This is a genomic window from Magnetospirillum gryphiswaldense MSR-1 v2, assembly GCF_000513295.1.
GTDB classification, from domain to species: domain Bacteria; phylum Pseudomonadota; class Alphaproteobacteria; order Rhodospirillales; family Magnetospirillaceae; genus Magnetospirillum; species Magnetospirillum gryphiswaldense.
In genome coordinates this window covers 4,297,364-4,354,415 of record NC_023065.1, presented here as the reverse complement: position 1 = coordinate 4,354,415, position 57,052 = coordinate 4,297,364, and the positions used below count along the sequence as shown (strand labels likewise).

The window sequence follows — 57,052 nt, the reverse complement described above, 5'->3', positions numbered from 1 at the left end:
CTTGCCCTTGTGCAGGGCGCTGGCGAAGCCACGGGCCAGCCGCAGGGGAGCGAAGAAATTCAGCTCAAACACCTCTTTCCAGCCGTCGATGGAGCCGTTGAGCACGCCGAGGCGTTCCTTGTACGGGGTCTTGGGGCTGATGCCGGCATTGTTGACCAAAGCATGCAACGGCTGACCGTCCAACAGGACGTTGGCCTCGGCGATGAAGGCCTGGGTGCTGGCCGGATCGGCCAGATCGGTGGGGATATGATGCACCCAATTGGGATCGCGGCGGCATTCCGGCGGCGCCTCGGCCCGAGCGCAGGTGATGATGCGCCAGCCTTCGGCCAGAAAGCGGCGGGCGATGGCATGACCGATGCCGCGGCTGGCACCGGTGATCACCACCGTCTTGGGCGCCGCCCCGGTCATGGCACCGCCCCCGCCGGCAAACGCAAGGTCCCGCCGTTTTCCAACTGCGCCGCCACCGGGGCCAGGACGCGGGCTAGACGCAGCAGGGCGCGCATGCCCTCATCCTCGGCCAGACCGCCCCCGCCCCCCATCATCTTGGCCAGTTTCTGCCACGGCGCCTTGGGCTTGGGGTAGGCAACCAGATCCAAATCAGCATCGGGGGCCAGTTTCAGCAGCTCACGCACCTGCGCCTGAGCCACGTCCCAGCCGCCCAAAGCATCCACCAGTCCACGCGCCTGGGCGTCGGAACCGGCCCAGATGCGGCCCTTGGCCAGTTCCTCCATGCGATCCGGCGCCAGATTGCGGCCCTTGGCCGCCTTGCCGGTGAAGTCGGCGTAGATGGCGTCCAAGCTGCGGTTCAGCCGCTCCCACGCCTGCGGGCTGAATTTATGGTTGGCGCTCATCATATCGGCATTGTCACCGCGTTTGACGCCATCCCAGCTCACCCCCAGCTTGGGCCAGAAATCGGCCAGCACCATCTTGCCGGAAAACACGCCGATGGAGCCGGTGATGGTGCCCGGCTGCGCCACCACCCGGTCGGCGCCCATGGCAACGAAATAGCCGCCCGACGCCGCCACCCCGGCCATGGAGGCGACCACCGGCTTGCCGGCGGCACGGGCGCGGCCCACTTCATGCCAGATGGTGTCCGACGCCACATAGGAACCGCCAGGGCTGTCGATGCGGAACACGATGGCCTTGACCGCCGGATCATCGACGGCGTCGCGGAAAGCGGCGGCGATAACGCCAGCGCCGAAGCCGTCATCGTCGGCGAACGGACTGTCGTCGCCGCCCCGGCTGATAGCGCCGCTACCGGTGATGATGGCGATACGCGGACCGCTGCCCTTGGGCAGATGGGCGGCATAGGCGGCCATATCCACCTCTTCGCCCTTCTTGCCGGTGGCCCCGGCGGCGGCCAGCGCCTGATCACGATAGCCCAGATGATCGACCAGCCCCGCCGACAGGGCTTCCGCCGCCAGGAACGGCCCCTTGCCGAACAGGGCGCTGACCTTGTCCTGGCCCAGGCGCCGGCCTTGGGCGATGCCAGCGATGACCTGCCCCGACCACGCGTCGAGGATCGCTTCCAGCGACTGGCGGTGCGGCTGGCTATAACCGGTCTCGGTGAAGGTCTCGATGGCCGATTTGTATTCCTTGCGCCCGGCCAGTTGCGGCTGGATGCCCAACAGATCGAGCGTGCCTTTCAGGAAGGGGGATTCGGCGGCGAAGCCGACCAGCCCCACCTCGCCCGAGGGCTGCACCCATACTTGGGAGAAGCCGCTGGCGAGGAAATAATCCACCGTGCCGTTGCTGCCCTCGCCCAGGGTCTCGGCGAAGGCCACACTGGGCTTGCCGGACGAGCGGAAACGGACGATGGCATCGCGGATTTCCTGGGCCGAAGCCAGACTGAGCTGGCCGCTGCCCAAGGTGGCGAACAATCCCTTGACCTTAGGATCGGTGGCCGCATGGTCGATGGCGGCGATCACTTGGCGCATCACATAGGCGCGTTCGCCCGCCAAGGCAGCGAAGGGATCGCCCGAGGGGGTTTCACGGAACTTCGCCTCCAGGTCCAGGGACAGGATCATGTCCTTGGGCAGGCGGGGTTCGGTACTGTCCTTGAAGGCGATGGCGGCCCAGATGCCGCCACCGGTCAGCAACAGGACCGTCAGGCCGATGGCGGCCAATATGGCGACGATGATACGGCCGATGCGGCGCATGAAAACCACCTTGCAGGAGAAAGGGCCTTACTGGTGTAAGCGCGCCCCCCTCCCAGGTCAAGGTGATGGAACCATTAGGGGGTAATGGTAGGCAGGCCGGCATCTTTCCAGGCGTTGAGGCCGCCCTTCATGTGGGTGACCCAGCCATGGCCGGCCGAGATCAGCTTGTTGCCGATGGCGGCGGAACGCACGCCCCCCAGGCACGAGATGATCACCTTCTTGCCGGGATAGGACGGCCACTTGTCCACCTCGAAATCACTCATGGGATAAAGCTGCGACCCGGCGATGTGTTCCTCGGCGAATTCTTCGTCCTCGCGCACATCCACCAAAACGGCCTCGCCGCTTTGCAGCAGGGTGTTGACGGTGGCGGGGTCCAATTCGATCAGGGCGGAATTGAGGATGCTCATGGCGAACTCGCAGGTTTCACAGTGTTGATATTCTATATCGCATCGCCGAAGGCACTTTCAACACAAAAAATACGGAACTTACATTATTGCTGACACAATATACATATCCGCAGTGTTGTTTTTCGACAAAAAAATATCAGTCGACCAACCCCGCCGCCACTTCGCGGTTGATCTTGACCAGCGGGCGCAGATCATCGGCGGCGCCGCTGATCAGCGCCTTCACGGTCTGACGATCGATGAAGTGGGACAGGTCCAGCAGATTGGCCCGCACATCCGCCGGCAAGGGATGATCCGACCGCGACAGCAAACGCTGGACCTGGGTCCACAGGCGCTGATTGCGCTTCAGCGCCGCCTCACGCTGGGTGCGGTCGGCGCTGCGCAGACAGTCTTCCAGCAGATTGGCCGCCTGGGTGAAGGCCAGGGCATCAGCCTGCCGCAAGGGCAGGACCGAGCCTTGGGCACGGCCATAGGCGGCGAAGGGATTGACCGGAGGCGGACGTGGCATCAGAACAGGGTCAACAGCGATTCCTGTGCCCGCTGCGACACCCCTTGGCCGGCACGGGCCAATTGCTGCCGGGTCTGGGTCGCCACCAGCAGGGCCGCCTCTTCATTCAAATCGGCCTCGGTCAGCCTGGATGCGCCGGCTTGGGCGATGACGGCCTGACTGGCCGCCGCCTCGCCCCGGATGCCCAGCGCGGTCAGATTGCTGCCCAGGCTGGATTGAACGGCATTGACGGTGGCGCCCGCACTGTCCAACTGGGCCAGGGTGGCGGCGGAAAAATCGCTGCCATCGGCGGCCACCGCCGTCACCCCCAGGCCAGCGGAACTGACGTTTTGGCCATTGACGGTCAGACTGTCACCAGCCTGAGTACCGAACGCCACGTTCAACGCCGAAGATGAGGCCGACAGCAGGTTGACCCCGTTATAGCCGGAATCGGCGGCCAGGGAATCCACCTGCCCGCGCAGTTGATTGTACTGGGTGGCCAGCGCACTCCGCTCGGCGGAATCACCGCTGGCGATGGCGGCGGTGGCGATGCCCTTCATCTGGTCGAGCAGGGAATTCACCCCCTCGGCCCCGGCCAGGGCGGCATTGATGGTGGAAACCCCTTGGCCAACCGAATCCTTGACCGCCGACAGATCGCTTGCCCGTTCGGTCAAGGCACGGGCAGCGGCAAAGGCCACCGCGTCATCGGTGACCCGGCTGACTTTCTTGCCCGTGGACAGGTTCTGCGAACGCTGCGCCGCGCTGGCGGCCAAGCTTTGCTGCGTCACCAAAACATCCCGCGCCGAAGCGGTCAGGTTGATCTGATCAACCGGCATCTTTCTGATCCCGTCATAAGCGCCCAGAGGAAGCATAGCACAAATGCGGACAGGCCAGCAAATTGCCACGTTGACGTTGCACTGCACCCTTCCTATGTTTCAGACCAACCATGCGCCACGCACACGCCCTGATCGCCCTGACCTTGCTGCTTTCCCCCCCTGCCCTGGCGCAGGAGGACCTGCTGCGTCCGGTCGGTCAGATCGCCTTGCTGCCCATCGGCGACAGTGGTCGCGAAGACATTGTCGGATTGGTCAAGACCCATTGGCGGCCTTATTTCCAGACCCAGGATCCGCTGGCCTTTGATCGCGATTCCGTCCGTGCCGGGCGTTTCGACCTGGATCATGACGGTCGCGCCGAGTTGGTGGTGATGGTCACCAAGACCGGCTGGGAAGCCGAGAAGGGCTTTCCCCTGGTGGTTGCCGCCTGGACTGACAAGGGCTGGAGCGCCATCGGCTGGTCATGGGGCGACGAAGACACCGTCTTCGCCACCGACCAGATCATCGGCAATTGGCGCACCATCGATACCGGCACCCAATACCTGCGTTGGGATCGCGGCCTATATGGCCGGGTCGAGAAAAACTAAGTCTCCGGCAGACTGATACTGACCACGGCGCCGCCCTGCGCGCCGTTGCTCAACCACAATTCTCCGCCATGGGCCTGGGCGATAACCCGGCAGATGGCCAGACCGATGCCGGTGGAATCCGCCGTCTGGCCAAGCCCGGTATCGAACACCTGGGGGTCGTGGCTGAGTTGTTCGGATGAAAAGCCCGGCCCGTCATCAGCGATTTCCAGCCGCCAGCCACCCGCCGCGGCCTGAGCGTGAATCCGCACCAACGCTGCCTGCGATCGCCGCCGATAGGTGACCGCGTTGGAGAAAACCTGCGCCAGCAATTCCAGCATCATGCCGCCATCGACACAAACGATCGGCAAGGCATCGGCTTCGACCAACAATACCGCCGGACCGAAGCGCCGTTCCATGTCGTCGACGGCCAGCCGCACCAAACCGCCGAGATCGACCTTTTGCGCATTGGCCGACATGCTGGTGATGGCGACGAAGTGCTGAAAGTCGCGCAGCAATGCCGACAGGCGGGTAATGGCCGCCACAACATAATCCAACTCTTCCGGATTGGCCCCGCCTTGGGCACCAAGATCGGTGGCCAACCGCCCCGCCTCGTCCTGCAAGACGGTCAATGGTTCTTGCAGATCGCGGGTGATGACCCCCAGCAAGTCGCGCAACTGGCCATTCAGCCGGTCCAGGCTGGCGGCACGAACATCCGACAGCGCTCGCGCCACTTCCAGTCCGTGGGTGCGGTGCGCCACTTCGACCGCCAATTCGCCCTGGCGGCGGCGAATGCGGGCCATGCCGCGATCAGCCGTCCAGGCCAGCAGGAACAGCGCCACCGACAACACCGCCACCGACAGAACCGCCCCGTTCACACCGCTCTGCCACTGGGCCAGAGCCCGATTGCGCGACACCGCCGAAGTCACCACCAGCGGATAGGGCGACAGCAGACGATAGGCCAGGAATTTGTCGTTGCCGTCGGCCTTCGATATCAGATGGGCGGTGCCCATGGGGGCCCGGGGCAACCATCGGGTAAACAGATCACTGCTGGAAATGTCGATCCCGAACTTTTCCACATGGGCCGGTGCGCGGGCGATCATGCGGCCATTGGCGCCGATCAGCGCGGTGCCGCCGTCGCGGTCCAACAAGACGCGATCAAGAAAATGGGCATAGATGTCGGGATCTAAACTGGCATAGACGATACCGGCGAAGTCACCCTTGTCATCCACCAGGGGGCGGGCCACGTGCAGCGAGCGTTCACTGTTGATACGCCCCAACGCCGGATCACCCACCACCATCTGCTGGCGTTCCCGCGCACTGGCCCGAGCCGCCAGGAAATAGGTGCGGTCGCTGATATCGATACCGCCCCCCGGCACCAGGCGCGGTGGCCACACCGCCGTCGACATCCTGCCCGAGGCGTCGGCCAGGCTGATATGGCGGATTTCCGGATAGGCCCGCAATATCCCTTCCATGCGCACCGAAAAGGTGCGGTTGAGATATTCACCCCGGGTGACCATGGCGGCGGCCTCGGACAGAACCGTGTCGATACCGCGCAACGAGCCCGATATCTGCTGATCGATGGAATTGGCTACCGCCAGGGTCAGCACCTGGGCGGCATGAATGGCGCTGTCGCGCTCGCGCACCATCTGCCAGCCCATGGCCACCAGCAAGGCGCCGATCAAGGCCAAGGCCTGGAGACGGGCGGTAAATTGCCGGGGCAAGGGCGGCGGATCTTCTGTCGGTGCATCGACCACCGACGGCTCCGACGACGGTAAAGCCAGTGTGAAGCGGCCCTCGCCATAGGACAGCTCCAAACCATTGAGGCCGGCAAGGGATTGGCAGACCCGCACCGCCACCGCCGCCTCATCGGCGACGCCGTCGCCCGAGAGGCACAAGACCCAGCCCTGGCCTTGAAGCTCGGCCTCGACGTCGATGCTCGCCACCCGCCAACCGTCCAGAGTCTTCAACACCTGGATCAGAACCTCGGGAATGCCGTCGCCAACCACGTCCAGGACAGGCAAAGTCCCCAGACGAATGGGGGCGTCAATGCCGGCATCAACCATGGCGCGTTGCACCAACTGGCGCACATCGACGGTCTCGGTCGGAGCGTCGATGCCTAAGGCGGCGACGCGTTGCTGAAAGCCGCGCAGCAGGGTTTTTAAATCCTTGCCGCCTTGGACCAACCGTTCAAGCCGCGCGCGCGCCTCGGGCCGTTCCATCGGCAAGCGGCGCAACAGGATCTGGCTATAGCTGACCAGCGGGCGCAAGGGCTCCTGTAAATGGTGGGCGGTGACCATGGAGAGGCGCCGCATTTCACGGTTGGCGGCACTGACCTGACGGACCTTTTGTTCCAGCAAGGCGCGGGCCCGGCGCAATTCCTCGCCGCGGCTGATCACCAGATTTTCCAGGCCATCGCGGGCCTGGGTCAGATGACACCAGGCGGCATCGCCGCGCCGCGCCCACAGCAGGATGGCCGCACACAGCAAAACCAGCAACACCCCGCCCAAAACGGCGTTCCCCTGCCACAGGGCAAAGGCGCCGCCGCTTTCAGCCATCACCCAGACGTCCAGATCCAATCCCTCCACCGGCAACACCGTGCCGATGGCCGCTTGCGGACGGGAAAAATCCTGGGCGAAGCCGCCATGGTGCTCGGGAACCGAAGCCACCATCTTGGCGGAAGAGCGGTGCACAACCGCCACCATCTCGGTTTCCGGCACCAGCACCGTTTGCAGAAAGGCCGACAGGCTGACCACGTCCAACTTGGTGGCGATGGCGGCGGTGCCGCCGTCATGGGGGAACAGCCATGCCACCACCTGCACCCGCCGGCCATCGCCGGCCTGGATATGGGGCGGGCCGATGACCAGACCGGCACCACCGGTCAGACGGTCGTGCAACCACTGCGCCTGTGACGGCGCCAGATGTTCGTCGCTGCCCAAATCGACCCAGTCGCCATTGGCATGCATCAGCACCAAGCCGGTGATTTCTGGAAACACCGCCAGCCGTTCACCCAGATGCCCCACCAGATCGGGGGGCTGGTGGGTCTGCGCCGCCACCATGGCGGCGACTTCATCCAACAGCGTGGCGATGCCGCGCATCTGGCCGACCACATGCTGTTCGATGGCTTGGCCCAGGGTGCTGGTGATCAGGCGGGCATCGGCCTCGGCCTTGAGATGGCTGCGCCACAGATGCAACGTCAGCAAGCCGCACAGGCACAGCGCCAGCATCAGGGCAGCCAACGGCACCGGCCGCACCAGACGCCGCACAACGATCATGAAGGCGGGCGCTGTCTGGGGAGACACGATGACCTGTGAATTGACCAAGGGATCAGTATGATCCTTTGGGCTGTACGCTAGGTCAAGGAAAGTCCGCATTGCGCGCGATGGCGCAACAGATGGTCGGCCAGGGTCACCGCCATCATCGCTTCCGCCACCGGCACGGCACGGATGGCGACGCAAGGATCATGGCGGCCCTTGGTGATGACCTCGATGTCGTTGCCGTGACGGTCGACGCTTTTCTTGGGGATCAGGATCGAACTGGTCGGCTTGACCGCCAGGCGCAACACCACGTCCTGACCGGTGGAGAGGCCGCCCAGGATACCGCCGGCATTGTTGGACAGAAACTGCACACGGCCATCCGGCCCCATGCGCATCTCGTCGGCGTTGTCCTCGCCCGACAGCGACGCCGCCAGGAAACCGGCGCCGATTTCCACGCCCTTGACGGCATTGATGCTCATCATCGCCTTGGCCAGATCGGCATCCAGCTTGTCATAGACCGGCGCCCCCAGCCCGACGGGCACGCCCGAGGCGGTGACCTCGACCACACCGCCGGTGCTTGAGCCGGCCTTGCGCACGCCGTCGAGGAACTTTTCCCACACCGGCACGGTTTCGGCATCGGGGCACCAGAACGGATTGGCCTGACGCTGGTCCCAGTCCCAGCGACCAGGATCGATGGCATGCGGCCCCATCTGCACCATGGCGCCACGAATGGCGATGCCCGGGGCCAAGGAATCCAGGATCACCCGCGCCACCGCGCCGGCGGCCACCCGCATGGCGGTTTCCCGCGCGCTTGAGCGTCCGCCGCCGCGATAATCGCGGATACCGTATTTCTGCTCATAGACCCAGTCGGCATGACCGGGACGATAGGTGTCCTTGATGTCGCCGTAATCCTTGGACCGCTGGTCGGTGTTTTCGATCAACAGGCCGATGGAGGTACCGGTGGTGACGCCATCGAACACCCCGGACAGGATGCGGACTTGGTCCGCCTCTTGCCGTTGGGTGGTGAAACGGTTCTGGCCGGGCTTCCGTTGATCCAGCCAGGGCTGGATATCCGCTTCCGACAACGCCAGCAACGGCGGTACGCCGTCGATGACGCAGCCGATGGCGGGGCCATGCGACTCGCCGAAGGTGGTGAAGCGGAAAGTGTGGCCGAAACCGTTTCCCGACATGGGTGTCAGTCCTTGGAAACGGTGATGTCGGGGGCGTCCACCGCCTTCATGCCGACGACATGATAGCCGCAATCGACGTGATGGCATTCGCCCGACACGCCCGACGACAGATCGGACAGCAGGTACAGGCCCGAACCGCCGATGTCTTCCAAGGTGACGTTGCGCTTCAACGGGCTGTTGTATTCGTTCCACTTGAGGATATAGCGGAAATCGCCGATGCCCGAGGCCGCCAGGGTCTTGATCGGACCGGCGGACAGGGAATTGACGCGGATGTTCTGCTTGCCCAGGTCGACGGCGAGATAGCGCACGCTTGCTTCCAGCGCCGACTTGGCCACGCCCATGACGTTGTAGTGCGGCATCACCCGCTCGGCGCCGTAATAGGTCAGGGTCAGCAGCGAACCGCCATCGGGCATCATGTCGGCGGCACGACGGGCGACCGAGGTGAACGAGAAGACCGAGATGTGCATGGTCTTCAGGAAATTGTCCAAGGTGGTGTCGGCGTAACGACCGCGCAGTTGTTCCTTGTCGGAATAGCCGATGGCGTGGACGACGAAGTCCAGCTTGCCCCACTTGGCCTTCAAGGTATCGAAGACCGCGTCGATGGACGCCTCGTCCGACACGTCGCAGGGCAGGACGATGTCCGACCCCACCGATTCGGCCAGGGGACGCACGCGCTTTTCCAGCGCCTCGCCCTGGAAGGTGAAGGCCAGCTCGGCCCCCTGGGCACGGGCGGCCTGGGCGATGCCCCAGGCGATGGAGCGGTCGTTGGCGACGCCCATGATCAAGCCCTTTTTGCCGGCCATCAACGGAGTGGGAGCGGTCATACTGGTCCTCTCTAGAATCGCAAAGTTGTCTTGTGGCCTGCGAAGGCGGCGGGCATCCTACACGAAGTAAGGTCATCGGCAAAAGGGGGAAGCGGGAGAATGGAAGCCCAGGCCACGGCATGGCAGGTGTGGGAATTTCTGCGTTTCGCCGTCCGGCGCGGACGCGACGACGGCGTTTCACGCATGGCCGGGTCGTTGGCCTTCACCTCGCTGTTGTCGTTGGTGCCCCTGTTCGCCATCGCTTTGGCCATGTTGGCCGCCTTTCCCGCCTTCGATTCGGTGCGCCAGGATCTGGTGAGCTGGTCGTTCCGCACTTTCGCGCCGACCATCGGCGACGTGGTGCAGTTGCAGATCAACCGCTTCATCGACAATGCCGGGCGGCTGTCGGCGGTGGGCATCCTGTCGCTGGTGGTCACCGCCATCATGCTGCTGGTGACCATCGAAGGCACCATGAACGCCATCTTCCGCGTCGCCAAGGCGCGCTCGCCCCTGTCCAAGCTGCTGGTCTATTGGACCGCCCTGACCCTGGGGCCGCTGCTGATGGGCGCGGCCCTGTCGCTGCAAGGCTATGTCACCGCCTGGTCGCGCTGGTCGGTGAGCAAGGCGCTGACCCCGGTGCTGGCCCTGCCCTTGCCCACCATCCTGACCGCCTTGGCCTTCGCCGTCATGTTCGCCGCCGTGCCCAACCGCCGGGTGGCGGTGCGCGACGCCCTGTGGGGGGCATTGGCCGCCGCCTTGCTGTTCGCCGCACTTCGCTGGGGCTTCGGCCTCTACATCACCTCGTCGCGCACCTATGCCAGCCTGTACGGGGCGGTGGCGGTGCTGCCGGTCTTCCTGCTGTGGACCTATCTGTCCTGGCTGGCCATCCTGATCGGGGCCGAGATCACCGCCGCCCTGCCCGAATGGCGCAGCGGCCAGCATCTCGGCAGCGGGCCGTCGCGCCCCGGACGACGCCTGGCCCTGGCCCTGGAAATTCTGGATGTTCTTTATGCCCGCGCCCGTCAGGGCAGCGGCGGCGCCAGCCGGCGCGAGTTGCTGGCGCGGACCTCGGCCAACGAACGGGAAATGATACGGCTGTTGGTGCAATTACACGCCGCCGGCTTCACCGCGCCGACCATCCGCCGCAAGGTGGTGCTGACCCGCGACCTCGACGTCACCACCCTGGCCGATCTGATCAATGCCCTGGACCTGGATCTCGACCTCGATGCCTCGACCGCCCTGGCGCCGTGGCGCGCCACGGTGGACGGGCTGATCCAACAGGTGCAAAGCCAAAGTCGGGCGATCCTGACGGTCAAGCTGCGCGATATCCTGGCCGGCGGATAGAGGTGATCAGATATCGTACATCAGCACCGGCTCGGCCTTCTTGCTGAAGGCCATGTCGGCCAAGGTGGTGTTGTCCAAGATGGCGGCGATGGCGTCGCGCACCTCGCCCATCACCGCGCGTACCGCGCATCCGGCTTCGTCGCGGCAATCGTCACAGCGGCGATAGGCGGTGCGCGACACGCATTGCACCGGCGCCAACGGGCCATCGAGCACGCGGACGATGTCGCCGACCATGATCTGCTGGGCCGGCTTGGCCAGGGTATAGCCGCCGCCCTTGCCCTTTTTCGACGACAGATAGCCGCGGTTCTTCAGTTCCAGCAGGATCGCATCCAGGAACTTCTTGGGGATGGATTCGGCCTCGGCGATGTCGGCGATTAGCACCGAGCCGTCATCGGCGTGGCGCGCCAGATAGACCATGGCCTTCAGGCCGTATTTGGCTTTGCTGGACAGCATTTCCCCACCTTTCCATAAGCTTTAGGTGGATATGGGCTTTTAGCTATTCCTTGTCAACATCGTCACCACAACCATGGGCCTCGCGCACCACGAACAACGGGCGGTTCTTCACCTCGGCGAAGACGCGGCCCAGATATTCGCCGATCACCCCCAGACTGATCAATTGCACGCCGGAGAAGAAGGTGATGGCAACGATCAGCGACGGATAGCCGGGTACGTCGATGCCTAAAATCAGTGTCTTGACGATGAACAACAGGCCGTACAACAAGGCGAAGCTGGCCACCAGCATACCCATGAAGGTCCACACCTTGAGCGGCAGCGAGGTGAACGAGGTAATCCCGTCGACGGCCAGCCGCCACAGCCGGAACAGGTTGAACTTGGTTTCGCCATGGGCGCGCTCGGCCACGTCGAAGGGGATGATGGTCTGACGGAAGCCAACCCAGGCATAAAGCCCCTTCATGAAACGGGCATGTTCCGGCATGGCGTTCAGCACCTTGACCACCTTGCGGTCGAGCAGGCGGAAATCGCCGGCCCCCGGCGGCAGCCGCACTTCCGACACCCGCCCGAACACCTCGTAGAAGACCTTGGCCGCCAGCCGTTTGACCGCACTTTCGTCGTCGCGGTCGCGGCGCACGGCGATGACCATTTCAAAGCCCTGGCGCCATTCCCGCATCATGTCCTTGATGACTTCCGGCGGATGCTGCAAATCGGCGTCGATCATCACCACCGCCTGACCGCTGGTGTGGCGCAGCCCGGCGGTCAGGGCCAGTTCCTTGCCGAAGTTGCGCGACAGTTCCACCACCTTTATCCTAGGGTCGCGGCGGCGATGCTCCAGCGCCCGGGCGACGGTGTCGTCGCGGCTGCCGTCATCGACACAGACGATTTCGTAACTTTCGCCCAGATCGGCCATCACCTGGGCCAACCGGTCGAACAATCTGTCCAGGTTACCCGCCTCGTTGAACATGGGCACCACCAGGGACAGAACCGGGGCAACGGGCTTTTCGGCGCTTTCGGTCATGGCACACCACGAAGGATCAAGGATGGGCGGTACTGTGGACAAAAGCGGTCAGGCGGTCAATCTCGGCCACCGCATCACCTTGTGCGCCGATGATTACGGTCTGGCCCCGGGGGTCAGCGCCGCCATCCGTCACCTGATCGCCCTGGGGCGGTTGCAGGCCACCGGCTGCATGACCAGCAGCCGCCATTGGCCCGAGGCCGCCGCCGCCTTGAAACCGCTGGACGGCATGGCCGAGATCGGCCTGCACATCACCTTGACCGATCAGACGCCCCTGGGGGCCATGCCCGATCTGGCCCCGCATGGTAAATTGCCGGCCTTGGGCACGCTGTTGAAGCGGGCCTTGGCCCGGCGGCTGGACCGAGCGGAAATCGCCGCAGAGATCACCCGCCAGCTCGATGCCTTTGAAGCACATTTCGGTCGCGCCCCCGATTTCCTCGACGGTCACCACCACGTGCATCAATTGCCGATCATCGCCGATGTGGTGGTCGACCTGTGGCGCCGGCGCCTGGGCGGCAAGGGGTGGGTGCGGTCCTGCGCCGAGGCGCCCCTGTCGATCCTGGCCCGTGGGGTGTCGCCGGTGCGCGCCCTGGTCATTTCCGAACTGGGCCGCGGCTTCCGCCGCCGGCTGGAACGGATGGGCATTCCGCACAACCAGTCGTTCCGGGGAGTCTATGACTTTTCCGGGCGTATCGCCTTCGCCCGCCTGTTCAGCCGTTTCACCAGCCATCCCGGCCCGCGTTGCCTGATGATGGTGCATCCCGGTCTGGTGGATGCCGAACTGGTCGCCGCCGACAGCCTGACCCATCAGCGCGAGGTGGAATACCGCTTCCTCGCCTCGGATGAATGCGTGCTGGATCTGGCCGAGCGCCGCATCGCCCTGTCGCCCTTGTTCCCGCCGTCACCATGAACCAGCGCACCGGTACCGCCCTGCGTCTGTCGTTCTATTACGCCGCCCTGTTCACGGCGGTGGGCGCCCACATGCCGTTCTGGCCCCTGTGGCTGAAGGACAAGGGATTGGGGCCGACCGATATCGGTCTGATCATGGCGGCGACCTATCTGACCAAGATCATGGTCAGTCCCAGCGTCGGCCATCTGGTCGACCGCCACGGCGACCGCCGCAAGCCCATGCTGATCCTGGCCGGGGCGGCGACCGCCATCTGGCTGCTGTTCACCCTGACCGACGGCTTTTGGCCGATCCTGGCGGTGACGGTGCTGGCGGTGGGGCTGTGGTCGGGCATCTTCCCCCTGGGCGAAAGCCTGTCCATGATGGAAAGCCAGCGCCAACGCCTGGATTATGGCCGACTGCGCCTGTGGGGGTCGCTCAGCTTCATCGCCAGCGCCATCGCCACCGGGGCGTTGATGACCAGCCAGCCGCCGCCGGTGCTGGTGTGGGTGGTGGCCGCCGCCCTGGCCTTGACCACCTTGTCGTGCTGGTCGCTGCCGGCCTCGACCGCCATCTCGGCCAGAAGCGACCGCCGCACGCCGATCTGGCCGTTGCTGAAACATCCGGCCTTTCTCGCCTTTCTCGCCGTCGCCAGTCTGGGCAGCGCCTCGCACACCGTCTATTACGCCTTCGCCACCATCCATTGGCAGGCGGCGGGCATCGACGGCAATACCATCGGCCTGCTGTGGGCGGAAGGGGTTATCGCCGAGGTGCTGCTGTTCGCCTTCTCCGGCTGGGTGGTGGGTAAATTGGGGCCGGGCAAATTGTTGATCATCGCCACCGCCGCCGGCATCCTTCGCTGGCTGGCCCTGGGCAGCGTCACCGCCGTGCCGGCCCTGGCCATCGCCCAGCTTCTGCATGCCGCCACCTTCGGCTGCGCCCATCTGGGGGCCATGCATTTCATTACCCGCGCCGTTCCGCACAGCCTGTCGGCCCGGGCTCAGGGCATGCTGTCGGCGGTGGCCATGGGGGCGGCACCGGGCTTGATGAGCCCGCTGGCCGGACGCCTGTACGACGGCATGGGCGGCGGCGCCTTCCTGGTCATGTCCGCCTTGTCGGTGGCCGGTTTCGCCCTGGCCCTGCTGCTGGCCAAGCGTTGGGACGGCAAGCCGCTGGTTTAAACCAGACTGGCCACCGCGCCGACAGCGGCGCAAACCCCCAACACCGGCAGCATGCCCAGCTTGAAACGCAGCATGGCGATCATGGCCCCCGCCGCCAAGGCCAGTTGCAGCGGCTGGGCGCTGCCCCACACCGGCCAATTGCCGTCGAAACGGGCGAAGGCCACATGCAGGGCGAACCACAACGCCAGATTGAAGATGACGCCGACCACGGCGGCGGTGATCGCCGACAGCGCCGACGACAGGGCAGCATGACCGCGCAGGCGTTCCACATGGGGGGCGCCGGCGAAGATCCATAGGAAACTGGGGACGAAGGTCACCCACACGGTCAGGCTGGCCGCCAACACCCCGCCCAGCCATGGATTGAGGCCGCCGGGCTGGCGATAGCCGGCGAGGAAACCGACGAACTGGTTGACCAGCACCAGCGGACCGGGCGTGGTTTCCGCCAACCCCAAACCGTCCAGCATTTCGCCGGCACTGACCCAACCGTGATGTTCCACCGCCTGCTGCGCCACGTAAGACAGCGCCGCATAGGCGCCGCCGAAGGTCACTACCGCCAGCTTGGCGAAAAACAGCCCGATGGTGGCGAAGGCGCCCTGACCATAGGCCCAGGCCAGCGCCACCGGGGCCAGCCACAGCAGCAGCCACAACAAGGCCGTGCCCAGGGTGTTGCCAGCCTTGGGTGCCGGCGGCGGTACCGCGCCGCCCTGCCCGCGCAGCCAGCCGGCCAGCCCGGCGGCCAGCACGATCAGCGGAAAGGGTACGCCAAATGCGAAGATAGCCAGGAACGAAACCAAGGCCAACCCGCGCGCCCAAGTGTCCAAAAGCGCCCGTTTGCCGATACGCAAACCCGCCTGCACCACCACCGCCAGCACCGCTGGCTTCAGGCCCAGGAACAGGCCCTGGACCACCTGCACATGGGTGAAGCCGGCATAAAGCGACGCCAAGGCCAGCATGACCAGGAAGCCGGGCAGCACGAACAGAATGCCCGCCGCCAGCCCACCCCGGGTGCCGTGCAGCAGCCAGCCGGAATAGGTGGCCAATTGCTGCGCTTCCGGCCCCGGCAACAACATGCAGAAATTAAGGGCATGAAGAAAACGCGGCTCGTCCAGCCAGCGTTTTTCATCCACCAGAATGCGATGCATGGTGGCGATCTGACCGGCGGGACCGCCGAACGACAACAGGCCGATGCGCAGAAAGGTGCGCAGGGTTTCCGCGTAGCTTGGATTCATCCGCCCAAGGTGGCATCAGCCCCTGACGAAGGCCAGTGACATTATACCGTCATCGCCAAGGGGGCACTGCCGCAGGCCAACAATTCCGCCAGGATGCGCAAGGCCTGGGCCAGGGTCTCCAGGTCTGGCGGCGCGGTGACCGAGGCCCGCACGCCATCCATGTGCGGGCGCCCGATGGCGAAGGAATCGGTGGGCGGCAGGCTGACCGCCCGTCGCGCCGCCTCGGCGACGAAGGCCGACGATGTCCACGGCAGGGTCATGGGCAGCCAGACATTGAAAGCTGGACGCGGATTATCGATCCCCAGGATTTGGCCGGCCAAAGCGATGCGGGCCAGGGCATCGCGGCGCTGACGCTCCGCCGCCTCCTGGGCGGTGCCGTCGTCGATCAGCATGCAGGCGGCTTCCAACAGCGGCACCGGCAAGGCCAGGGACAAGGCGCCGATGGCGGCGTCGAAGCGCGGCTTGACCGCCAGCGGCAAGGCCGAGAACGAACAGCGCAAGCCCGGCGTCACGCTTTTCGACAAGGTGGTCAGATAAAGGGTGCGTTCCGGCGCATGGACCAGAATGGGCTGGGGGGCAAGGGGATCGAGAAAACGATGCACCCCGTCTTCCAGGATGAAGGCGTCGTGGCGCCGTGCCGCCTCGGCGATGGCCCGGCGGCGGTCTTCCGACAAGGTGGCGGTGGTCGGGTTCTGCACCGTGGCGGTGGTGTACAGCAGGCGGGCACCACGGGCGAAGCCGCGCTCGACTTCGTCGGGGATCAGGCCGCCATCATCCATCATCACCCCGGCCAGGGAGCGGCCCAGCATGGACACCGCCGATTTGAAACCGGGATAGGTGTATTCCTCGGCCAGGATGGTGTCGCCGGGACGGGTCAGGGTGGCGATGGCGGCGACCAGGGCCTGCTGACTGCCGGCGGTAACCGACACCTGCTCGACCGGCACCTCGGCCCCTTCCAGTTTCAGCCATTTCTGTCCGGCGGTACGGTGACGCTGGGCCACCACTTCGAGATTGTAGGACAGCAATTGCGGCAAATCGGGCCGTCGTGCCAATTGCGCCAGCACCGGCCCCACCGCCCAGGCGCCCTGATCGCCCGACGGGCGGTTGACCGCCATGTTGATGATGCCGGGATGGGGCGCCCAGGCCACCGCCAGATATTGCCCCAGGCCGCTATCCTGACGTTCGGGATCGGTGACGAAGGTGCCGCGCCCCACTTCCCCCGACAACAGACCCAGACGCTCGGCCTCGGTATAGGCGCGGGCGACGGTGCCCACCGTCACCTTCAGCCGCCAGGCCAGATCACGATGGGTGGGCATGCGGGTGCCGGGCAACAGCCGGCGGGCATCCACGTCGGCGGCGATGGCATCGACGATGGCACGGTATTTGGGGCCGGCATGAACCGACAGATCAGGGAGCCAATTTGACATGGTGGCAATAATGCAATTGACTCCACACCCCCGTCAATCATTGATTCAATGTCACATGACACGGAGTCAATATCATGGCTTTTCTAAATTGGATGGGTTCAATAATCCCCATAGCATCGGCTGGATACACGCTTGCCGACCGGATTGACCTTATCATGACCTGGATTGAACGGACGCAGCAGCGCCGTGCCCTGGCTCGGCTGGACGACCGGCTGCTGGCCGATATCGGCCTGTGCCGGACCCAGGCCGAGCGGGAAAGCAGCAAGCCGGGATGGGAGGAATGAACGCCGGAGGTAGAATCACCAACAACCAAAGACATACCCGAGAAACGCATATTTTCCTTTGCCGTTGTCGCCAGGACTCTTTTACACTGTCTTTTATTCGCACCCGCAGCAGTGGGGAGAAATTCCAGTGTCCGCCGTATACCGCGACAGCCTATTGCGGCCGGTTCCGTGGTTGGCGTCTTTCGCCATCGACGACGCCGACATCGATTCCGAGCATCGTTCCATGATCGATTTGTGCAACGAGTTGTGCTGCCTGACCGCCTTCGACAGTGCCTCGGCCCGCCGGCGCCTGCTGGATGAGGACGTGGTGGCGATGATGACCCACCACTTCAACACCGAGGAACGGGTGTTCGACGAGATCGGCTACCCCGAAACCCATGGCCACAGGCAGGAGCACAACCACCTGCGCTGGCTGATCACACCGCTTTATGTCTCAGCCCACGATAACGGCTTCGCCCAGTCGCTGCTGAAGGTGCGTACGGGTTTGGTGGAACACATCATCCGCCATGATCTGGGGTTCAAAAGCCATCTGCTGAACCGCAACGGCCGCTAGGTTTTTTCTTTTTCTTTTTCTTTTTCTTTTTCTTCCCCCGCCGCCTGCGGCGCGCCCATGCCGCCCCAGTCGGTTTTATGGTGCTTGGCGACGATGTCGCACATATAGGTGGCGAAGCCCTTGGGATTGAACGGCTTCAACAGATAGCCCTGGACCCCCAGCGCCTTGGCCTTCTCCATGGCGGCGCTGTCCTTGGTGGCGGTAAACATCACCACCGGCAGTGCCGAAACCTTGGGCTCGAGCGCCCCCCTGACGCCACCCAGAAACGACAGACCATCCACCGGCGCCATGTCGATGTCACAGACGGCGATGGTCGGCTTCATTTCCCAGGCCAGTCGCAAACCATCGCCGCCATGGCTGGCCTCATAGACCTGGCTTGCCCCCATGGTTTTCAACATGCGCACCAGCAAGGATCGGGTGGTTTCGTCATCCTCGACCACCAGAACGGTGATGCCGTCGGTGCTGAAGCGTTCAAGTTTCGGTGCCGAGCTCATTCCCCTCCCCCTTCAGCGCGCATCCTTGAAACGGAAATCCAACCTTAGATCAAACGGCGCCTTCTGTCTCAGGGCTTCCGGCAACGGCAGCGGCTGCGCCTTGCGAATAGCCGTGTAGATGGCATCGATGATGCGGCGCTGGATGGCGTTGGCCGGCAAGGTCTGATAGCCGTCGAACACCTCGACCGGATTCCAGCGCCGCCTTGAATCATAGATGTCGGAAAAATGGCCGTCAGCCAAAACCTTGACCCGCAGGCTGATATCAGCCTTGTCATAGGCCGACAGCCCCGCCGGCGGTCGCCAGTGCCGCAACACCCGCGACAACACCCAGTCACGTTCGTTCTGATTGACCGGCGCCGGCTTTTTTTGCTTGGGCGCCGGCACGGCGGCCACCGGGTCGGGCTGAGCCGGCTTGGGGCTTTGGCTTTCCGATACCGGCGTCGATTTTTCCGCCAGATCGCCTTCCGCCAGTTGCGGAATGGGCTTGCCCTCGGTCCCCGGCTTGGCCGCCGGGGCGCCGCCATCCTTGGCGGCGGCGGGTGGTGGTGGTGGCGGCACCAGATCGACGGTGACCGCCTGCGGCTCGGGCGCGGTTTCGGGCAGATCGGGCAGCGGAAAGCCCATCCACACCAAGGCCAGCAGCACATGCAGCAGCACCGACAGCACCGGCGCCAGATGGCGCCAGCGCGACGGCTGTGATTGCACGCGGGTCAGGGGCTCAAAGGATGGGGCAGCGATCATGGCGCGGCAAGGTAACGAGTTGCCCCGAGGCTGGGAAGAGTCTTACTCAGCCGCCGGCAGGGCGAATGCCCCAACCTCAAGCGTCGGGTTGCTTTGCACCCGCTGCCGGGCATCGAACAGATCGACGGCATTTTGCAGGTTCAACCAATAGTGCGGCTCGGTCCCCAGCACCAGGGCGAAGCGCACCGCCGTTTCCGGCGTCACCGAGGCGTGGCCATGGATGATATTGCTGACATGCTTGCGGGTCAGACCGGCGGCCTGGGCGAAACGGGTGACACTGATGCCGCGCGGCTCCAGATAATAGGTCGCCAGCAGATAACCGGGCTCGCGCGGGCGGCGATTGCGGACAAGGGGAATCTGGTCGGTCATGACATTGTCCACCTAATGGTAGTCCTCGAAATCCACATCCACCACGCCACCATCGTCGAAACGGAAGGTCAGCACCCAATTGCCGTTCACATGCATGGAATATTGCCCCTGACGGTCGCCGATCAAGCCATGGAAGTCGGCCACCCTGACCAAATCCTTCGGCCCAGTGGCTGCGTCCAACATATCCAGCAGGTCGATGATCTTGTTGTGAAAACGGACGTCGATACGCTTGCTGCGGCCTGTTTCAAAGAGCTCTCTAAGACCCTTATGGCGGATACGAATTATCATTCTCGGAATCTCCAGAACCGTCTCCGGCTATTTGAAGTTCCTCCCAGGGCGGCTGTCTGTGCAACCTTATTGGTTACGTAACCTATATGGTTACGACACGGCAGTCAATGAAAAACCCCGGTCGTTTCCGACCGGGGTTTCCACATCACCACTCAAACGGCAGATCAATGCATGCCGCTGCCCTTGCTGTCGCCCAGGGCGGCTTGCGCCGCGGCCAGACGGGCGATAGGCACGCGGTAGGGCGAGCACGACACGTAATCCAGGCCGACCGATTGGCAGAAGGCGATGGAGCTGGGGTCGCCGCCATGTTCGCCGCAAATGCCCAGCTTCAGGCCGGGACGGGCGGCGCGACCGCGTTCAGAGGCGATCTTGACCAACTCGCCCACGCCTTGCTGATCGAGCTGGGCGAAGGGGTCGTGCTCATAGATGCCCTTGGCCCGGTAGACTTCCAGGAACGGGCCGGAATCGTCGCGGCTCATGCCGAAGGTGGTTTGGGTCAGATCGTTGGTGCCGAACGAGAAGAACTCGGCGCTTTCAGCGATCTGGCCGGCCAGCAGGGCGGCACGGGGCAGCTCGATCATGGTGCCGACCATGTATTTGAGCTGATAGCTGGCCTCGGCGAAGACCTCGCCCGCCACCTTGTCGATGGCCGCCTTCATCAGGTCCAGTTCCTTCTTGGCGCCGACCAGCGGGATCATGATTTCCGGGGTCACCGTGCGCCCGGTCTCGCGCGACACCTGCACCGCCGCCTCGAAAATGGCACGGGCCTGCATCTCGTAGATTTCCGGGTAGGTGATGCCCAGGCGGCAGCCGCGATGGCCGAGCATGGGGTTGCTTTCATGCAAACTGGCATTGCGGGCGGCGACGACGCTGGCCTCGACCCCGGCGGCCTGGGCCACCTCGGCGATTTCGGCATCGGTGTGGGGCAGGAATTCATGCAGCGGCGGGTCGAGCAGGCGGATGGTCACCGGCAGGCCCTGCATGATGTTGAACAGATCGACGAAATCCTGGCGCTGGAACGGCAGCAGCTTGGCCAGGGCAGCGCGCCGGCCCTTTTCCGTCTCGGCCAGGATCATCTCGCGCACCACCAAGATGCGTTCGGGGTCGAAGAACATGTGCTCGGTCCGGCACAGGCCGATGCCTTCGGCGCCGAACTTGCGGGCGGTGGCCGCGTCCACCGGGGTTTCGGCATTGGCGCGCACCTTCAGGGTCCGGATGGTGTCGACCCATTCCATCAAGGTGGCGAAATCGCCGGTCAGTTCCGGCTGAATGGTCGGGACGGCGCCGGCGAACACCTCGCCGGTACCGCCGTCGATGGTGATGATCTCGCCTTCGCGCACCACGCGGCCTGCCACCTTCAGGGTCTTGGCGGCGTAATCGACGCGGATTTCACCGCAACCGGCGACGCAGGGCGTACCCATGCCGCGAGCCACCACCGCCGCGTGGCTGGTCATGCCGCCGCGGGTGGTCAGGATGCCTTCCGACACGTGCATGCCGCCGATGTCTTCCGGGCTGGTCTCGATGCGGACCAGGATGACCTGCTCTTTCTTGTCCTTGACCCAGATTTCGGCGTCTTCGGCCGAGAACACCACCTTGCCCGAGGCGGCGCCGGGGCTGGCCGGCAGGCCACGGGCCAGCAGGTCGCGGGCGGCCTTGGGGTCGAGGGTCGGGTGCAGCAACTGGTCCAAGGCCGCCGGGTCGATACGACCGATGGCTTCCTTGCGGGTGATCAGGCCTTCACGCGCCATATCGACGGCGATCTTCAAGGCGGCATTGGTGGTCCGCTTGCCGGTGCGGGTTTGCAGCATCCACAGGCGCTTTTGCTGCACCGTGAATTCCATGTCCTGCATGTCTTTGTAATGGGCTTCCAGCTTATGACGGATGGCGTTCAGCTCGCGGAACACCTCGGGCATCACCTCTTCCATGCTGGGCAGGTCCGAGTGCTGCAACTCGCGGCCATGCTTGGTCAGCTGCTGCGGGGTGCGGATGCCGGCGACCACGTCCTCGCCCTGGGCGTTGACCAGGAACTCGCCATAGAAATCGTTGTCGCCGTTGCTGGGATCACGGGTGAAACAGACGCCGGTACAGCAATCGTCGCCCATGTTGCCGAACACCATGGCCTGAACGTTGACGGCGGTGCCCCAGATTTCCGGGATGTCGTGCAGACGGCGATAGGTGATGGCGCGCTGGTTCATCCACGAGCCGAACACGGCGCCGACGGCGCCCCACAACTGGTCGTGGACGTCCTGCGGGAAGGGCGTGCCCAATTCGGCCAGTACCTTGTCCTTGTACTTGCCCACCACCTTCTTCCAGTCGTCGGCGGTCAGTTCGGTGTCCAAGGTGATATCGCGATCGCTCTTGGCCTCTTCCAGGATGTCCTCGAAGTGATGGTGCTCGACCCCCAGCACCACGTCGGAATACATCTGGATGAAGCGGCGATAGGAATCGTAGGCGAAACGGGCATCGCCCGAGCGCTTGGCCAGACCCTCGACCGACACGTCGTTGAGACCCAGGTTCAAGATGGTGTCCATCATGCCGGGCATGGAGGCCCGCGCGCCCGAGCGCACCGACACCAACAGCGGGTTGGCGGCATCGCCGAACTTGGCGTCCATGATTTCTTCCACCCGGACCAGGGCTTCGGTCACCTGTTCGGTCAGTTCCGCCGGATAGGCATTGCCGTTGGCGTAGTAATAGGTGCACACCTCGGTCGGGATGGTGAAGCCGGGCGGTACCGGAATGCCCAGATTGGCCATTTCCGCCAGATTGGCGCCTTTGCCCCCCAGCAGGTTCTTCATGTCGGCGCGCCCCTCGGCACGGCCACCACCGAAGCTGTAGACCCATTTGCTCATGGCATTGTCCTTTTCAACGCTTCCGGCCCCCAGGGGGCGATCGCTCGCTTGCGGCAGGGGTATGCCCCCGCCCTTGACCGATTGTTAGCCTTCGACCTTGGAGAAATCGGCGACCTCGCCCATGGCGGCCCCGATTTCTGCCAACAATTTCAGGCGGTTCACACGCAACTCAGCCTGGTCGGCATTGACCGTCACCTTGTCGAAGAAGGCATCCACCGGTCGGCGCAACTGGGCCAGGGCGGCCATGGCATCGGCGAAATCCTCCGCCTTCAACGCATGGGCCAGGGCATCGCGCGCCGGCGCCAAGGCCTGCCCCAGGGCCTGTTCCTCGGGCTCTTTCAAGCGCGAGACGTCGGCGGGGCCGGCAAAGCTGGTGCCGTCCTTCTTTTCCTCAATCTTAACAATATTCGCCGCCCGGCGATATGCGATCAGAAGATTAGAGCCGTCATCCGAAGAGAGGAAGTCGGCCAAGGCATCGACGCGGGCCAGCAGGCGGACCAGATCATCCTCGTCGCCCAGGGCGAAGATGGCGTTGACCAGATCGTGGCGCACGCCCTTTTCCTTCAGATGCACCTTCATGCGGTCGGCGAAAAAGTCCAGCAAATCATTGGCGACCATCCTGGGGTCCGCCGACAACACACCCGGCTTGTAAAGCGAATGGGCGAACTGGAGCACGGCGAACAACGGCAGGCGCAGATTGTTTTCCACCACCAGCCGGATGACGCCCAAGGCGGCCCGGCGCAGCGCGAACGGGTCCTTGGAACCGGTCGGCTTTTCGTCGATGGCGAAGAAACCGACCAGGGAATCGATCTTGTCGGCCAAGGCGGCGCAGATGGTGAGCGGCGCGGTGGGGACCGAATCCGACGGCCCTTGCGGGGCGTAATGGCCGGCGATGGCATCGGCCACCGCCGGAGTCTCGCCGTCGTTCAGGGCGTAATAGCGGCCCATGATCCCCTGCAATTCGGGGAACTCGCCGACCATTTCGGTGGACAGATCGGCCTTGGCCAAGCGGGCGGCGCGCTCGGCCTCGTCGGCATGGGCGGCCTCGACGAAGGCGGTCAGGTGGCGGGCCAGGATGGCCATGCGCTCGACCTTGTCGGCCATGGTGCCGAGCTTGGCATAGAACAGACGCTCGGCCAGCTTGGGCAGGCGCGAGTCCAGCCGCTGCTTGCGGTCGGTGTCCCAGAAGAAGGCGGCATCGGACAATCGCGCCCGCAAGACCCGCTGGTTGCCGGCGGTGATGGCGGCGCCGTTGTCGGTGGTTTCCATGTTGGACACCACCAGGAAGCGGGGCGCCAGCGAACCATCGGCCTTCAACAGCGAAAAATACTTCTGGTGCGAACGCATGGAGGTGATCAGCACCTCTTGCGGCACCGCCATGAACTTGTCGTCGATGACGCCGATCATGACATTGGGATATTCCACCAGCCCGGTGACCTCGGCCAGCAGCCCGTCATCGGCGCGCAAGGCGAAGCCGGCGGCGGCGGCGGCTTCCTCGGCCTGACGCAGGATGGCATGGCGACGTTCCACCGGGTCGAGAACCACCTTGGCGGCAGCCAGCTTGGTGGAATAATCGGCGAAATCGGTAACGGTGAAGTCGGCGGGGGCGAGGAAGCGATGGCCGCGCGACACGTTGCCGGCGGTGATGGGGCCGAAGCTCACCGGCACCACGGCACCCGCGAACAGGCACAAGATGGATTGCAGCGGGCGCACCCAGCGCACCGTCTCGGCCCCCCAACGCTGCGACTTGGGCCAGGGGAAATCGGCCATGGCGGCCTCGATGACCTCCTTGGCGGCGTCCACCGTCGGGCGGCCCTTTTTGTTGATGATGGCGAAATAGAATTCGCCCTTGCCGGTATCGCGCTTTTCCAACTGCTCCAGCGCCATGCCGGTGGACGACAGGAAGCCGGCCATGGCCTGTTCGGGGGCGCCGACGCGAGGGCCACGCTTTTCTTCCGACACGTCGGGGCCGGCTGTGGGCAAGCCTTCGATCACCAGCACCAGACGGCGCGGCGTGACATAAGAGCGGGCGCCATCGAAGGTCAGGCCATTCTTGCCCAGGCCTTCGCTGACCATGCGCAGCAAATCCTCGGCGGCGCGGGCCTGCATGCGGGCGGGAATCTCTTCCGAGAAGATTTCAAGCAGCAACTCGGCCATGGATCACGCCCCCTTTTTGGCACTGCTGGCCAGCCAGCCTTCGCAGCACGCCTTGGCCAGGGCGCGCACGCGCCCGATATAGCTTTGCCGTTCGGTCACCGAAATGACGCCGCGCGCATCAAGCAGATTGAAACGGTGCGACGCCTTGATGCACTGGTCATAAGCCGGCAAGGCCAGACCGGCTGCCAGCAGGTTCTGACATTCCTTTTCGGCGTCGACGAAATGCCGGTACAGCATCTCGGTGTCGGCATGCTCGAAATTATGGGCGGAATATTCCTGCTCGGCTTGCAGGAAGACGTCACCATACTTGACGCCCTCGCCGTTGAAATCCAGGTCATAGACGTTTTCCACGCCCTGGATATACATGGCCAGACGTTCCAGGCCATAGGTCAGCTCGACCGCGACGGGGTCGCATTCGATGCCGCCGACCTGCTGGAAATAGGTGAACTGGGTCACCTCCATGCCGTCGCACCACACTTCCCAGCCCAGGCCCCAGGCGCCCAGGGTCGGGCTTTCCCAATCGTCCTCGACGAAGCGGATGTCGTGGGCCATGGGATCGACGCCCAGGCGGCGCAGGCTTTCCAGATACAATTCCTGCGAATTGGCCGGGCTCGGCTTCAGCAGCACCTGGAACTGGTAATAATGTTGCAGGCGGTTGGGATTTTCGCCATAGCGGCCATCCTTGGGCCGGCGCGACGGCTGCACATAGGCGCATTTCCACGGGTCCGGCCCCAGGGCGCGCAAGGTGGTGGCCGGGTGGAAGGTGCCCGCCCCCACTTCCATGTCATAGGGTTGCAGGATGACACAGCCCTGTTCCGCCCAGAAATTCTGCAAGGTCAGGATCAATTGCTGGAAGCTGGGCTTCTTGGCGCCGGTATGGCCCATGGATTTCCGCCGTCTTTTGAGTGTGTGAAAGAGATCGGATGGCAAACCTAACCAGCGCGTCAGCCCCGGTCAAGGCTCGGCCTTGCCAGAAACCGGGGCATGGGCCAAGCTGACGCCGTCACCACCGCCGGAACCGACCATGGACCCTATGTATGATTGGGCGCGCGACCTGTTTCCGCTGTGCCGCTCCCTGACCGGTGACGGCGTGCGCCGGACGCTGTCCTATCTGGCCGATCTGCTGCCCGGCTTGGAGATTCACGAGGTTCCCAGCGGCACCCAGGCCTTCGACTGGACCGTGCCCGACGAGTGGAACATCACCGACGCCTATATCCTTGGTCCCGACGGCACCAAGGTGGTCGACTTCGCCGACAGCACTCTGCACGTGGTCGGCTATTCCGAGCCGGTGGACATGGTTCTTGGCCTCGACGAATTACAGGACCACCTTTATTCCCTGCCCGAGACCCCCGACTGGATCCCCTATGTCACCTCGTATTATCGCCGCCATTGGGGCTTCTGCCTGAGCGAGAACCGGCGTCGGCAGTTGCAACCGGGCGAGTATCGGGTGGTGATCCGCTCGACCCTGGCCCCCGGCGCGCTCAGCTATGGTGAACTGATCCTACCCGGCGAGACGGCGGACGAGATTTTGCTGTCCACCTATGTCTGTCACCCGTCCATGGCCAACAACGAATTGTCGGGCCCGGTAGTGACCACGGCGCTGGCCCGCTGGCTGATGACCCAGCCCAAGCGCCGCTTCACCTATCGCATCGTCTTCGTCCCCGAAACCTTGGGCGCCATCGTCTATCTGTCGCGCCACCTCGAGGCCATGAAGGCCAAGACCCGCGCCGGCTTCGTCCTGACCTGCCTGGGCGACGACCGCGCCTATTCCTTCCTGCCGTCGCGCCTGGGCGGCACCTTGGCCGACCGCGCCGCCTTGCACGTGCTGGCGCGCCACGCTCCTGACTTCACGGCCTACAGCTTCCTCACCCGCGGCAGCGACGAACGCCAGTATTGCAGCCCCGGAATTGATCTGCCGGTGGTGTCGGTGATGCGGTCGAAATACGCCACCTACCCGGAATACCATACCTCGGCCGACGATCTGGACCTGATCAGCCAAGCCGGGCTGGAAGGCGGCTTCACCCTGCTGCAACGCTGCCTACAGGTGCTGGAGGCCAACCGGGTGTGGCGAGGCATCACCTTGTGCGAGCCGCAATTGGGCAAGCGCGGGCTCTATCCGACCGTCAGCACCGCGCAGAGCTATTTGCAGGCGCAGACCATGGTGGACGTGCTGGCCTATGCCGATGGCCAGCGCGACCTGATCGGACTGGCCGAAATCATCGGCGCCGATGCGCTGGACTGCGCCGCCATCCTGGACCGTCTCGCCGCCGCCGGACTGGTGGAGGAAATTACCACTTAACCACCTTTTCCCACTGGCCCGAGCGGTGCGAACGCGCCACCGCCTCGAACAGGGCCAGCCCGTTCTCGGCATCGTCGATACCGAACACATAAGGGTTGCGCGGCGCCTCGGGGCCAGCGCGCAGATCGTCGACGATGTCGTAATAATAATTGGCGAAGGCCTCGATATAACCGGCGGGATGACCCGGCTTCATGCGGTTATAACGGAACAGGTTGGACACCAGCCCGTTGGCGGCGCGATCGATGATCATGCGCTCGCCGGTCTTGAAGGCGACGTGGATGGTTTCCGGCTCCATCTGGTACCACTCGGCGCTGCCCTTGTCGCCATAGACGCGGATGCGCAGGCCGTTCTTGTGGCCGATGGCGGCCTTGGAGAACCAGAAATGCGCCGCCATGCCGCTGGGATAACGGCCCAGCGCCTGCACCGAGCTGACCACCGGATAGCCGTCGGTATAGGCGAACTGCCCCATCACCTCGCCGGCTTCCTCGCCGGTGAGGAAGCTGATCATCGAGTGCATATGGATGCCCAGATCCAGGCAGATCATCGGCACCACGCCATCGGTCAACCGCCACGACTGGATACCCTTGTTGAGGCCAGCGATATCCGGCGGACGGGCGAAGGCGTCTTGCGGCATCTCCACCATGATCTGATGGATGCGACCGAAATCACCACGCTCCATCCGCGCCTTCAACTCGCGCAGCATGACGTTGCCGGTGTAGTTGAAGGTCACCGCCAGATAATGGCGGGCCGGATCGTAATGCTGGCGGATATGGGCGATACCGGCGAGATCGAGGGCCAGCGGCTTTTCACAGATCACCGGGATGCCGGCATCCAGCAGATCGCACACCTGGGTGACGTGGTCGGGCGACGGTGTCAGCACGCAGACGGCGCCGACGCGGCCGGCCTCGGCATTGATCAGTTGGCGGTAATCGGCATAGGTGCGTTCGGGCGGCACGTGCCATAGGGCGGCGGTGCGGGCGTTGGTTTCCTCATTGCGGGAAAACACCCCGGCCACCAGCTTCATCCGCCCATCCATGCTGGTGGCGGAGAAATGGGTCATGCCCACCGCCGACGACAGACCGCCGCCGATGAAGGCCACCTCCACTACGTCGTTGCCTGCCATGATCCTCGCCTTCCCATTCTGGTGCGGCCTGCCCGATTCTGGGCCAGTCAAGCCTTGCTCTTACTGTACCCGCCAAGACTGAACCTAATCTTAAGCGAACGAGCCGGCGTTGCGGGTGAACGAAGCGCTGTCCACCACCGGACCGTCCCCGACGATGTCCTCGAAGCGGCGCAGGGCCTGGGTGCTGTCGGCCTCGCCTTGGAATGCCTGCATGAAGCGGGTGAAGATGCGGTCCTTCTTCGACTGGACCGGCAGCTCCATGCCGGCGAAATCGCCATGGCCGACGATGTTGTCGAGAATATAGGAATAATATTGCAGCCGCCGCTCGGCATCGGTGGGAAAGTAGACCAAGGCCTTCTCGATCAGCGACACCACCGCCCCGACCAGACCACGGCGATAGCGCGGCAGCAAGCTGGCGACCAGATCGGCGGGGGCCTGAGCGCGGGTGAAGGCCCAGACGTCGCGCAGCGCGGACAACAGCCCGTCGATCTGCTCGTGCCCGAGCGAATTGATGATGGAATCGGGGCGATAGCGCTTGAAATACAGATCCTCGGCCAGGACGAATATGCGGGCGGCGTGCCAATGCACGCGATAGATCACCGGAATATCCTCGTGCAGGCCGGGGGGGAAGGTGATGGCGTGATCGGTGAACAAACTGCGGCGCACCAGCGAGAAGATCACCGAGCCATCCAACTCGCCGGCCAGGAAGTTGGCGACCCGCTGGTCGCGGTCAGCGACCAGGAAATCCATGTCCTTGCGCCGGGCATAGGCGGCATCATCCGCCCCTTGCACCAGGACGTAGGAATAGAACACCGCATCCGCATCCTGGGCGCGGGCGTGGGTGAGCACGGTTTCCAGCGCGTGCGGCACCAGATAATCATCGGCATCGAGAAAGAACAGATACTCGCCTTGCGCCCGCTCCAGCCCGCTGTTGCGGGCCGGACCGGGGCCGCCATTGGCGGCGCGCCCCAGGGCGGTGACATTGCCGTGGGCGGCGGCATGGGCTTGCAGCACCGCCAAGGTGTCGTCGGGCGAGCCATCATCGACACAAATGACCTCGAACCGGTCGGCAGCCAGACTCTGCGCCGCCAGGCTTTGCAGGCCCTTGCCCACATAGCCGGCGGCCTTGTAGACGGGAACGATGACGCTGATGTCGGGACGGCTCATGACGAATCCTCAAAAGTCGATCGTGAAAAAGTCCGCTAGCTTTGCCTCTCTTTGATCCGTCACCCCCGCGCAGGCGGGGGTCCATGCTGGGGCAATGTCACGATCCAGTCGCAAGATATGCTGTGCTGAGGCATGGATTCCCGCCTACGCGGGAATGACGAAAGAAAAACAGGCATTCTTCCGCACCCGGGTAACCTAAAAAATCATGCTGTCGACGATGCGCTGGTCGGCCACGCCCATGGCGTGCAGGGCGCGGCGGATGTCCTGATAGGCGTAGGACGAGCCGATCACCACCGGGTGATCCACCGCCAGCACGGCATCGGGGGCTTTGATCGGGGCATTGTGGAACGTCCCACCTTGCTTGGCCGGATCGGAATCGACGAAGAAGGCGATGGGGCTTTCCTCGAAGAACAGGCTTTCGCGGATCAGCCCGTCGGCATATTCGCCGCTGCCCCACACCACCACCGGCTGACCGCGGAAGCGGTCGTTATTGGCGAGAATGGAGAGATCGGCCAAAGCCGCCGGGTCGCTGGCACGAATAAGGCGGATGGCATGGTTGATGCGCGGGCGCAAATGGTCGTCGAAATGGCACGACGCGGTGCCACCCTGCAACAACCCCTCGTACAAGCGTACGGCGCTTTTCACCTGCTCGGCCCCGATCTCGGCCGATTTATAATCGGCGCTGATCTGGAAGGCGCAGTGCGACAGGCCGTGTTCCTGAATCCGGGCAAGGAATTCCTCGACCTCGGCCACCGTCGAATTGCCGTCGGTGAAGATGTATTTGAGCGCGATATTGGCGGTGCCGGCGAATTCCACATAACGGCGCAGATTGCCCAACACCTTGTACAGCTGATTGACGCCGCGCACCTGACGGAAGGTTTCCACCGTGCCGGCGTCGATGCTGGTGGTGAGGATGGCGCGACCGTCCTTCAGATGATCGGCCAGTTCCTGGCTATAGAGGATGGCATTGGAGAACACCCGATTGTAAAGCGGCTTCAGCCGCCGCGACACGGTGGCGAAAATCTTCTCGAACCCGTCCAGCATCAGCGGCTCGCCGCCGCCCCAGGCCAGCACCACCTCATCGCCGATGGAACCGGCCTCGGCATAGCGGTCGAACAGGGCCATGACGTCGTATTTGGGCAGGACGTTGCCGTAATAGATGTCGCTGCAATAGGAACAGCGCATGTTGCAGCGGGAATGGGCCTCGACCGAGATCAGGTCCAGGCTCAGGCGGTCCAGTTCCGGCCATTCGGCCTCGGACAGATAGGGGCAGCCACTGCATTGGGTCGTCTCGCCGGCATTGATGGCCCGCCACAATTCGCGCTTGGCCGCCAGCACCTTGTCGGGACCGACATCGTCGTCGCTATCGACGCTGAACACCACCGCGTCGCCGCGCATCTCGCCATCCACGTGGAAACGCTTGCAGCAATGACGGAACTGGTCCGGCCCCAGATAGAGGGCGTGGTGGATGTAGCGGCAGCTCAATGTCTTGGTCATGGCGTTCACCCATGTTCATCCCGGCGCTTCTGCCGGTGGCCCCAGTTTAGATGTTTACTTCCGTCGAAACCGTTAACTCAATCCCAGCAAGCCGCGCAGCCGTGCCGACAGATCCTTGCCCTTGAACCGTTCCTGTAAATCGGGCTTGACCGTCTTGCCCAGCGCGTTCTTGGGCAAGGCCGCCACTACCTCGAAATCCAGCGGCTGCTGGTAATCGGCCAGCTTGTCCACACAGGCCCGGCGCAGCGGCCTGAGATCGAAACCCGCTGTCTCCTTCGGCACCACCACCGCCAGCACCGCCTCGCCCAGATAGCTGTCGGGCAAGCCGATGGCGGCGCAATCGGCCAGCAAACCGGTCCCCATCAGCACCCGTTCGATATCGATAGGATATATGTTGATGCCGCCGCTGATCACCAAGTCCTTCTTGCGCCCCGAAAAATACAAAAACCCGTCGGCATCGACCCAGCCCAGGTCGCCGGTGCGGAAATAGCCGTCGCACCAGGCGGCAATGGTGGCGTCGGGACGGTTGTAATAGCCGAGAAAGGCGGTGGGGGTGCGGCAAGCGATCTCGCCGATCTCCCCCACAGGCAGCACCGCGCCGTCATCGCCCAGGATGCGCAGATCGATGCCGGGCAGCGGCAGGCCGACGCTGGCCATCTTGGCGGCGGGATGGTCGGGCGACAGGTTGGAGATCACGCCGACTTCCGACGCCCCGTAGATTTCGTGGAACTGGCAGGCCAGCAAGGCGGCGAGGCGGCGTTTCAGCTCTTCGGCGATCTGCGCCGACGACGACACCAGCACGCGCAGGCTGGCCAGACGCGCCGGCTCGGCCAGGAAATGCGGCAACAAGGCGCTCAGTTGCGACGACACCGGGATGGTGAAGCTGACCCGCCAGCGTTCCACCGCCGCCATCCAGCCCGCCGGGGTGAAGGGCTCCAGCACCACCGCGCTCATGCCGAACATCAACGGCATCAGCACCAGACGTTGGGCCAGGGAATGGTAAAGCGGAGTGGCGGCCAGCACCACGTCGTTGGCCGTCAGGCCATAGCAATCGACGGCGCTTTGGGCGCGGGCGATCTTGGTGGCCTGCGAGAAGATGATCGGCTTGGGCGCCCCGGTCGAGCCCGAGGTCATGGTCAGGATATAGGGCAGGTCGTCCCCGTCGTCGCCTTGCCCCAAGGCATGATCATCGGGTGCCCGGGCCAACAAGTCGTCATAAAGACAGCTTCCGGGCGCGGCACCGTCGACGCTGACGCACTTGCCCGCCGCGACCAGCCCGGCGAACGGCGCCAGAAGCGGCCCGTGGCCGACGACGAATTGACATTCGGTGGCGGTGAAGGCGGTGACCAGCGCCTCGCCGCGTAGACCGGCACTGACCGGGACGATCACCGCGCCGCGCTCGGCGGCGGCCAGCATCAGGGCGGCGAAGGCCCGGCAATTCTTCAGCAGCACCAGCACGCGGCTGCCGCGACCGACACCCAGGCCGGCCAGGCCGGCGGCGAGACGGCGCACCTCCTCGGCCAAATCGGCATAGCTCACCGGCTGGTCGGAAAACACCAGGGCGGTCTTGTCGGGCGTCGCCCGGACATGGGCGAGGAAACGCTGAATGATGGTGGGCATAAGCGCTCCTGCTCAGGCGTGGCGCAACAGCGGCAGCAAAAACGCCGCCGCCTGGAGAGAGACGGCTTTGTCGACCGGAGTATCGACGCGGGTGCCCCAGCCGGGGAAGGGGGACGGGGCACGGACATCGTTCTCAGCCCGACCGAACACCGGATTGACGAAGGGCAGATCGGCCAGACGCGCCTTGGCCACCGGGTTATGGCCGGGGGCGAGCGGATCGAACCACGGCGAGGCGGCCTCCACCGCCGCCCCCGCCTGTGCCGCCGCCACCGCCAGAGGATGAGCCGGAGCCAGATTGTGCAGAAAATAGCCGCCCGCCCCCGACAGATTGCGCAGATGCATTGCTGCGCGGATGGGCAGATGGGCATGGTCGGCCAGCCAGGCGGCAAACCCCACCGGGCCGGGCAGGACCAAAAAGCGTAATTCCGGCCCGTCCCAGCCGCCCTCGCGGGCTTGGCGGATCATCGCCAGCAGGGTTTCCACCCCCGACAGCATCTCGGCCCCGCCCCATTGACCGGCCAGGGTGGCGGCGACGACCACCACACCATCTTTCCCGCCCGGCACGACGCTTTCGCCCACCGCCATGGCGCCCATGCTCGAACGGGCATCGATTCGCACGTGATAGCGTTGCCCCGTCAGTCCGGCCCGCTTCGCCGCCGACAGGGTCAAGGTCCAGTCGCGGTTATTGAAATCCTCGCGCCAGGGCGGGTCGTCGGCGACCCGGAGATGGCGGTTCAGCCGGTCGATCTCCACCTCTTCGTCCACCGCCAGCGACGACAGGCCCACGGCCACATCCTCGACCTCACGCCCGCTGTCCACACAGCGCAGGCTGACACCGGCGCAATGCCACTTCTCCGGCACCACCCAGTCGAAGGCGTTGTGGCCGGTGCGGTAATGGCTGAGCTTCATGCCGTGGTCACGCGCCAACAGCGCCATCGCCGCATCCATCTGCGGGCTGACGCTGGCCCGCGGCAACGGCCACAGGTCGGCGATGCTGTCGATCGTGATGGCCGGATGCCCGGCACGCGCTTCTTCCTCGGCCAACACGTCGCAGGTCGGGCCTTGGGCCAACAGCCACGGATCGGCGGCCAGGGCGTCGAGGGCGAAGCGGAAATAATCGGCGTAATCGGCGACATAGACCCGGGCGCGCCCCACCGGGGCATGGCGCCAGATACCGGCTTCCTCGGCCATGCGGCCCAGGCGGTGGGCATTGGCGAAGGCGCAATCCAGGCGCACCGGCACCGCGTACATCCACCACACAGCGTGCTCGCCCTGATCGTCGCGGATAAGACCGTGGAATAGCTTGTCATAGCGGAACGGCACCCGCGCCAGCCAATCGGCATGATGGATGAAGGCGGTCCAGTTCGAGCCCAGGCCGATGCTGACGCATTTCATCGCAGGCCAGCGGGCCATGCGGGCGAACAGGCAATCCTCGCCATAGGAGGTGGGCGGCAGAGCGGCGAACAGCGGCGCGCAGGACGGCCCCAGCCCGACCACCGAAATCATCGGATCGCACGAGCGCAGCGCACCGGGCTGACGGCGCAGATATTCGGGAAACGGCCCCACTTCCCCCGGGGTGGCGCCCGGATCGAACAAGGCCGGCTCGCTCGCCCGGCTGCGACTGATGGTGTAGGAATAGGCCGGGGCCAGGATAGAACCGCTCGCGCCCACCACCTCTTGCAGGGCGGACAGGGCCAAGGCGCACAAACCATCCATGCTGGTGATCCCGGGGGCGGCACCCAGCATACCCAGGCTGGTGGAAACGAAGGCGCAATCGCCCGCCTTCAGGCCGGCGGCACGCAAGGCCGCGACCAGATCGTCGCGGTCGTAGCCGTTCATCCCAATTTGCCGGCGATCAGCCCGGCCAAACCGCCGATCCAACGAAACTCATCGGATTGGGTATCTTCGGCGGTCAGGGTGATGCCGTATTCCGCCTCGATCTCCATGATGAAATGAAGCAGAGCGAACGAATCCACATGGCCTCCGTCAAGATAGCGGTAGCGCTCCTGCTCGACGGCATCGGCACCGGGCACCGGGCCACGCTTCTTTTCCAGCGCGGCGATGAGAAATTGTACGATGGACGCCTTGTCCGACACTCCGCCCCTCCCCGCTCTAATAGGTGGTGCCGGGCACCACCGAGCGGCCATCGGCCCACCACGGCTCTTCCCCGGTTTCCAGCATGGCCTTGATTTCGCCGAAGGTGTCTTCACCCTCTTGCAGCATTTCCAGGTGCAGCTCCCGATAAAGAGTGAGGAACCGCTTGAAAGCCGGTGCCCGCGCGCTCTCTTCGCCGATCCGGTTGAGGAAAAAGCAGGCGGCCTTGGTGAAGCCGACGATCGGACCTTGGAAGAACGGATAGACGTTCTTGTAGAAGCCCAGATAGCCCTCGCGGTCGAAATCGGTGATGCGGGCGATGAAGGTGCGGAAATCCACCCCCTCGGCTTCGCATTGATCGATGAGGTCGACCAGATCCTGACGCAAGCGCTGAACCTGAGTGACGAAACGGTCGATGTCCTGGTTGGCCAGGAAATCACGCGCCTTGAAGAACTCGGACGCGTCACGGATGCGCTTGAAAATCTCGGCCTTGTCCACCGGCGCACCGGTAAAATCAAGGGATTCCGGCAGCTTCGGCGTCGATCCCTTGATGAAGGCGCCATCCGAGCAGTTGAACAGCTTCAACTGGAAGCGATCGATTTTCTGTTCGATCATCTCCCGCGTCCAGGTGAAAATCAGATTGGAATGGATGGTACCGCCGAAATTGCCCGGACAGGAGAACTGTCCGTCGTAGCTTTCGACCACGAACTCATCGAGCGTGTAATAGATGGTGTTCTTGGAATGATGGTTCTTGGCATCCCGCCAGCCGCAATCACAGCCGAACAGATACATGGTCTCGAAGCCCAGCCGGGCGGCAACAGCGATACTGGTATTGGAGATGGACGGCCCCACCCCGTTCATCACCTGGATGCCCTCGCCGAAGCACGAGGTCGAGGTCACCGTGTCGCGGTAGAAGAAATAATTCTCGTCGAACAGTTCCGGCACCATGGGGTTGACCGACACCGACCCCAGCATCTTGATCCCGGTCAGCCGCCCGTCGGGAAACAGGTCCGGGCGCTTCTCCATGATATGCTTGCACAGCTTGTAGGTGTGCGGCGTGTTCTCGAGCTCGATGTGATAATCGGGGATGATGTCGTTGGCGATCAGCGCCTGCAATGTCGTCCCCGACGAGAAGATGACGGCGTGATCCTTCCACTGCCGGATATACTCGATGCTCTCGTCCAACGACGGACCGGCGGCGACGATGAAGGCGGGTACGTCGTACCGGCGGCGGAAGGTGCCGCGCAGCAGATAGTGGTCGTATTTGTACAAGTTGGCGGCGCCATTGCGCACCATCTTGCGCTCGTCCTCGTAATAGCCGCGCCCGACCATCTTGATCGGGATATCGTCGAGCAGGCGCTGATAGGCCTGATCCAGCGGCCAGAACGGGTAATGACGGTACAGATAGGCGCCATCGATAAAGATTTCGCCGACCCGGTCGATCACGGCGGAAATGCCGGCACTCAACGCCGTCGGCTCGGGCGACACCACCAGATGCAACTGGCAGCCCCGCTCGCTCAGGGTCTGGTGCAGGGCCGCCCAGTCAATGGTCCGCAACGATAGGAAAAAGAACTCGTCCACCGCTTCGCACACGATCATGTGATCAAGGTCGAAACGCTCGGCCAAAAGCGGCAGGTGATAGCCCAAGCCGATGCCGAAAATGAACATATAGCAGGTCTCGGGCGGCGGCAGACGGGTCAGTCCATCGACGCCAAGCTCAGCCAATCCCTTGACCATACCATCATAGAACCGACGCGAGACCATGCTGTCGCCGGTCACGCCCTCGACCGAGCTGTAGCCGGTCCGAGAGGGCGCCACCTCGAAGAAATCCACCTGTTCCTTGGCCAGACGGCGTCCATCGTCCTTGTAGAGCCGGCCGTCGCCAAGGTCGATGTCGAGGATGGCGCCATCCTCGATCACCGGCACCGCCAAAAGGCGGCCCAAGGCGGCCAAGCGCGCGTGAGCGACCGGATATTCCCGCTCGATGAAACGCAGGTTCGTCTCGAACAGCGTCTGGTTGACCATGGCTTCAGTTGACCCGGGCGGCAAGGTGATCAAGCAAGGCGCGGCTGAACGCCTCGGCGAAACGAGCGGCGTTGAACGCCACGCCGTTCGCCGCCTGCATCGCCGCCTGAGTGCGGAAAGCGGTCAATTTCTCCACATTGCCGGCCCAGGTTTCGGCCAAGCCGACATAGGCTTGCAGGTCGGCGGCCACCAAATCGCCAGCCCAATCGACATCGGCGAAGGCGGCGGCCAGATCGGCGGCGGCGGCGCTGCCGCCGGCAAGAACGATGACCGGCACGCCGGACCGGGCCAGACGCCCCAAGGTCATCACGTTCAGATGCGGTGTCGGCGCCAGCACCACATCCACCTGATGGGCGAACTGGACCAGATCGGCCTTGATGACGTCGATGCGGTGGGCGACGCCGAAATTGCCGAACAACTCGATGATGTGGTCGATGCTTTGCTGCTCGTCGAACTGGCCGCTGTCACGGATCGCCAGCACACTGCCGGGGACCATGGTCAACACCGCCGACCACAGCGCCGCCGTCTCGGCGGTGATCTCGGCCAACGACGCCTCGGCACCGAAGGTGACCCCCTGGCCCTGAAGACAGGGCAGTGGCCCGGCATCGAAGCCCTCGCCGATCAGCACACGACCGCCAGGAAGCACCAAGGCACCGGGCAAATCACTGGGGCCGCCAACCAGATGCATGTTGGCACCGGGCATGGAGCCATGGGACGGGGCATTTAGCCACGCCGCCTGGATGGGGGCCGAATTGCGCAGGAACAACCCGGCCCGTTCGGGCAGGGCCAAGCCATCCATGTCGAGCAGAACCGCCACGCCCTCACCCCGGATCAGGGCACCCAGGGTCAGCACGTCAAGTTCGGCGATGTTGCGCCAGCGGGCGAACATTCCGCGATACATGACATTGCGCGGCGCCGACAATTCACCGTTACCCAGACCGATGACGGTGAAACGGCTCTTGTCGAGGGCGCCGACGAAACGGCTGAGCATATCCGCCCGCTCCGGCGGATGCAGGGCCGAGCACAGGACACCGATGGTCACATGGTCGAGACTGCCCAATTGCGGCGCCGGGCGGGGCGATTTGACACAGTTGCGGTCCACCGCCTCGGCCCATCGCGCCGTATCGGCCACGGCATCGGACCGTCCGGCGGGGATGTGAACGAGATCGGCCACCATGGTCCCCCACAGCGGAATGGCACTGGCGGCCTGAGCGACGGCGGCGCGATGAGCGGCCAAGCCTTCGTCAAGGCGTCCCAACGACGTCAGGCAGGCGCCGATACGCGACAACAGGGTCGGCTTCGCGCCGCCCAGGGTAACCAGGCTGCGCAACATGCCCAACGCCTTGCCGGCTTGGCCATTCATGGCCAGGGCACGGGCATAATGGTCGATGGTCTCGACGCTGTTGGGCTCGATCATCAAATGTTGTTCAAAGTACCGGATGGCGCCGACCGTATCCATGGCATCCAGCGCCGCCAGACCGGCCCGCATCAGCGGACGGTGGCTGACGGTGCTCAAGGCGGTGGCGAAAGACGGCAGCGAAGGCCCGAACAAGGCGATCATCTGTCCGTCCGGAAGCGAGATGGTCGCTTCCTTGCCGTGATACAGCGCCTTGGGCAGCACGCCGGCCAAACAATAAAGAACAGCCAGCAATTCCTGGGTATCGGCGGGGGCTTGGCGCGTCTCCAGCAGCTCGGACATCAGTTGAATGGCGTTGCCGAGCATGTTGGAGCGATAGGCGACAGCGGCCAAAGCACAAACGGCGGATGGATGGTTTTCACCGCGCGCCATGGCCATTTCCGCCACTTCAAGCGCTTCTTGGTCCTGGTTTTGATCGAGAAGCGTCTTGATCTTGGCATAGAACGCGCTTTCGGACATCTGTCCGGTGACTTCTGTCATGCTGGGCCCCCAGATTTTCTAACGCTAAATGTCAAACCACGTCGTTGGTGCCGGTGACCGTGGTCGGGTTGGTTTCGCTTTCCCCAGTCGCGGCACCTTCCGTCGGCGAGGTGAACAGGCCCGCGGCGATCTGCCGGTTGATGTTGATCAGCACGTCCAGCTTTTCCGGCAACGGGTCGGCGATGATGTCGACCGAGCGCTTGTCGATGAAATTGCACAAGGACAGCATATCCATGCGCATCTGATCGGGCAGCGCCGATTCCTCACCCGATAATTCGGCCTGAAAGATCGTCCACAGCCGCCAATTCAGGCGGACGGCGACCAGAAGATCCTCGGTTGCCACGCCCTCTTTCTGCGCCAAAGACATGCGGCGAGCCGCTTCGGTCAGCGCCCAGGCCTCGGTCTGGCGCGGATTGCCCGGCTGAGGCACTGAATTGTACGGGGTTTGACCGTAATTGGGATAAGCCATGACACATCTTCTCCCGGAGGGGCGCGAAACACCCGTAATTGTCTGGTACAAACGATTAAATATCGGTGAAGAGGCTTCTCAGCCCCCCAGCCGAACCGAGCGATGCGGCCATCCCGCCGCCACGTCGCACCACTGGCCGCACCGAAACGCTTGGGTGAAGCCCGCCTTGAACGCGGCGATGGAGCGCAACTTGGAACTGAAGGACGGGTCTTCGTGCAGGTCACCCAGGCAGAATTGTCGAAAACCACGCTGTTTGGCGTCGGCGACGACATGATACATCAACGCCGGAAGAGCCGATTTAACCTGATCCGCCGCTCGGGCCGAACCGCCGTAATTGACCACATCCGCATGAAACGAAACCATCACCACGGCAAGCCATCGCTGGGCATCACGGCAGCCATAAAGGGCGAACTCACCCCGGCCGACATGGGCCAAAAGATCGTCCTCGCCCTCGGCTGAGCGCCTGCCGCTGTCCGCCACCATGGTCCGATAGACATGGGCCAGTTCGGTCTCCCCCCCCTGCCATGACGACGTGAACTCAAGCGCCCGTTGACCCCAACGGGCAAGATTCCGGCTCGTCTGGCGAAAATTCGCCAAGATGCCATCCATACCCTCGGCGAGGTCGATCGTCGCCCGACGCATGCGCCGGCTGACGTGCGGAAAACCGGCAATCCACTGAGCCAGCGCCGGCCTTGGCTGGTCGTCCCAGAGCTGCAGGCGGATATCGTCAACCCCCGCCCATTGGGCCAAATGCTCCAACTGCCGCAGGGCCAGGGGGACAGCCGCCTCGCCCGCCGGGCTCAGCCCGATGATTTCAATGGCGGAACTTCGGCAGCCCAAGTGACTGTCTTGCAGAACGTCGCATTCGACCTGAAGCAAGGGCCGCCCCTCCACATCGACGATGAGGAACGACAAATCCACGGGCAAGCCGTATTCCGGCACATCAGCCGCCAGAAAGGACAGCTTGGTCTGGGACGGATCACGCAAGGGGTCGCAAAGCAACGGCGACCGGAACCCCTGGATCAGGTGCTTGAACTCCTCCGGCGAGGATTGCACACACACCACCGCACCGGAGGCATCGGCCAATTCCATCACAGTGCGGCGCGGTTGTTGCCGAACCATGCGCATTGCCAATCCTTGATCGCGCTCAGCCTGATCGTCATGTCCGATCCGGGCCAGCCATTCGGCCCGCATGCGGTATACCACCGCCCGATCGGCGGCCAAGGGCAGCAGATCCAAGGCCAGGCGGAACGCCACCCACGGCGACAATGTCAGGCCTAATTGGTCGAGATGCAGGGCAATGGTCACCCACAGCGCCGGGCGCTCTGCCGGCCCTACGCTGATAACCGTCGCCAACAGGCGGCCAGTGCCCTCGGGCAACAACGGTAAAACAGCGGTGATCCCCGCCGGCTCCTGCGACCAGAGCAGATCATGCAGCCGGGCATCCAAGGGGGAGGAAGCCACAAGTCTAGCCTGGAACATGCGCCACGCCCCATTCAAATATAGCATCAAACCAACCGCCCACGCCGTCATACCCACGAAAGCGGGTATCCAGGAGTCGCGGAGATGACGTTGGCGCACCTTTCGGATTCCCGCCTTCGCGGGAGTGACGAAATAAGAATAGGCGTTCTTCCGTACCCGGCTGGAGCTGTTTCAGCTGAAGCGGATCGCAGCACCTAAAAAAAATGGTGCGGAGTCGCCTCCGCACCATTCTTTAAACCATTACCGATTAACGGAAGAGCGACAGCACGCCCTGTTCCTGCTGACCGGCGAACGACAGGGCCTGAATGCCCAGCTGCTGGCGGGTCTGCAAGGCAACCAGGTTGGCGCCTTCTTCGTTCAAATCGGCCAAGCTCAGCTTGTCGGCACCTTCCTTCAGAGCGTTCACGTAGGACTTGGTGAAGTCCGAACGGGTCTGCAGCAAGGCAACGTTGGTACCGATCGTCTTGGCGTTGGACCGGATGGTGGTGATCGCCGAGTCCATCTTTTCGATGATCGCGTCGAACACCGACACCGAGTTGGAAACGCCGGACCATTCGGAACCGGCACCGGTCAGGCCGGAAGCCAGCGACAAGCTACGGCCCAGGGCGGTGGCGGCACCATAGGTGAAGCCGGCCAACTGGGTGACACGAACGTCGACGCCCTGCACCTGCAACTGGGCGGCGGTCTTGTCCGAGAACTGAACCGTCAGCTGAGCCACGGTGGAGTTCAGCAGGTTCAGACCCTGATAGTTGGCGTCGTTGACCAGGTTGGTGACCTGCTTGGCCAAGGTCTGATACTGGGTCGCCAGATCAGCGCGCTCGGTGTTGGTCGCAGACTTGGCGCTGAGCAACAGGCCCTTCATCTGGACCATGATCTTTTCCTGGGATTCCAGGGAGGTCAGAGCGGATTTCAGCGACGAGATACCCTGGTCGATGCCGTCCTTACGGGTGGTCAAGTCGCTAGCGCGGTCGTTCAAGCTCTTGGACTGGAAGTAGGCGACCGCGTCGTCAATGGCGCTGGACACCTTCAAGCCGGTCGACAGACGCGAGTTGGTGCGTTGCACCATCGTCGAGGTCTGGTTCAGCGAGAGCAGGTTGGAACGGATGGAGTTGGATAGGGTAACACTGTCAGCCATGGCACACCCCCTTCTGGAAGGCCTAGTTAAGCGAGGCGGTCGGCGGCGGTGCCTTTGGCACCCTCGGTGCCGACTGCCCTTGTCGTGGTCCGGATCAGAGCACACCCTCTATCAGAGAATGGCATCCAGGCAATTGACCCAGACTCCTTTTCCACACCGGCATCATGGCATGAACCACGTTAAAAAGAAATGAACTTTTTGCGGGCCAAAATGCCCTGGCGGCGATGCCGGATAACCGGTATCGACCATGATACACTTGGCTTGGCCAGCATCACCCCCCTGGAGGCGTTCATGACCGAGGAAGACCGTCTGCGATGGATTCGCTCTGCCTGCGACTGGTCGGATTTCACCGAACCATCGGACATCTCCTACCAGCATCCCGCCCGCATGGTTTACGTGGAAGAAGGCGTCCAGTTCACCGATCAGGACAGTTTCTTCGGCCTGGGCAGCGCCCTTTATATCGGTCGGCACTCCCACATGTTGGGCAACGGCATGATCTCGCCCATGCTGACCATCGGACGGCATTGCTCGATCTCGCAGAACGTGGTGTTGGGGGGTGGCCGCCATCCCATGGAATACCTGACCACCGGCCACATCCCCGGCGCGGGGGAAGAGCGCAGTTATTATGCCGATGCCGAAGACCGCTTCGCCGCCGGCGACACCAGCGCCTTCACCCGTATCGGCTGCGACGTGTGGATCGGCGCCAACGCCATGGTGCTGCGCGGTCGCACCATAGGCACCGGCGCCTGCATCGGTGGCGGCGCGGTGGTCACCCACGACGTTCCCCCCTATGCCGTCGTCGTCGGCAACCCGGCCAAGGTCATCCGCTTCCGTTTCCCCGAGAAGATCATCGAAAGCCTGCTGAGAACCCGCTGGTGGACCCTGCCGGCCGACACCATCAAAAATTTGCCCTACAAGGACATCGCCCTGTGCGCCGAGGTGCTGGAAGAGATGCGCGCCGCCGAAACCCAGGCCAAATCCGACTGATCGGTTCAGACCAGCGCCTCGAGAGCAGCCAGATCGATCTTGCCGTTGCCGGCCCAGGGGATGGCCGCCACCTGCCGCCAGCGCACCACCACCGGCGGCAGACCAAGCTCGGCGGCGAAGGCCGCGCGGGCGGTGCTATCGGGCAACGGCCCGGCCACCAGAACCAGCAAATCATCCCCCCGCACCAGCGCCGCCGCCGAACCGAACAAGGCGGCGCGGGCCTGCACCTCGTCGAGATCGAGACGCAGCCCCATCACCTTGACCACCCGACCGGCGCGGCCTTCCAGCCACACATAGCCGTCGCCATCGAGACGACCGTAATCGCCGGTGTCGAGCACCCCCGCCAACTCGTCGCCGCGGCCGAGGTCGTTGCGGCTTTCGCCATACCCCATCATCACGTTGTCGCCGCCATAGACCACCACACCGTCGCGGATGGTGATCCGACCGCCGGGAATGGGCCGCCCCACCGATCCCAGCCGGACCGGCACTTGGTCGGGCGGCAACACGGTCATCCGTGCCGTCGCCTCGGTCTGGCCGTACATGGTGAACAGACCGCCGCCGCGTCGGGCCATCAGGGTGTGGAAATACTCGATCAGACGCGGATCGAGACGGCCACCGGCCTGAGTGGCGAAGCGCAGAGAGGCCGGCGCCAGGGCGTCGAGGTCAAGCCGGCGCAGGCTTTGCCAGACGAACGGCACACCGGCGAGAAAAGTCAGGCCGTACTGCCCGGCCATGTCCCAAAAGCCGCGTTCCAGCACGCTTTGCCCGCTCAATACCACTGTCGCCCCCGCCGCCAGATGGGAATGCAACAGCGACAGCCCATAGGAATAAGACAGCGGCAAGGTGGTGGCGACGCAATCCTGCGGGGTCAGGGCCAAGGCTTGGGCGATGGAAGTGGCATTGGCGGCGACGGCGCGGCGCGACAACCGCACCATGCGCGGCGCACCGCTGCTGCCCGAGGTCGACAGCAGCAGACACAAATCGTCATGCAACGGGCGCGGGTCTGGCCGTTCGATCGCTTGCACCTCGGCATCGAGGTCAGCATAACCGGGACGGGACGGCCAGCCCAGCAACCAGTCGGGGCGATAGCGTTCGACCAGTCGGTCGAGCCGGGCGGGCGTCAGTTCGGGCGGCACCAACATGACGGCATGCCCGGCCCGCATCAATGACAGCCAGCGGCACACCCGGTCGAGCCGGGGCGCGGCGGCCACCAGTGCCAAGCCCTTGCGCGCCGGCCACAACGCCGCCTCGCGGTCAAGCCGCTCGGCCAATCGGGCATGGCTGAGGCTGCGTCCATCGATGGCGTCGATCAAGGCCGGACGATCCGCTGACGATTCCGGCGCCAGCCTCGGAATCACCGTTTAGGCCCCACCCAGATGGCGACCGACGATGGCCGCCGCCTTGGCGAAAGAGGACAGGTCGATCACCTCGTCGGTGTCGAGCATGACGTCGAAGGCGGTCTCGATGGCCGCCACCAGCCGCATATGGCCGATGGAATCCCAAGCCGGCAAGGCGCGATAGGCTAAATCGTCCACCGCCGCCCCTGTCTCCAGGCCCAGAGTATCGCGAAACACGGCGCGCAAGCTTTCCAGTTGCTCGGGTTTCATGGCGCCACCTTGGCGCGCAGTTCCGCCGCCACCCGCTCGACCACCTCGTCCCAGGCGCCGCCTTGGCGCTGGCGCAACAGACGGAAGTCACCGGGATACCAGGGGCTGTCCTCGCGTCCAAGCATCCACAAAAAGCCGTTGCTGGGACGCGACAGCAGCACGCGCACCGGCTTGGCCAGGGCGCCGGCCAGATGCACCACGCCGGTATCCACCGACACCACCAGATCAAGGGCGACAACGGCGGCGGCGGTATCGGCGAAGTCATCCAGACGCGGAGCCAGATCGACGATACCGGGCAGATCGGCCACCTGCGCCGCCTCGGGTCCGACCTGGAGGGAAAAGAAGGTGCAGCCGGGGATGTCGAGCAGCGGGCGGAAATCGGCGGCGGTGCAGGAGCGCTGGCTGTTGTCGCGCCGCGTGGCGCCACCGGCCCACACCAGCCCGACCTTGAGGCCAGGGGCGGCAGCCACATCGGCGAAATCACCGGCGCCTTCGGGCACCGCCAGATAAGGCAGCGTCGCCGGCACCGACTCCAGGGTCAGGCCTAGCCGATGAGGCAGGCTCATCAGCGGTACCGAAAGGTCGAAATCGCCGTAATCGTCGCCGGGCGACACCACCCGGTCAATGCCGTCCAGGGTGGAAAACAGTCGCTTCAATCCCTGGCGACATTCCAGCACCACCTTGGCGCCCTGTCCGGCCAGCACACTCGCCAACCGGCAGAACTCGATGGCGTCGCCGAAACCTTGCTCGGCGCTGACCAGAACGGTCTTGCCGGCGACGTCGCCGCCTTGCCACTCCGGACAGGCGAAATCGCGCCTGAACGGCGTGAAGGTGGGCATGCGCCAGCGCCACTCGTATTCACGCCAGCCATTGGCCCAATCGCCCTTCATCAGTTGGGTCAAGGCCAGATTCCAATGCAGATCGGGACTGTCGGGAGCGCGCGAAACAGCGGCCGCCAGACAGGCTTCGGCCTCGTCCAGGCGTTCCACGTCCTTCAAGGTGGCGCCCAGATTGTTGTGGGCGTCGACGTAATCGGGATCCAGGGCCAAGGCCGCGCGATATTCCGCCACCGCTTCGTCCAGACGGCCCTCGGCCACCAGGGAATTGGCCAGATTGTACCGCTTGACCGCCCCGTCAACCAAGCCGATGGAATGGCGATAGCTGGCCAAGGCCTCGTCGTGCTTGCCCTGGGTGGCCAGGGCGACGCCGATATTGAACCACGGCACGTCCCATTCGGGGCGCAGATAAACCGCTTTCTGATAGGCCTCGACCGCCTCTTCCGGGCTGTTCATGCCGGCCAGCGCGTTACCGAAGGCGTTGTGGGATTCGGGGATGGAACCGTCGATGACCACCGCCTCGACCGCCATCTTGGCCGCCTCGGCGTGACGCCCCAGATCGTTCAGCACATTGGCCAGATTGAGATAGGGCTCGGGCGCCTCGGAACAAAGCGTCACCGCCTGCTGAAAGGCGTCCACCGCCCGCCCCGGCTCGCCCCCGGCCTGCAAGGCGTTACCCAGGGAGACATAGGGCACGTACCAATCCGGCTGCACGCTGATAGCCTGCGCCGCCAGCACCGCCGCCGTCCGGTTATCACCGGCCATCTGCGCCAGCACGCTCATCAGATTGAGGGCATCGACGTTGTTGGGTTCAGCCTCCAGCGCCGCCTTGTAGCACCGCGCGGCATCGCCGAAGCGTCCTTCGCGGTGATGGTCACGACCCTCGTCCAACTTTGCCTGCACGTCCATGACGGCTCCCTTGCCCGAATAATCAGTTCTGTTTAGTGCCTGACGGTGCCGGCGGCAAGGCGCGCGCCGGATTGCCCCACATCGTGGCCCCGGCGGCCACCTCGGCCAACACCACCGTGCCGGCGGACAGCTTGGCCGCCACCCCCACCACAATGCGCGGCGCCACCACCGCCGCCGACCCCATCATGACGCCGTCGCCGAGCCGGGCGAAACCGTTGATCACCGCATGCGGGGAAATCACGCAAGCCGCCCCCAATTCGACATCGTGGCCGATACCGGCATGGGTATTGATCAGGCAATGGGGACCAAGCCGGACATTGAGGCCGATGCTGGCGAAGGGAGCGACGACACAGCCCGGCCCCAGCACCGAAGGCCGGGCCACATAGGCGAGCGGATGGATCAATTGGCCGAAATCGGCGCCGCGCACCGCCAGACGGGCGGCGATGGCGGCACGGTCGCCCGGATCGCCGACCGCCACCAGCACGGCGTCGTGCGGCATCGGCACATAGGAATCCACACTCGACAGCACCGGCACGTCCAGGCCGAAACCACGCGGGTCGGCGTCGGTATCGTCGAGGAAGCCACGCACCCGCAAGCCGGCGTCGCGGGCATAAACCGCCATCTCGCGGCCCAGACCGCCGGCGCCGGCGATGACGAAACAGGGGGCGCCGCTCACAACACCATCCCGCCATCGACGCCGATCACCTGACCGGTGACGTAGCCGGCGGCGTCGGAACACAAGAAGGCGATGATTTCGGCCACCTCGTCCGCCGTGCCGGCCCGCCCCAGGGGAATGGCGGCCAGCCGCTCGGCGGTGGTGGCGTCGTCGAGATGGCCGACCATGTCGGTGTCGATGAAACCGGGCGCCACGGCGTTGACGCGGATGTTATCGATGGCCAGTTCCTTGGCTGCCGACAAGGTAGCACCGACCACCCCGGCTTTCGAGGCGGCGTAGACGGTCTGACCGACATTGCCGCGCAGACCGACGATGGAGGACAGCGAGACGATGGCGCCGCCACCCGATCGCCGCATCAGCTTGGACGCCGCCTGGATGTTGTTGACCACCCCCATCAGATTGACCGCCAGCACCCGTTGCATCATGTCCTGGGCGATCATGCCCAAACGGGCGTCGCCCAGAATGCCGGCATTGTTGACCAGAATATCCAAACGACCGAAGCGTTTGTGCACCTGACGGTAAAGATCGATGACCTGGGCCGGATCGCCCATATCGGCGGCCAGATAATCGGGCGCCTCTTCGCCGCCCAGTCCGACGCGCAGCACGGTGGCGCCGCGCATCGTCAACAGCCGCGCCGTCGCCAAGCCGATGCCCCGCCCCGCTCCCGTCACCACCGCCACCTTGCCGTCCATCATGCCTCCCGCATTTCGGCCAGTACCGCCCGCAAATAGCGCCCATAGGACGTGTCGCCGGCATCGTGGGCCAAGACGGCGAAACGGTCCAGATCGATGAAGCCGCGCCTGAGCGCGATTTCTTCCAGGCAGGCCACCTTCAGACCCTGGCGGCCTTCCACCGTGCGGACGAATTCCGAGGCTTCCAGCAGACTGTCGTGGGTGCCGGCGTCGAACCAGGCGTAGCCGCGCCCGATCTTGACCATGGACAGCCGCTGCTGGGCGAGATAGCTGCCCAGCAGATCGACCATCTCCACCTCGCCTCGGGCCGAGGGCTTAAGCATGGCTCCGCGCGCGGCGGCATCGCCGTCGACCACATAAAGCCCGGTCATCGCCCAATCCGACAGCGGAGTCACCGGCTTTTCCTGCAACTTGTCGACCTTGCCGTCGGCGCCGAACGACACCACGCCGTAACGCTGGGGGTCGGTGACCCGGGTGCAGAAGCCGACGGCGCCGCGCCCCAGCATGGCCGAGGTCAGCAGGGCCCCCATGCCTTCGCCAAAGAACACGTTGTCACCCAGGATCATGGCGGTCCGTTCGCCCGCCATGTGATCGGCACCGATGGTAAAGGCCTGGGGCAGACCGCCGGGATGGTCCTGCACCGCATAGCCGATGCGGATACCCAGATGGCTGCCGTCGCCCAGCAGGTGCTGAAACAAAGGCTGATCGCGTGGGGTAGAAATCAGCAAGATGTCGTCGATGCCGGCCAACATCAGCACCGACAGCGGATAGAACACCATCGGCTTGTCGTAGACCGGCAGCAATTGCTTGCACACCGCCAAGGTCACCGGTCGCAGACGACTTCCCGTCCCGCCGGCAAGGATGATCCCCTTCATCACGCGCTCCCTTCTGGATGCCCGGCCATTTTGGCCGTATCTCACCAAGATTGGGTTAAGATTTCCATGCTAGGGTAAGGTCATGGACACGCCCGCCATCTCGGTCATGCGCCCCCGTTTGCCAGACGCCGACGCGCTGCTGCCCTATCTGCGCCGCATCGACCAGACACGACTTTATTCCAACATGGGACCGTTGGCCTGCGAACTGGCCGCCAGGCTGCAAGACCGTTTCAACGCTCCGGCGCATCCGGTGGCCAACGCCACCTTGGGCTTGGCGGCGACCTTGATGGCCTTCGGCCTTCCGGCCGGCAGCTTGTGCATGGTACCGGCCTGGACCTTCGCCGCCTCGGCCCACGCCATTCTCCTGGCCGGACTGGTTCCCTTTCTGGTCGATGTGGATGAAGCCAGCGGGATGCTCCGCCCCGACATGGCCGCCGATTATTGCGCTCGGGCTCCCGCTCCGGTCGGCGCGGTCATGCCGGTTTCCGCCTTCGGTCGCCCCGTGGACATGTCCGGCTGGCAGGACTTTCACCGCCGTCACCAAATTGCCGTGGCGGTCGACGCCGCCGCCGGGTTCGACACCGCCATGGGCGGCGATGTTCCCGTGGTGGTCAGCCTGCATGCGACCAAGGTGCTGGGCGCCGGCGAAGGCGCCTTCATCCTGTGCCGCGACACCCAATTTCTGCGCCGCTGCGCCGCCATCACCAATTTCGGCTTTTCCGGCGACCGCCACGCCCATATGGCCGGCATGAACGCCAAGCTCAGCGAATACCATGCAGCGACCGCCCTGGCGGCGCTGGACCAATGGCCCCAGAACCGTCGGGAAATCCTGGCCCTGACCGCAAGGCTGGCCGACATGCTGCCGCAGTCGATGGGATGGCGGGCGGAATTGACCCGCTCCTTCGCCGCCAACACCATGAACCTGGAATTCCCCGGCGGCTGGCAGGCGGCGGAACACCGCTTCACCGCCGCCGCCATCGAAACCCGCCGCTGGTGGGGGCCGGGCCTGCACCAGCAGGCGGCTTTCGCCCATTGTCCGCAAGTGCCGACGCCGGAAACCGACCGTCGAGCCGCCCAAACCCTTGGCCTGCCGTTTCATTGCGACCTGGACGGGGAAGCGGTGGAGCGGATCGCCGCCGCCGCCCGGGCAAGCTTGGACCCGGCACCGTGACCCCCGTCGCCCGACTGGAGGCGGCCCTGGCCGCCACCGTCGACAGTTCCGCCCCGCCCCCTCTTGCCGGTGGCGACATCGCCGATGTCATCGGATCGGTCCTGCACGCCTTCGCCCATTGGCTGCAAAGCCAATTGCCCGCTTCCGCCACGCCGCTATACGGGATCATGCGCGAGGGGCGTCTGCTGGCCCGTCTGCACCGTCGACACGGCGGAACCGCCGCCGAAATCTGGCTCAACCGCCGCCTGTGCATGAAGGCGGCGATCCTGTCCGCCGAGGATGACGAAGCGCTGCGGAACTTTCTGGTGCGCGGTCGCCGCCTGCCGCTCTCCCCCGCGCAAGCCGCCTGCGAACTGGGGCTACCGCCGCCGCTTTCGTCCCCGGGCTTGGCGCTGACCGCCGGAAGCGACAGCCTGGAGAGTTTTTTGGCCTGGCTGCGTCACCCCGCCCAGGCGACACCGCTGGCGCGGACCATGCGGGAACTGCGCTGGCGGCTGGTGGCCCATCTCGATCGCGTGGGCGCATTATCCGCCCCCCACCTATTCCTGACCGACCTTGGATACGCGGCCAACATCCAAAACGCCCTGGAAAAAATATTGCGTCATGAAGGCCGGACGATCCGTACCATCGGCCTCTATTTGCTCACCACGCCGGGGGCGCGCTGGGTCGGCGTCCGCGGCGGCGAGACGCGAGCATTCCTGGCCGAACTGGGGGAGCCGGCCTGGTTCACCCGCCTGTTCTCCCGCTCTCCCGAGCCGCTGGAGGCCCTGTGCGCCAGCGAGACGGGCCCCTTGCTGGACTGGAACCCGGATGGCACGCCCCATTGCGCCCCCTCCTTGCTACCGCCGGAACAATGCGCGGAGATGCGGGCCGTGCAGGAGGCCATCATCAACGCCCCCCCCCGGCACTTGACGTTGCCAGCGCCAGAATTCGCCTAGCCCGCTTTCTCGCCCTGCCGACCCTGGCGGAAAGCGCCACATTGGCACAGTGGCGCTACGAGGAAACCCTGACCGGAAACACTGTCGCCCTGGCCCGTCCCGTCACCGGATCACCTTGGCGAATGGGGCGGACGGACATGCCCTGGCCGGGCGCGGCGGCACGGATGGGCGGGGCTGACGACCGTCGATTGCTGAAACAGGCCGTCACCATGATGCGGGCGTGATCCATGGTCAAACCCGTCTCCCTGCGAGATTTGCGCCGCTTACTGGACGCGGCACCGCCTCGCCTGCTGTCCGTCGATCTGTTCGACACCGTCCTGTTACGGGGAACCCGACCCGAGTTCGTCCGCTTCGGCGATGTCGCCTTGCTCCAGCACCGCGCCCTGGGCGCCGCCTCACCCGGTGCGCCCCGCCTGCTGGAAGCCCGCCTGCGCCATACCCGCAATGCCTACGCCGCCGCCCGTGCGGTTGCGGGCGGCGGCGAGGTCCGTTTCGATGCCATCCTGGCCGAGATTTGCCACCAGTTCGTCTTGGATCCCGCCTGGATCGAGCGGTTGCGCCAGGTGGAACTGGATTACGAAGTCCGCCATCTGGCCGTCAACGGCGCGCTGGCTCGGGAAATCCGGTGCTGGGCCCAGGCCGGCATGTCCTGGGCGATCGTCAGCGACACCCCGCTGCGCGGCGTCGATCTGGCTTGGCTTTTGACCCGGCTGTCACCCGAACTGGCGCCCGATCGGATATTATCCAGCGCAGACAGGGCGCAAACCAAACGCGACGGCGGTTTGTACGACCACCTGATCCGACTGACCGGACTGGACCCAGTGGATATTCTGCATGTGGGCGACAACCTCCATTCCGACCTCCACATGGCGCACGACCGCCTGATCCGCGCGGCCTGGCTGCCGCGCTCCCCCTGGTGGCGCCTGATCCACCACATCCGCGCCGACCACAGCAGGAAAAAGTTGCGCCGCAAGGGACTGATCCCCTGAGCCCCTTAACCCAGGATTCAAGATTGCCCTTCTACGCTTAACCACATGAAACGCCGGAATGGACAGGGGATGATGGAACCTTGCGTGCTTGTTACCGGCGGAGCCGGCTATATCGGCAGCCACACATGCAAGGCGCTGGCCCAGGCCGGCTTTCGTCCGCTGACCGTGGACGACCTGAGCACCGGCCATGCCGATGCCGTGCGCTGGGGACCGTTTGAAGCCGGCGACATCGGCGATGCCGGCTTCATGGACGCCGTCCTGAACCGGTACCATCCCGTCGCCGCGTTGCATTTCGCCGGCAGCAGCATCGTCGAGGATTCCATCGTCGACCCCCTGCGCTATTACCATAACAACGTCGGCAAGACCCTGGTCCTGCTGGATCGCCTGCAAGCCCACGGCGTCCGGAACATCGTCTTCGCCAGCAGCGCCGCCGTCTATGGCGCCCGCCAGCCGTTCCCGACCGGCACCGCCGACCCGCAGCCCCCCCTGTCGCCCTATGGATATTCCAAGATGACGGTCGAGCGGGTCTTGCAGGACATGCGCGCCCAGGGATTGGTCAACGCCGTTTCCTTGCGTTACTTCAACGTCTGCGGCGCCGACCCCGATGGCGACATCGGCGAGGACCACGTCCCCGAGACCCACCTGATCCCCAACGTGGTGACGCTGGCGCGTACCGGCGGTCGATTGGCGGTCTACGGCACCGATTACCCTACCGCCGACGGCACCTGCGTCCGCGACTACATCCACGTGACCGATCTGGCCCACGCACAGGTTGAGGTGCTGCGGCGACTGCCGGCGAAAAACCTCGCCCCCAGCCTGGACCTTGGCCACGGGCGCGGTGCGTCCATCCTGGACGTGATCGCCGCCATGTCCGGCAGCCGGGGCATCAGCCTGGACTGGTACGACGCCGGACGACGCCGGGGCGACCCCGCCGTGCTGGTGGCCGAGGCGGAAATCCTGCCCCGCCTTCTGGGCTATACGCCGCGGTTTTCCGACATGGCGACCATCTTGGACACGACATGGAAATGGCAAACCGCCAGGATGACGCAGCCCTGAGGGGGTCAACCTTCCTCGGCCAGCGGTTGCAGGGGGGGGGCGCGATCGGTGCCGCGATCATCGCCATGCAGGTAAAAGCGGACACTCGCCGTCGGCAGCGTGTTGGGCAATGCGATCGACATATCCTCGCCGCCGCTGACGCGGGCATAGGCGATGGCGGCGCCCGCTGCGTAGGCGACGACCATCCTTCCGGTCGAGCCCGGCGACGGTGACAATCGAACACGGCGGCTGTCGCGGTGGCGTTCAAGCCCGCGCATGACGGCCGCGCGGCAGTAATGGACAGTACTTTCGCAATTGTTCGGTTGCACCGCGTCAAGGGCACGGGCCAGAACCAACGTCCGCTCGAACACCTCTTCCCAGTTTTCGGGCAATTCGCTGGCGGGATCGTCGAACATATCCAGGCGCTCGAACAACGGGAAGCTTTCGGACGGGTACACCTTGGCCGGAATTTCCCGTTCCAGGCAAAAACTCAGAAAATCGGGCAGATGTGCCAGATTCTTCTTTTGCAGCAAGCATGAGACGTAAAGCCTGAACCCCGGATTGGATCGGCTGATGGCCCGATAGGTCTCGACGTTGCGCCGGGTGTCCTCCCAGACGGCACCGGCGCGGATGTCCTCATACAGCGCCTTGTCGACGGCGTCGAGCGATACCGACACGAATCCGGAAATCCGCTCGAACAGCTTGACCAACGCGGTATCGAGGATGGTACCGTTGGAAACCATGCCGACGTTAAGGTTGGGATTGGCATCGATGTCCAGGTCGGACAGCCAGCGTCGGAAATCCTGCTGGACCGTGGGTTCCCCGCCGATCCAGTCGATCCGCATCAAGGTCGGCATCAATTGCGTGACCATCTCCATGCCCTTGGCACCGAGCTTGATTCCCTTCTGATCCCACTGGAAGCAAAAGGTGCAATCGATATTGCACAAGGTCGAGGGGAAGTATTGCAGAACTACCGGCTTGGCCAGCTGAACAATGGCGCCACTCTGCATTTCCGCCAGCGCCAGCGCCTGGTTTGCCGACGCCGGACTGTTCTCGCTGCCCGACCGTACCGGGAATTCCCACGCAATGGGCGCGCCCTCGACGGCGACGACCTTGCAGCCTTCGCAGGGCGTCCCCGACAGGTCGCCCGCCACCCAGGCCCGGCGCAGACGCTGCCAGGCTTCGCCGTTCCAGATTTCCATCAACGACCGCTCGTTCAAGTTCCCAAACGCGCCGGCATCGTTGACATGGCAACAGGGGCGCACCGTCCCCCTATAGTCGACATTCACCTGCATCCACACGAACGCGCAGGGGCGTTCCAAGCGAGTCGTCGGCGCTTCGGCCTTCACACCCATATTTCTCTCCTTTGCCGGCACGACCGTCACCCGTGGCGTTCTTGCCGGGTATGGTCGGCCCAAAGCATTTGCAGCACACGCTCCAGATCGGCGGCGGTTCGTCCTTCACGCAACAACAAGGACGTGGACAGCAGCGGGCGCAACCGGGCGCGCCAGGATACCAGGAGATCGGGGTCCGCCGCCAGCGCAGCGGCGCGGCGGACGTAGTCGTCCTCGTCCCTGGCCACCAACGTGTCCGCCCCCAGGCCGCGCAGCAGCATCGCCCCGGTCTGCCCCGCCTCGCCGTCCCCTTGCAAGGCGATCAGCGGCACCCCCATCCACACCGTCAGCAGCGAGGTGGTCCCGCCGCCATAGGGAAACGGATCAAGGGCGATGTCGATCTCGGCGAACAAATCCAGGAAACGGTCCAACGAGCAGGTTGGGCGTAGGTCAAGACGGTCGGGATCAATCCCCCAGCCGGCCACCCGATCACGCCATTCGGCCCGGACCGTGGCGGCATCGCCGCCGGGCGTCACCAGCAAAAACCGGGATGCGGGAACCTGGCGCAGCAAGGCTGCCCAGGTTTCGTAGACCCGCTCCCCGAGTTTCGAGCTCTTGTTGAGCGAGGCGAACACCAGCGGACGCCCGGCAAGCATGGGCGGCGGCGATACATCCGGGCTGTTCGCCGGCGGCTGGAAAGCGGGGATTACGGTCAGTAGCTTTTCCGTGCTGTGGGCGATATCTGCGGTCGAGGCGGGATAGCCGATGATACGGTAATCCATGCGGCCGAGGCCGGTGGTGGCCGGATAGCCCAGCCAGGAGATCTGGATGGGCGCCGGCTTGCGCGCGAAGACGGGCAGGCCGTTGAAAGCGGTATGCCCGGCCAGGTCGACCAGGATGTCGATGCCGTCGCCATGAATGATGCCAGCGGCGCTGTCGGCATCCATCCCCGACAAGTCACGCCAGCCGTGGGCCATGCACCGCAGGCGGTCCGAGGTATCGTCCTGGAGCGCTCGGGTCATGTAGAGATGGCATTCCACCCCCCGCTTCACCAGTCCCGCCAAAACCGGCTCGAAGAAGAAGGCGATGGCGTGGGTCCGCAGATCCGGCGAGACGAAACCAAGTCGGGGACGGTGCGCCGCGTCGTCGGCGGTGGGCCGGTGATGGACGAAAGGCTCGACCCGACTTTCCTGCCGATGACCGTATTCCAGGTGCTCGGCGAACACCTCGTCCGCCGACAATCCCTCGCCATGAACCAAAGCCATCAACAGATTGCTGTGGATCACCGGATTGAAGGGATCGAGCGTCAACGCCCGGCGAAACTGTGCCGCCGCCCGCCCGGCATCCCCGCGCTGGGCATACAATGCCCCCAGGTTGCAGGAGACCTCGACATCGGCGGGGTCCATGGCGACCGCGCGCTCGAAACATTCACCGGCACGGTCCAGATCGTTGCGGCGCGAATACAGCAGCCCCGTCAGGTTGACCAAGGCCGTCTCGCCGGGTAGGCGGGACGCCGCGTCCAGCAAGGATGCCGCCATTTCCTCCAGCCGATGGGACTGGTGCAGCAGATGGCCCAGGTTGACCAGACATTCCACATGGCCCGGTTCCAGTTCCAGACCTCGCCGATAATAGCGCTCGGCATCCTCGGCGCCCCCCATGTCGCCGGCGATATTGCCCAAGGCCGAAGCCAGCGGGGCCGATGGCTTCATCGCCCAAGCCCGCTCCAGCCTCTCGCGCCCGGGCTCGTCCCGGCGCCGGCGCCGCAAGGCCTGGGCCAGAGCGACGGCGGCCTCGGTCCAATCCGGTTGAAGATCGCAAGCGTGGCACAACGCGTCGATGGCACCATCCACCTGCCCCAGATCCAGCAAAGCATTGCCAAGGTTGAACCAAGCCAGACGATGGGCGGGGTCAGACGCCACCACCCGCCGCAACAGGTCCGGAACCTCGTCGATCCGCCCCTGCCGGCGCAGAACCCAGGCCAGATTGTAAAGCGCGCCGACATGATCGGGGGCGATCGCCAGAGCTTGCCGGCAAAATTCCACCGCACCATCCAGATCGCCGCGGTCCAAGGCGGTGACCGCCAGGGCGTAAAACGGCATGGGGTCGTGCGGACGCAATCCCCCGGCCCGATGGAAAGACTGTTCGGCGCCCTCCCCATCGCCAAGGCGCAGACGAACCTGCCCCAACATCATGCAGACGTCGAAATCATCCGGCTGACGTCGCAGATGGGCGTCCAGCGCCGCCGCGGCCTCGGCCCAGCGTCCTTGCTGCAGCAAATCGTTCAGGGTCATCGGCAGCCGTCGATCCACTGTGAAAGACACCTTTCCCGGACCATAGCGCCCGCCTTCTCCGAGTCAACCCAGCGACACGTTGACACCCGGCCTCGGTCACCGCCAGTATCGCCGAGAAACATTCCGCCAGAAAGGCATACTCATGAGCGAAGCTCCCCTGGCCGGCCTGGACGTGGCCGTACTTGCCGGCGGACTGGGTACCCGCATCAGACCCGTCCTGGGCATGGTCCCAAAGGTACTGGCTCCCATCGGCGACCGCCCGTTCCTGGACATCCTGCTCGACTGGCTGGAAAACGCCGGCGCCCGCCGTATCGTCCTGTGCCTGGGGCACTTGGCCGACAAGGTGGAAAGCTGGCTGGACACGTGCCCGCCCCGTATCGCCCAGGTGGTCGTTGCCGTCGAGCCTATCCCCCTGGGCACCGCCGGGGCGTTGGCGCGGCATCGTCCACTGCTGACCAGCGACCCGGTCCTGGTCATCAACGGCGACACCTTGGTCGATGCCGACCTTGAACAATTCGTCACCGTGCACCGCACCCATGCTCCCCAGGCCAGCATGTTATGCGCGCAAGTCGACGATGCGCGCAGCTACGGCAGCGTCACCACCGATCCCGACGGCATGGTCAAAGCCTTCACCGAAAAGGCCGACACCGTCCCCGGTCCGGGATTGGTCAACGCCGGATTGTACCTGCTCTCATCGGCGCTTTTGGACCACATCGCCCGCACTGCCCCCACATCGCTGGAGCGCGACGTCCTGCCCGGCCTGAGCCGCCTGCTGGCGGTGCCGCAGCCGGTCACCTTCACCGATATCGGCACGCCCGAGCGTCTGGCGGCCCTCCGGCTGAGCGGAGCATCATGACCAGCCCCCCCAGACTGTCGGTGCTGTCGACAAACCGCAACATGGCCCACTGGCTGCCGGAAACCCTGGACAGCATCTTTCG

Annotated in this window: 53 protein-coding genes (2 of these 53 cut by a window edge); 15 read left to right on the top strand and 38 right to left on the bottom strand. The window is 64.5% G+C overall.

From position 1 onward, the window contains the following. The 5 genes from MGMSRV2_RS20845 to MGMSRV2_RS20825 form a co-directional block, all read right to left on the bottom strand. Positions 1–408, bottom strand: partial view of an SDR family NAD(P)-dependent oxidoreductase gene (locus MGMSRV2_RS20845; protein ID WP_024082371.1) — the 5' portion only. It extends 336 nt beyond the left edge of the window; 408 of the gene's 744 nt are visible here — the first part of the coding sequence; the start codon lies at positions 406–408; its stop codon lies off the left edge, out of view. Continuing rightward, positions 405–2,159 (bottom strand): signal peptide peptidase SppA, encoded by a 1,755-nt coding sequence (gene sppA / locus MGMSRV2_RS20840; RefSeq protein WP_024082370.1) that lies wholly within the window; start codon positions 2,157–2,159, stop codon positions 405–407. The genes MGMSRV2_RS20845 and sppA overlap by 4 nt, the downstream gene beginning before the upstream one ends. Positions 2,160–2,233: 74 nt before the next feature. Then, positions 2,234–2,566 (bottom strand): rhodanese-like domain-containing protein, encoded by a 333-nt coding sequence (locus tag MGMSRV2_RS20835; RefSeq protein ID WP_024082369.1) that lies wholly within the window; start codon positions 2,564–2,566, stop codon positions 2,234–2,236. 136 nt (positions 2,567–2,702) lie between these two features. Then, positions 2,703–3,071 carry a flagellar biosynthesis regulator FlaF gene (locus MGMSRV2_RS20830; RefSeq protein ID WP_024082368.1) on the bottom strand — a complete coding sequence of 123 codons (369 nt, stop codon included), beginning with the start codon at positions 3,069–3,071 and terminating at the stop codon, positions 2,703–2,705. After that, on the bottom strand, positions 3,071–3,886 hold the full coding sequence (locus tag MGMSRV2_RS20825) for a flagellin (protein WP_024082367.1): 816 nt from the start codon (positions 3,884–3,886) through the stop codon (positions 3,071–3,073). Before MGMSRV2_RS20825 ends, MGMSRV2_RS20830 begins: the two co-directional genes overlap by 1 nt. A 110-nt stretch (positions 3,887–3,996) precedes the next feature. On the opposite strand from MGMSRV2_RS20825, the gene MGMSRV2_RS20820 reads away from it, so the two are divergent. After that, on the top strand, positions 3,997–4,470 hold the full coding sequence (locus MGMSRV2_RS20820; RefSeq protein ID WP_024082366.1) for a hypothetical protein: 474 nt from the start codon (positions 3,997–3,999) through the stop codon (positions 4,468–4,470). On the opposite strand, the gene MGMSRV2_RS20815 is transcribed toward MGMSRV2_RS20820, so the two are convergent. From MGMSRV2_RS20815 to fabI, 3 genes are all read right to left on the bottom strand, one after another. Next, the gene (locus tag MGMSRV2_RS20815) at positions 4,467–7,721 is read right to left on the bottom strand and encodes an ATP-binding protein (RefSeq protein WP_158497797.1); all 3,255 of its coding nucleotides are present in this window, start codon (positions 7,719–7,721) and stop codon (positions 4,467–4,469) included. The genes MGMSRV2_RS20820 and MGMSRV2_RS20815 overlap by 4 nt on opposite strands. Before the next feature lie 77 nt (positions 7,722–7,798). Beyond that, positions 7,799–8,893 (bottom strand): chorismate synthase, encoded by a 1,095-nt coding sequence (aroC, locus tag MGMSRV2_RS20810; protein ID WP_024082364.1) that lies wholly within the window; start codon positions 8,891–8,893, stop codon positions 7,799–7,801. A gap of 5 nt (positions 8,894–8,898) precedes the next feature. Then, positions 8,899–9,717: an enoyl-ACP reductase FabI gene (gene fabI / locus MGMSRV2_RS20805; RefSeq protein WP_024082363.1), complete on the bottom strand. Its 819-nt coding sequence runs from the start codon at positions 9,715–9,717 to the stop codon at positions 8,899–8,901. A 99-nt stretch (positions 9,718–9,816) separates the two neighbouring features. Here fabI and MGMSRV2_RS20800 point away from each other — a divergent pair, with 99 nt between their 5' ends. After that, complete coding sequence (locus tag MGMSRV2_RS20800) at positions 9,817–11,040, top strand: YihY family inner membrane protein (protein ID WP_024082362.1); 1,224 nt, start codon at positions 9,817–9,819, stop codon at positions 11,038–11,040. Between the two features lie 6 nt (positions 11,041–11,046). Here MGMSRV2_RS20800 and MGMSRV2_RS20795 read toward each other — a convergent pair whose 3' ends face one another. After that, on the bottom strand, positions 11,047–11,493 hold the full coding sequence (locus MGMSRV2_RS20795; protein WP_024082361.1) for an RrF2 family transcriptional regulator: 447 nt from the start codon (positions 11,491–11,493) through the stop codon (positions 11,047–11,049). A 43-nt stretch (positions 11,494–11,536) separates the two neighbouring features. Further along, positions 11,537–12,511, bottom strand: a complete 975-nt coding sequence (locus tag MGMSRV2_RS20790; protein WP_024082360.1) for a glycosyltransferase family 2 protein — start codon at positions 12,509–12,511, stop codon at positions 11,537–11,539. Positions 12,512–12,533: 22 nt separating this feature from the next. Between MGMSRV2_RS20790 and MGMSRV2_RS20785 the strand changes: the two genes are divergently transcribed. Together MGMSRV2_RS20785 and MGMSRV2_RS20780 are read left to right on the top strand one after the other, a co-directional pair. Beyond that, positions 12,534–13,418, top strand: a complete 885-nt coding sequence (locus MGMSRV2_RS20785; RefSeq protein ID WP_024082359.1) for a ChbG/HpnK family deacetylase — start codon at positions 12,534–12,536, stop codon at positions 13,416–13,418. After that, positions 13,415–14,575: an MFS transporter gene (locus tag MGMSRV2_RS20780; RefSeq protein WP_024082358.1), complete on the top strand. Its 1,161-nt coding sequence runs from the start codon at positions 13,415–13,417 to the stop codon at positions 14,573–14,575. The genes MGMSRV2_RS20785 and MGMSRV2_RS20780 overlap by 4 nt, the downstream gene beginning before the upstream one ends. Here MGMSRV2_RS20780 and chrA read toward each other — a convergent pair. Both chrA and MGMSRV2_RS20770 read right to left on the bottom strand, forming a co-directional pair. Continuing rightward, complete coding sequence (gene chrA / locus MGMSRV2_RS20775) at positions 14,572–15,804, bottom strand: chromate efflux transporter (protein ID WP_024082357.1); 1,233 nt, start codon at positions 15,802–15,804, stop codon at positions 14,572–14,574. The genes MGMSRV2_RS20780 and chrA overlap by 4 nt on opposite strands. A gap of 41 nt (positions 15,805–15,845) precedes the next feature. Then, the gene (locus tag MGMSRV2_RS20770; RefSeq protein WP_024082356.1) at positions 15,846–17,231 is read right to left on the bottom strand and encodes an aminotransferase-like domain-containing protein; all 1,386 of its coding nucleotides are present in this window, start codon (positions 17,229–17,231) and stop codon (positions 15,846–15,848) included. Between the two features lie 155 nt (positions 17,232–17,386). Here MGMSRV2_RS20770 and MGMSRV2_RS22105 point away from each other — a divergent pair, with 155 nt between their 5' ends. Further along, positions 17,387–17,515 carry a DUF1127 domain-containing protein gene (locus MGMSRV2_RS22105; RefSeq protein ID WP_234016286.1) on the top strand — a complete coding sequence of 43 codons (129 nt, stop codon included), beginning with the start codon at positions 17,387–17,389 and terminating at the stop codon, positions 17,513–17,515. A gap of 127 nt (positions 17,516–17,642) precedes the next feature. After that, positions 17,643–18,068 (top strand): bacteriohemerythrin, encoded by a 426-nt coding sequence (locus tag MGMSRV2_RS20760; protein ID WP_024082354.1) that lies wholly within the window; start codon positions 17,643–17,645, stop codon positions 18,066–18,068. On the opposite strand, the gene MGMSRV2_RS20755 is transcribed toward MGMSRV2_RS20760, so the two are convergent. The 7 genes from MGMSRV2_RS20755 to MGMSRV2_RS20725 form a co-directional block, all read right to left on the bottom strand. Beyond that, on the bottom strand, positions 18,065–18,562 hold the full coding sequence (locus MGMSRV2_RS20755) for a response regulator (RefSeq protein WP_024082353.1): 498 nt from the start codon (positions 18,560–18,562) through the stop codon (positions 18,065–18,067). The genes MGMSRV2_RS20760 and MGMSRV2_RS20755 overlap by 4 nt on opposite strands. Before the next feature lie 12 nt (positions 18,563–18,574). Continuing rightward, positions 18,575–19,303, bottom strand: coding sequence for an energy transducer TonB (locus MGMSRV2_RS20750; RefSeq protein ID WP_024082352.1), 729 nt, complete (start codon positions 19,301–19,303; stop codon positions 18,575–18,577). 42 nt (positions 19,304–19,345) lie between these two features. Beyond that, positions 19,346–19,672, bottom strand: coding sequence for a HigA family addiction module antitoxin (locus tag MGMSRV2_RS20745; RefSeq protein WP_024082351.1), 327 nt, complete (start codon positions 19,670–19,672; stop codon positions 19,346–19,348). A 12-nt stretch (positions 19,673–19,684) separates the two neighbouring features. Then, complete coding sequence (locus MGMSRV2_RS20740) at positions 19,685–19,960, bottom strand: type II toxin-antitoxin system RelE/ParE family toxin (RefSeq protein ID WP_024082350.1); 276 nt, start codon at positions 19,958–19,960, stop codon at positions 19,685–19,687. 164 nt (positions 19,961–20,124) lie between these two features. Continuing rightward, entirely contained in the window at positions 20,125–22,809 is a 2,685-nt protein-coding gene (ppdK, locus tag MGMSRV2_RS20735; RefSeq protein WP_024082349.1) for a pyruvate, phosphate dikinase, read from the bottom strand. An 84-nt stretch (positions 22,810–22,893) separates the two neighbouring features. Beyond that, the gene (glyS, locus tag MGMSRV2_RS20730) at positions 22,894–24,966 is read right to left on the bottom strand and encodes a glycine--tRNA ligase subunit beta (RefSeq protein ID WP_024082348.1); all 2,073 of its coding nucleotides are present in this window, start codon (positions 24,964–24,966) and stop codon (positions 22,894–22,896) included. Between the two features lie 3 nt (positions 24,967–24,969). After that, a complete protein-coding gene (locus MGMSRV2_RS20725; protein WP_024082347.1) occupies positions 24,970–25,851 on the bottom strand; it encodes a glycine--tRNA ligase subunit alpha in 882 nt (293 codons plus the stop codon). A gap of 139 nt (positions 25,852–25,990) precedes the next feature. Between MGMSRV2_RS20725 and MGMSRV2_RS20720 the strand changes: the two genes are divergently transcribed. Next, positions 25,991–27,265, top strand: a complete 1,275-nt coding sequence (locus tag MGMSRV2_RS20720; RefSeq protein WP_024082346.1) for a DUF4910 domain-containing protein — start codon at positions 25,991–25,993, stop codon at positions 27,263–27,265. Here MGMSRV2_RS20720 and MGMSRV2_RS20715 read toward each other — a convergent pair. From MGMSRV2_RS20715 to MGMSRV2_RS20665, 11 genes are all read right to left on the bottom strand, one after another. After that, the gene (locus MGMSRV2_RS20715; RefSeq protein ID WP_024082345.1) at positions 27,255–28,388 is read right to left on the bottom strand and encodes a Gfo/Idh/MocA family protein; all 1,134 of its coding nucleotides are present in this window, start codon (positions 28,386–28,388) and stop codon (positions 27,255–27,257) included. The two genes, MGMSRV2_RS20720 and MGMSRV2_RS20715, sit on opposite strands and share 11 nt — an antisense overlap. A gap of 90 nt (positions 28,389–28,478) precedes the next feature. Continuing rightward, entirely contained in the window at positions 28,479–29,555 is a 1,077-nt protein-coding gene (locus MGMSRV2_RS20710; RefSeq protein ID WP_024082344.1) for a glycosyltransferase family 2 protein, read from the bottom strand. 195 nt (positions 29,556–29,750) lie between these two features. Then, complete coding sequence (locus tag MGMSRV2_RS20705) at positions 29,751–31,052, bottom strand: radical SAM protein (protein ID WP_024082343.1); 1,302 nt, start codon at positions 31,050–31,052, stop codon at positions 29,751–29,753. A gap of 72 nt (positions 31,053–31,124) precedes the next feature. After that, positions 31,125–32,672: a class I adenylate-forming enzyme family protein gene (locus tag MGMSRV2_RS20700; protein ID WP_024082342.1), complete on the bottom strand. Its 1,548-nt coding sequence runs from the start codon at positions 32,670–32,672 to the stop codon at positions 31,125–31,127. 12 nt (positions 32,673–32,684) lie between these two features. Beyond that, on the bottom strand, positions 32,685–34,511 hold the full coding sequence (locus MGMSRV2_RS20695; protein ID WP_024082341.1) for an AAC(3) family N-acetyltransferase: 1,827 nt from the start codon (positions 34,509–34,511) through the stop codon (positions 32,685–32,687). Then, positions 34,508–34,768 carry a hypothetical protein gene (locus tag MGMSRV2_RS20690; RefSeq protein WP_024082340.1) on the bottom strand — a complete coding sequence of 87 codons (261 nt, stop codon included), beginning with the start codon at positions 34,766–34,768 and terminating at the stop codon, positions 34,508–34,510. Before MGMSRV2_RS20690 ends, MGMSRV2_RS20695 begins: the two co-directional genes overlap by 4 nt. A 16-nt stretch (positions 34,769–34,784) precedes the next feature. Continuing rightward, positions 34,785–36,791 carry a motility associated factor glycosyltransferase family protein gene (locus tag MGMSRV2_RS20685; protein ID WP_024082339.1) on the bottom strand — a complete coding sequence of 669 codons (2,007 nt, stop codon included), beginning with the start codon at positions 36,789–36,791 and terminating at the stop codon, positions 34,785–34,787. Positions 36,792–36,795: 4 nt separating this feature from the next. After that, complete coding sequence (locus tag MGMSRV2_RS20680; protein ID WP_024082338.1) at positions 36,796–38,688, bottom strand: tetratricopeptide repeat protein; 1,893 nt, start codon at positions 38,686–38,688, stop codon at positions 36,796–36,798. A 31-nt stretch (positions 38,689–38,719) separates the two neighbouring features. Next, positions 38,720–39,157, bottom strand: coding sequence for a flagellar biosynthesis regulator FlaF (locus MGMSRV2_RS20675; protein WP_024082337.1), 438 nt, complete (start codon positions 39,155–39,157; stop codon positions 38,720–38,722). A 78-nt stretch (positions 39,158–39,235) separates the two neighbouring features. Next, a complete protein-coding gene (locus MGMSRV2_RS20670; RefSeq protein WP_144084355.1) occupies positions 39,236–40,621 on the bottom strand; it encodes a hypothetical protein in 1,386 nt (461 codons plus the stop codon). Positions 40,622–40,886: 265 nt separating this feature from the next. Further along, positions 40,887–41,774: a flagellin gene (locus tag MGMSRV2_RS20665; RefSeq protein ID WP_024082335.1), complete on the bottom strand. Its 888-nt coding sequence runs from the start codon at positions 41,772–41,774 to the stop codon at positions 40,887–40,889. A gap of 291 nt (positions 41,775–42,065) precedes the next feature. Between MGMSRV2_RS20665 and MGMSRV2_RS22275 the strand changes: the two genes are divergently transcribed. Beyond that, the gene (locus MGMSRV2_RS22275; protein ID WP_024082334.1) at positions 42,066–42,761 is read left to right on the top strand and encodes a CatB-related O-acetyltransferase; all 696 of its coding nucleotides are present in this window, start codon (positions 42,066–42,068) and stop codon (positions 42,759–42,761) included. Positions 42,762–42,766: 5 nt separating this feature from the next. Here MGMSRV2_RS22275 and MGMSRV2_RS20655 read toward each other — a convergent pair whose 3' ends face one another. The 6 genes from MGMSRV2_RS20655 to rfbA are packed head-to-tail and all read right to left on the bottom strand — an operon-like array spanning position 42,767 to position 48,356. Continuing rightward, positions 42,767–44,119, bottom strand: coding sequence for an AMP-binding protein (locus MGMSRV2_RS20655; protein WP_024082333.1), 1,353 nt, complete (start codon positions 44,117–44,119; stop codon positions 42,767–42,769). 3 nt (positions 44,120–44,122) lie between these two features. Beyond that, positions 44,123–44,368, bottom strand: a complete 246-nt coding sequence (locus MGMSRV2_RS20650; protein ID WP_024082332.1) for an acyl carrier protein — start codon at positions 44,366–44,368, stop codon at positions 44,123–44,125. Then, entirely contained in the window at positions 44,365–46,113 is a 1,749-nt protein-coding gene (locus MGMSRV2_RS20645) for a tetratricopeptide repeat protein (RefSeq protein ID WP_024082331.1), read from the bottom strand. The genes MGMSRV2_RS20650 and MGMSRV2_RS20645 overlap by 4 nt, the downstream gene beginning before the upstream one ends. A 22-nt stretch (positions 46,114–46,135) precedes the next feature. Next, a complete protein-coding gene (locus MGMSRV2_RS20640) occupies positions 46,136–46,789 on the bottom strand; it encodes a NeuD/PglB/VioB family sugar acetyltransferase (RefSeq protein WP_024082330.1) in 654 nt (217 codons plus the stop codon). Further along, a complete protein-coding gene (locus MGMSRV2_RS20635) occupies positions 46,786–47,484 on the bottom strand; it encodes an SDR family oxidoreductase (protein ID WP_024082329.1) in 699 nt (232 codons plus the stop codon). The genes MGMSRV2_RS20640 and MGMSRV2_RS20635 overlap by 4 nt, the downstream gene beginning before the upstream one ends. Continuing rightward, complete coding sequence (gene rfbA, locus MGMSRV2_RS20630) at positions 47,481–48,356, bottom strand: glucose-1-phosphate thymidylyltransferase RfbA (protein WP_024082328.1); 876 nt, start codon at positions 48,354–48,356, stop codon at positions 47,481–47,483. The genes MGMSRV2_RS20635 and rfbA overlap by 4 nt, the downstream gene beginning before the upstream one ends. Positions 48,357–48,438: 82 nt before the next feature. Here rfbA and MGMSRV2_RS20625 point away from each other — a divergent pair, with 82 nt between their 5' ends. The 5 genes from MGMSRV2_RS20625 (at position 48,439) to galE (ending at position 52,510) form a co-directional block, all read left to right on the top strand. Next, entirely contained in the window at positions 48,439–49,527 is a 1,089-nt protein-coding gene (locus MGMSRV2_RS20625; RefSeq protein WP_024082327.1) for a DegT/DnrJ/EryC1/StrS family aminotransferase, read from the top strand. Continuing rightward, on the top strand, positions 49,524–50,465 hold the full coding sequence (locus tag MGMSRV2_RS20620; protein WP_024082326.1) for a hypothetical protein: 942 nt from the start codon (positions 49,524–49,526) through the stop codon (positions 50,463–50,465). The genes MGMSRV2_RS20625 and MGMSRV2_RS20620 overlap by 4 nt, the downstream gene beginning before the upstream one ends. Positions 50,466–50,506: 41 nt before the next feature. After that, positions 50,507–50,689, top strand: coding sequence for a hypothetical protein (locus MGMSRV2_RS21305; protein ID WP_144084354.1), 183 nt, complete (start codon positions 50,507–50,509; stop codon positions 50,687–50,689). Between the two features lie 3 nt (positions 50,690–50,692). Then, complete coding sequence (locus MGMSRV2_RS20615; protein ID WP_024082324.1) at positions 50,693–51,454, top strand: HAD family hydrolase; 762 nt, start codon at positions 50,693–50,695, stop codon at positions 51,452–51,454. A gap of 84 nt (positions 51,455–51,538) precedes the next feature. Further along, a complete protein-coding gene (gene galE / locus MGMSRV2_RS20610; RefSeq protein ID WP_197538546.1) occupies positions 51,539–52,510 on the top strand; it encodes a UDP-glucose 4-epimerase GalE in 972 nt (323 codons plus the stop codon). A 5-nt stretch (positions 52,511–52,515) separates the two neighbouring features. On the opposite strand, the gene MGMSRV2_RS20605 is transcribed toward galE, so the two are convergent. Both MGMSRV2_RS20605 and MGMSRV2_RS20600 read right to left on the bottom strand, forming a co-directional pair. Continuing rightward, positions 52,516–53,874, bottom strand: a complete 1,359-nt coding sequence (locus MGMSRV2_RS20605; protein WP_084028187.1) for a radical SAM/SPASM domain-containing protein — start codon at positions 53,872–53,874, stop codon at positions 52,516–52,518. After that, a complete protein-coding gene (locus tag MGMSRV2_RS20600) occupies positions 53,871–56,114 on the bottom strand; it encodes a tetratricopeptide repeat protein (RefSeq protein ID WP_024082321.1) in 2,244 nt (747 codons plus the stop codon). The genes MGMSRV2_RS20605 and MGMSRV2_RS20600 overlap by 4 nt, the downstream gene beginning before the upstream one ends. Before the next feature lie 142 nt (positions 56,115–56,256). Between MGMSRV2_RS20600 and MGMSRV2_RS20595 the strand changes: the two genes are divergently transcribed. After that, positions 56,257–56,970, top strand: a complete 714-nt coding sequence (locus MGMSRV2_RS20595; protein WP_024082320.1) for a sugar phosphate nucleotidyltransferase — start codon at positions 56,257–56,259, stop codon at positions 56,968–56,970. Further along, positions 56,967–57,052, top strand: partial view of a glycosyltransferase gene (locus MGMSRV2_RS20590; protein WP_024082319.1) — the 5' portion only. The gene runs 799 nt beyond the window's last position; the window shows 86 of its 885 coding nt (coding positions 1–86); it begins with the start codon at positions 56,967–56,969; the stop codon falls past the right edge of the window. Before MGMSRV2_RS20595 ends, MGMSRV2_RS20590 begins: the two co-directional genes overlap by 4 nt.

Coding starts and splice junctions, on each gene's coding strand:
- sppA (WP_024082370.1), bottom strand. CDS start 2,159: ATGCGCCGCATCGGCCGTATCATCGTCGCCATATTGGCCGCCATCGGC.
- MGMSRV2_RS20835 (WP_024082369.1), bottom strand. CDS start 2,566: ATGAGCATCCTCAATTCCGCCCTGATCGAATTGGACCCCGCCACCGTC.
- MGMSRV2_RS20830 (WP_024082368.1), bottom strand. CDS start 3,071: ATGCCACGTCCGCCTCCGGTCAATCCCTTCGCCGCCTATGGCCGTGCC.
- MGMSRV2_RS20825 (WP_024082367.1), bottom strand. CDS start 3,886: ATGCCGGTTGATCAGATCAACCTGACCGCTTCGGCGCGGGATGTTTTG.
- MGMSRV2_RS20820 (WP_024082366.1), top strand. CDS start 3,997: ATGCGCCACGCACACGCCCTGATCGCCCTGACCTTGCTGCTTTCCCCC.
- MGMSRV2_RS20815 (WP_158497797.1), bottom strand. CDS start 7,721: ATGATCGTTGTGCGGCGTCTGGTGCGGCCGGTGCCGTTGGCTGCCCTG.
- aroC (WP_024082364.1), bottom strand. CDS start 8,893: ATGTCGGGAAACGGTTTCGGCCACACTTTCCGCTTCACCACCTTCGGC.
- fabI (WP_024082363.1), bottom strand. CDS start 9,717: ATGACCGCTCCCACTCCGTTGATGGCCGGCAAAAAGGGCTTGATCATG.
- MGMSRV2_RS20800 (WP_024082362.1), top strand. CDS start 9,817: ATGGAAGCCCAGGCCACGGCATGGCAGGTGTGGGAATTTCTGCGTTTC.
- MGMSRV2_RS20795 (WP_024082361.1), bottom strand. CDS start 11,493: ATGCTGTCCAGCAAAGCCAAATACGGCCTGAAGGCCATGGTCTATCTG.
- MGMSRV2_RS20790 (WP_024082360.1), bottom strand. CDS start 12,511: ATGACCGAAAGCGCCGAAAAGCCCGTTGCCCCGGTTCTGTCCCTGGTG.
- MGMSRV2_RS20785 (WP_024082359.1), top strand. CDS start 12,534: ATGGGCGGTACTGTGGACAAAAGCGGTCAGGCGGTCAATCTCGGCCAC.
- MGMSRV2_RS20780 (WP_024082358.1), top strand. CDS start 13,415: ATGAACCAGCGCACCGGTACCGCCCTGCGTCTGTCGTTCTATTACGCC.
- chrA (WP_024082357.1), bottom strand. CDS start 15,804: ATGAATCCAAGCTACGCGGAAACCCTGCGCACCTTTCTGCGCATCGGC.
- MGMSRV2_RS20770 (WP_024082356.1), bottom strand. CDS start 17,231: ATGTCAAATTGGCTCCCTGATCTGTCGGTTCATGCCGGCCCCAAATAC.
- MGMSRV2_RS22105 (WP_234016286.1), top strand. CDS start 17,387: ATGACCTGGATTGAACGGACGCAGCAGCGCCGTGCCCTGGCTCGGCTG.
- MGMSRV2_RS20755 (WP_024082353.1), bottom strand. CDS start 18,562: ATGAGCTCGGCACCGAAACTTGAACGCTTCAGCACCGACGGCATCACC.
- MGMSRV2_RS20750 (WP_024082352.1), bottom strand. CDS start 19,303: ATGATCGCTGCCCCATCCTTTGAGCCCCTGACCCGCGTGCAATCACAG.
- MGMSRV2_RS20745 (WP_024082351.1), bottom strand. CDS start 19,672: ATGACCGACCAGATTCCCCTTGTCCGCAATCGCCGCCCGCGCGAGCCC.
- MGMSRV2_RS20740 (WP_024082350.1), bottom strand. CDS start 19,960: ATGATAATTCGTATCCGCCATAAGGGTCTTAGAGAGCTCTTTGAAACA.
- ppdK (WP_024082349.1), bottom strand. CDS start 22,809: ATGAGCAAATGGGTCTACAGCTTCGGTGGTGGCCGTGCCGAGGGGCGC.
- glyS (WP_024082348.1), bottom strand. CDS start 24,966: ATGGCCGAGTTGCTGCTTGAAATCTTCTCGGAAGAGATTCCCGCCCGC.
- MGMSRV2_RS20725 (WP_024082347.1), bottom strand. CDS start 25,851: ATGGGCCATACCGGCGCCAAGAAGCCCAGCTTCCAGCAATTGATCCTG.
- MGMSRV2_RS20720 (WP_024082346.1), top strand. CDS start 25,991: ATGGACCCTATGTATGATTGGGCGCGCGACCTGTTTCCGCTGTGCCGC.
- MGMSRV2_RS20715 (WP_024082345.1), bottom strand. CDS start 28,388: ATGGCAGGCAACGACGTAGTGGAGGTGGCCTTCATCGGCGGCGGTCTG.
- MGMSRV2_RS20710 (WP_024082344.1), bottom strand. CDS start 29,555: ATGAGCCGTCCCGACATCAGCGTCATCGTTCCCGTCTACAAGGCCGCC.
- MGMSRV2_RS20705 (WP_024082343.1), bottom strand. CDS start 31,052: ATGACCAAGACATTGAGCTGCCGCTACATCCACCACGCCCTCTATCTG.
- MGMSRV2_RS20700 (WP_024082342.1), bottom strand. CDS start 32,672: ATGCCCACCATCATTCAGCGTTTCCTCGCCCATGTCCGGGCGACGCCC.
- MGMSRV2_RS20695 (WP_024082341.1), bottom strand. CDS start 34,511: ATGAACGGCTACGACCGCGACGATCTGGTCGCGGCCTTGCGTGCCGCC.
- MGMSRV2_RS20685 (WP_024082339.1), bottom strand. CDS start 36,791: ATGGTCAACCAGACGCTGTTCGAGACGAACCTGCGTTTCATCGAGCGG.
- MGMSRV2_RS20680 (WP_024082338.1), bottom strand. CDS start 38,688: ATGACAGAAGTCACCGGACAGATGTCCGAAAGCGCGTTCTATGCCAAG.
- MGMSRV2_RS20675 (WP_024082337.1), bottom strand. CDS start 39,157: ATGGCTTATCCCAATTACGGTCAAACCCCGTACAATTCAGTGCCTCAG.
- MGMSRV2_RS20665 (WP_024082335.1), bottom strand. CDS start 41,774: ATGGCTGACAGTGTTACCCTATCCAACTCCATCCGTTCCAACCTGCTC.
- MGMSRV2_RS22275 (WP_024082334.1), top strand. CDS start 42,066: ATGACCGAGGAAGACCGTCTGCGATGGATTCGCTCTGCCTGCGACTGG.
- MGMSRV2_RS20650 (WP_024082332.1), bottom strand. CDS start 44,368: ATGAAACCCGAGCAACTGGAAAGCTTGCGCGCCGTGTTTCGCGATACT.
- MGMSRV2_RS20645 (WP_024082331.1), bottom strand. CDS start 46,113: ATGGACGTGCAGGCAAAGTTGGACGAGGGTCGTGACCATCACCGCGAA.
- MGMSRV2_RS20635 (WP_024082329.1), bottom strand. CDS start 47,484: ATGATGGACGGCAAGGTGGCGGTGGTGACGGGAGCGGGGCGGGGCATC.
- rfbA (WP_024082328.1), bottom strand. CDS start 48,356: ATGAAGGGGATCATCCTTGCCGGCGGGACGGGAAGTCGTCTGCGACCG.
- MGMSRV2_RS20625 (WP_024082327.1), top strand. CDS start 48,439: ATGGACACGCCCGCCATCTCGGTCATGCGCCCCCGTTTGCCAGACGCC.
- MGMSRV2_RS20615 (WP_024082324.1), top strand. CDS start 50,693: ATGGTCAAACCCGTCTCCCTGCGAGATTTGCGCCGCTTACTGGACGCG.
- MGMSRV2_RS20600 (WP_024082321.1), bottom strand. CDS start 56,114: ATGACCCTGAACGATTTGCTGCAGCAAGGACGCTGGGCCGAGGCCGCG.
- MGMSRV2_RS20595 (WP_024082320.1), top strand. CDS start 56,257: ATGAGCGAAGCTCCCCTGGCCGGCCTGGACGTGGCCGTACTTGCCGGC.